Raw genomic sequence first — 57,671 nt, forward strand, 5'->3', positions numbered from 1 at the left:
TTAGTTTACCAATTCTAATTATCAGTTAACTGATAATCTGAAAACAGTAAATCATGTTTTTGAAAGCAGCGCTCCGGCGCTGCTTTTTTTATTGCAGGTGTTTTATATTCCCCATTATCGAATCTGATAACCGTCTTATTTGTTAATAATCCCACTAATTAGATTAACTCACTGGTCTATACTCAATTTTTGGTTAAATTTGATGTAATGGCTATCTAGCTCACAAGATCACACCAATTTTTAGTAAAACAATTGGCAAAAACCCTCTTCCAAGTTACTCTGATAGCTCGACATTTTCCGTTGTACCTCTTTTCAGCTAAACCACAGAGTTTTGGAATCGACAATATGTTTGAGAAAATCATTTCTGCCCCAGCTGACCCTATCCTCGGTCTTGCTGATAGTTTCCGTGCTGATCCTCGCGATAACAAAATCAACCTCGGTATCGGTGTCTACAAAGACGAATCAGGTAAAACCCCTGTTCTAGACACCGTCAAAAAAGCAGAGAAATTCCTGCTAGACAACGAGAATACCAAAAACTACCTCGCGATTAGCGGAATGCCGGAGTTTGGTCGTGTCACTCAAACGCTGCTGTTTGGTGCTAACCATGAAATCATCAGCTCACAACGTGCTCGTACGGCGCAAGCGCCAGGTGGTACAGGTGCCCTGCGTATCGCAGCCGATTTCATTGCTAAACAAACTAACGCAAAGCGTGTTTGGATCAGCAACCCAACGTGGCCTAACCATAAGAATATTTTCGAAGCAGCTGGTTTAGAAGTGCTGACTTACAATTACTACGATGCAGCCAACCACAGTATGGACTTTGCTGGCATGCTAAACAGCCTGTCATCTGCGGTTGCTGGTGATGTGATTGTTCTCCATGGCTGCTGCCATAACCCAACTGGTATTGACCCAACGCCAGAGCAATGGACTCAACTGGCTGCTCTGTGTGCTGAAAAAGGGTTATTACCTGTATTCGACTTCGCTTACCAAGGTTTTGCGAAAGGTTTAGATGAAGATGCAGAAGGCTTACGCATTTTCACCAAAAACAACCCAGAAATGATTGTTGCCAGCTCATTCTCGAAAAACTTCGGTCTGTACAATGAGCGTGTGGGTGCTTGCACCATCATCGCCAAAGATAGCGATAACGCAGAGCGCGCATTTAGCCAAGCGAAAGCGGTTATTCGTGCTAACTACTCCAACCCACCAGCACACGGTGCGGCGGTGGTTACCACTATCCTGTCTGATGAAACATTAAAAGCTGAGTGGATCCAAGAACTGACCTCAATGCGCGAACGTATTAAACGTATGCGTCAACTGCTGGTTAAAACATTGGAAGAGAAAGGCGCTAAACAAGACTTTAGCTTCATCATCAACCAAAATGGGATGTTCTCCTTCAGTGGGCTAACTAAAGAGCAGGTAGAGCGTCTACGTAGCGAATTTGGTATCTACGCAGTAAGTTCTGGCCGCATCAACGTGGCTGGCTTAACACTGGAAAACATGGTTCCGCTGTGTGATGCTATTGTAAAAGTGCTTTAAGATTCAATTTGGAATCTGATGAATTGCAAAACACCCCTTAATGGGGTGTTTTTTTGTTTTTACATCAATAGGAATTACAGAACGTTAAGAAAATACTCCGTTGTCGACACCGCGCCCCAATGAGGCACTGGCGAATTCTTTTTAGATTGATTTTCCAAATTGCTTTCATGCTCAATCCGCTGCTCTGCAAGCAGTTGAACCAAACGATCAATCTTTAAATCCACATTCGGTTGTGAAAGTTTTGGATGATTATTCATGTGAATCACCTGCATCACATTAGCCATCGAACCTTGGTGATTATTATGGCGTAGTGTGACCGTTCTTCCGCTGTATGACTGATAGGTTGTCTCCACAATAGTAGGAGATACTTCCTGATAACGGATAGCATCTATCTTAAAGTCAATCAGAGCCACTTGATTACGCCCTTCAAAATCATGAATGGCCACATTTCCTTGCCCATGACCACTCACAATGTAGAGATCATCGCCTTTCTCGCCGGAAAGCTTGTCATTGCCAGTTAACGAAATCAGAACATCCCGCCCCATACCTTTTGCCAGTAAAGTATCATCACCTTCCCCACCATACAGAACGTTCTCACCATCAAAGCAAATCAGTTTATCATTCCCATTCCCACCCTTGATCACGCGCCCTTGGGAGGATTCATCAACAATTTCATCATCGCCATCTAACGTATCTATCAAAAAGTGTTCGCTAGGTGTTTTTATTAAGATGGCATCATTTCCTGTGGTTTGTTTCAATGGTTTAGCCATTCCCTTTAATGTTTCAGCTAATTCACTCACTGGCTTCCAGGTTGCTAATCGACCAGACTGTTTAGCTAAATCCTGTTGAGCGGATAAGTAGTCTACTAATGGTGTCATTCCATTTTTTGCCGAAGAGAAATATTCCGCATCTAATTGCTCATAGTGATGCACAGTAACACTAGCGTTGCTGCCATCGGTTGGCGGTTTGATTTTGACGATTTTTCCCGCTTGAGAAACATAAAGGTGATACTGTATTTCCCCTGAGGCATCCTTAATCACTTGTGGTTTAAAGTTAATTAGATGGATGTGGTTATCACCGAGATTGTCTTCTAAATAAACAGTACCAGAATGGTTTCCATCAATAACATAGTGGTCATTCCCCGCCTCCCCCATTAAGGTGTCATTTCCTTGACTTGACAACAATAAGTCATCGCCTTCACCACCACTCAAAAAATTGTCTCCGGCGCCACCATATAACACATTATTACCATCAATAGCTTTGATATTGTCATCCCCTTCACCACCTATCAGTATGTAACTGGCTAGGCTTCTATTGATAATAATGTCATCGCCATCTTTCCCATCAATGATATGCCGCTCAGACAGATAGCCTACTGGTAAAATAATTTCATCGGCACTGTCACTACTCTTAGAAACAGGTTTCAGTGGCATAAGGCTCTGAGTCTGCAAATCTAATGAAAACATATTGCTGTTTCTATCCTGAATCAAAATAACATCGGTCAATTTGTCATCAACATTGACGAAATTAATCGCTAATTGCCGCTGACCGAATTTATCCTTGCTATATAGCGTTAACCCCTCCATTGACAATGCATACCCATTATCGGTAGGCAGAAGTAAGATGACTTTATCATCTGCCGTAAATTGCCCATTAACCGATGCAAAATCAAAGGTGATTGTCGAACGCTCATCTTCCGCATGTACGATTTGATAGGTATCTATTCCGCGGCTGGCATGAATGTAACTTCCAGAACTAATCAGTGATAATAGATTGTTCTTATCATCCCCCTGATACACCAAATTCTCCGCTCGCCCAACTGGCGTAAACCATCCCCAACTTGGAGCTATATGATGGCGATTTTGGTTGATGGTAATGGCGTTTAACGTTTCATCAATTTTGACTGATTTACCATCCGAACTTGTGAGTTGGTCATTTTCTTGAATATAGCTAATATTGAAGAATTGAGTCGGCATCCCTTCATCTAACACTTTGATCTGGCTGGTCATCACAAAACCATCTTTCGTATGTAACCGATAAGTATGGTTGGCTTTTTGTTGACCTTGGCTCACCGTAGTCACGTTATTCAAGACAATCGTTACCGAACTCTCAACATTGCTGTAAGTAAAATCATCCACCTTGGAGCTAGGCAGCGAAATGACGAGATACAAGTTATTATCTTGAAGATAGACCTGTTTTATTTCATTCAGTGAATACGCTAGGCTAACAATGCTTTGAGATTGGCTGGACTCATCAATAACCACTTTTACGTGATACTGTTGATGGTTATGTTGGTAGATTGGGTTAAGCGTCGTTTTTGTTTTGACTGCTTTTAGTTTCCTATCCCAATAACGGTTCGTCAGATAAAGGTTATCCACATCCGTCGTCCAATCAAAACGTCGGATATGGTAACTATCATCGCCCTGACCACCCACTGCCGTTCCTTGGGTTAAAATCAGTTTATCGTTACCACCTTCCCCAATAAGTAAATCTTTACCCAATCCACCATCAAGAATATTAGCCATATCATTGCCACGTAACCGGTCATTGCTATTTCCTTTGATGAGGATATTCTCGATACTTTGTAAATGGGCAACCGAAATAAATTGATGTGTAAACTGATGTTTATAGTGCAAACTATTTAACGCTAAATTGGCATGGACATCGTAACCTTCAGGTAAGCCATCGACCACGACAGTGTCTTGTCCTTGCTGACCATCTAGGTACTTTGTTGGTTTATTATCATCACGGGAACGAAGTGACGTTAAACTACTGTCCCGAATATAAAACAGGTCGTCTTTATTTCCCCCCGCAAAATATTTCTCCCCAGAAAGAACTTGGAAGGCATTTTTTTGTTCTTGATGGCCGATAAGCAAGTCATTGCCATTCCCTGTATTCCAACTCGTTCCTCGGCTATGCGGGTTCTTAAGATAAAGGCTAATACCTTTTTTATCATTAACTAAATGCTCACTTTCTAGTCGCTCATTTTCTTGCAATATCTGCTGCCCTAATACACCAAACTCCCTTTTTTTTGAATAGAAGCTCAACTGCTCAGGGTTCGATTTATCTAATTGATCTTTTAACGATAATGTAACGTCACCATTTGATATACGATGACGAGTTTGAAATTCATCAAGTAGTGGATTATTGTAGGCGGAATTTAAATAATAGCGTTCGTGGGTTGGCACACTCCCTGTACGCTTTTGGTCTATAACCTCTTTAGCTTTTTTACGCGGACTAAAATTTTTCCTCAGATCCCATCCGTGATTAGCATAAAATTTTCTTAAATTTCGATACCATGTAGTATCTCTTATCACCTGATTCGCCAAAATAAAATCGACTTCCTCCTCAGTGAACGATGGAGCACCTTTTTGTGTATAACGTAATCCCCACGTATGCATACCATAATATCCTTCTTCTAGGGTTCCGTAAAAATGGTTACCATAACGATCAATTAGATAATATCGGCGTTCTTTTTCATAAGTGGGTTTCTCTATAACCGTCAAATGATGATCAAAACCGGCTTGTAAAATACCGTTTCTAAACTGTGCAAGATCCATTTGCCACTCTTGTTCTTTAAATGCATTGATATATAACTGGGTACTCATTTCTTGTTGGCTACGTAACGTGGGCTCTAGCCCTAGCGCCCCACGAATCCCTTCTTCTAATTCACGATCCCAATCAATATCAATCACTGCTTTAATATTTTCGACAGCACGAACACCGTTATAGATCCAGCCACCAACAAGTAAGATCCCCCCAACGACTAATCCCGCCACAGGGACAGTGGAAGCGCCTACGAGTACAGCAATAACCGTGACACCATTCACCACCGCACTAACAATCGAAAATGACGCATTAACAATTAAATCTTGGCGCTGCTTAGGATCAGTTACACTATCTAACTTAGAAAGATTATCGTAGGCTTGATAAGCATCGATACCCATCCCAACTAAATTGAAAATAACGACAACACCTGCCGCGACCCTTGCCCTAACTAAAGAAGTCGTACCTTTATTTGAAGCAACATTTAACATTAATGGCTGTATTATCATGTCGCCATAATTAAAAAAAGCAGAGCCACAAAGTAAATACAGCTGCTTCTCTAACTCTTTAGCTTGTTCAGCAGTGATATCTGGGTTATCCAATCTATTTAAAATTGAATAAGCCCCAATGAGGCTCTGGATAACCCCGGCCCCCCCCATGCTTTGCCCAAAGCGATTAGCAATCCGGCGAAATAACGGTAATTGCATACCTACCTGCCGAAGTTTTTTTAATGTAGGTGATGAAATAGCCTCTTGTTGAATATCTACATCATTTGCTAAATATTTAAATTGTTTTTTAAGCAATCCAGACTCAGTAAAGTTTGCATCACGTTTCACCAATTGATAAATATCCTCTGAACTTAATTGTTCATAAAATATCTTTATAAACGCAATATCATCTTTATTCCCGTCCATTAACGTAAAATACATCACCAATTTTTCAGGTGAAAAGCGTATATTCTTATGCAGATTAGGTAATGCCATATCTCCATGAGAAATAGGCTTTCCATCTATTGTCGCGCCAAGATGCTGTAATTTAGAAAATGCTATTTTTTCTCCATTTAATTCAACCCAACGATTTTGGGTCGAATTAAACTCCGCCTGTTCCATAATTAACGTTCGCTGATTTAGCGGTTCAGATAGCGCCTCTTTCAATTCACTATCTTCAAGATTGATAAATTGCAGATCGGCTCTAAAATCGCCATCGCTAGTTAACTGAAATCCTGCCGAAGCTCCCCGAGAAATAGATTGTCCATCAGCAAGTTCTATCGTTTGATTAAAATAGTTTTTTAAATGTTGTTTAAATTGATGCTTTGCTGTCTGAAGAGAGGCATTTTCACTGGTAAATTGGATGCCTTGAGGGTCAAATAAACTAAATTCATAAACACCATTGCGTTTCACGTAAATAACGGTATAGCTCGTCATTTTTCCTTTCAAGAATACAATCCCATTTACCGAGTCAGCCTTAGTGGAAAATAGTGTTGAGATTGATTGATCAGCAATCGTGACCCCACTATTTTTAACTCGCGTATTTATATCCTGCTCATATTGCTGTATTTTATCCAGCAATACCTCACCAGAGTCCGTTAAAATACCTTGTTGTTTAGCCCATTCAAGTTGTGCTTTTTGCTCTAAGAAATTTCTCGCGGCATAACTGTCTGTCAGATGATATTCAATGGCATATACAGCACCTAAAGTTTGGTCGATAGATTGAGCCGGCTTATCTGAGCGAATTATTCCATGATTAATTAAACCGCTATGATATCCCGCCTCCATCTGGTTTTGATAATTCAATAACTGATTATATTGTTTCAAACGTTGAGTTTGGCTATTTTCATAAGCATCTAATGCCTCTGAAAATGAAAGCCCTTTCAGGGACGCGTTTTCCCCATCAAAATGATTATCACTAATCTGGCTAAGCCCCTCTAATTTATCACTAAAAAGCATAAATTTATTATGGTCAGTAACCAAATCTAATATTTTTCCTTTATCAATCCCATCACCTGCAGGAAATAGAGATTTAAGTAACTCAATTGAGTGGTCACTCAGATTATTTAATACCGACAAATCATTTTTAATGGCTAACAGCAACCTTTGCATTTTTATTGCTTGTCGCGGGTGAGACAATTGCAGGTCCGGCTCAGTACTCTCCGATAACCATGAACGTAGCTGAGTTTTATCTTTGTTCAGCGATTGGTTATATTCTGCATTGACGAACGGGTCGTGAAGTGCAATTTTGAATTTTCGTTGGTCAAAATTCCCGTGCTCATTCGTAAAATCGTCTGCTAAATAAGGATGGTCTGTCAAACGGATCGCGTTGAGATCCTGTTCTCCTAGTGCTACTTTTTCAAACAACGCTTGAATTTTTTGCCCTTTTGTTGTGGATGACGCTCCTCGCTCATGAGTAAATTTCGACAACACCTTAGTCTCGAACCCATGCTGTTTTAACGTCGCTTCAAGCTCAGAAGTAAAGCTGCGATGTTCCGCAGCCTCGGTGATCATCCCCTTACTCATGGAGTGATATAGAATATGGTCTGGTGCCGCGAATGGGTATTTTTGTTTAACCGCAACTAGTCCTGAAACCAAGTTTATATTTGATGTACGTAAGGTTTCACCATCACCTATCAGCAGCCAATCCACCTTTTTTTGGCTCTCTACTAATGAGGCAATCGAAGCCTCACCGTATTCAATAGTCCATTTTTTCGCCTCTGCATCCATTTGAAAAATCAGCGTATTATATGGATTTTTCGCTGCCCAACTTTCTGCAAGTTGGCGACCTTTTCCATCACCAGTAAGGCGGATAATGACCGTTAAATTTGAGTCTGTGACAGTCGATGTCGGGCTGGATAGTTTTTGTATACGTGTTTTATCAACCATTTTCCATAATGGGATAGACGTCATTCCTTCTTGATTTAGTTTTTTCGTAAAATCACGATAGAAATTATCGGGTAATTCCCCACCCATTTTTTTTAACTCGCCGACAAATAATCGGTAAGCTTCAGGGTTATAAATCACTTTCTTCAAGAGATTGAGATCTAAATTTCGCGTCTCAGGATCCCTAAATGCAGAGAAATGGTCAGGTTCGGTATAGTCGTTTAATTGGCTTATGGATAATTCGCCACGGCGCACTTCATTGATAAAAAACAGTGTGCTCGATTGCCGATTGACACGAATTTGCTGTGTTTCAGGGTGATATTGATAAACAAACTTATAGCCATCGGTACTCGTGGATTCATTAGGATCACCCGTTGGCGCAATAAATTTTGTTCCTAGATAATCATTATTAATATTCCGATTATAAGCCGTTACTGGCATATGCATATTATGTTCGGCAAATAGGCTGACAGCTTTCATCGCAAAGTTTTCATTAACGCCTCCACGACTTAAATTACATCCTAGCATCACCAATTTATCGGGATTATGAGTATTTGATATTTGGCGCTTTAAATACCGCAGGCCATCAACATACTGCTGCGCAGATTTCCCTACATACGTTGTCGGCTGATGCTGGCCGTAATATTTACCGTGTCCCACCGTGATCCAACGTACTTTTCCTGTTTTTAGCCGTTCGACATCCCCTTGCAACACTTTGTATTGCTTGGTTTGTATATCAAATTGCACCACCATTGAATCATCGGGGTGTTTAGAAAATGCGTACGCCGTCGACCATGCAGAGATATCATCCCCTCCAAGCTGAATAATCACATTGTAATCATACTTCGTCGGCTTTACGGAACTGATCATTTCCGTATTTTGTTTTTTAGCCTCTTGATATCGCGACATAGGATCCTGCCACTGATCAATTGAGTCGGTTGTCGGAGATCGCTCCCCGGCGAGGAACTCAGAATGATTCTGCGTCATATGCTGAAGATAAATATCATCAAATCCTGTATCTAATTGAGCGACGGGTTTGCCGAGTTGTCGCTCCATTTCATTATCGTAGTGCTGACGCTGTTGGTGAATTGCCGCAACATCCACATTAAGCTCGAATTGATTGGCTAAGCTTTTTTTTCCGCGCCAACTCAGCACGCCCTTCAATAAAGCTGCTTGATATTTTTTTTTGGGGATCAAAATATTGCTTAAGATCCCCTATACTCCATTTTTTATTTAATGGAACACGATAACCTTGGTTGATTAGTAGCTGCTGAAAATTTGATAGTTCTTTTACATTATAAATAATAATGGCGCCAAAGGCGTTCATCGGAAAATAGATGGATATCGCTTCGAAGAAACCTGTTAAGGCATTTCGTATCTTTAATTTTTTAGGTGGGAAAAACGTAATCGGAAAGTTTTCTTTCATGACACTTGCCGGGTTTGCATCATCCGCACCATGGTGAATTAACTCCATACCATCTGTGCGGCCAAGCTCCTTGTTTAGCTTATTTTTGATCTCTTTAATTCTGTTATTAGTGATGCCATTGTCCCTACCTTCATACTTATTATATTCCGCTTCATTGGTATATAACGCTTTCTGACGTGGAGTTAGCTCATCATAATTCACACTGGCTTTCCATTCTGCCCAAGTTGGCATTTCACTCACTTTGACATAGTGTTCCAGCTCTGAAATTGGGAAAATAATACTGAATAAATCATAATCTGCGGTCATGGCTTTCCCCGTTTTAGGGTCACCAACAACATAAAGTGGTTTAATTTCACCATTATCTTGATAATATACTTGCCAAGTATCCACTCCATCTCGAGTTAATTTTTTCAATATAAAATGGAATTCACTTCCATCAAGAACAGAAGTAACCTGAATATCGCCATTTTTATTTATAGTCGTTGGTGATGAAATGGTTTTATATTGTTGGAGTTCGTTAATACGCTCAGATGTTATTTCCAATATCACCGAAACACCCTTGCCTTCCGCCAGCGAATCTTGGACATAACTATTATATTTTTTGCTTTCTGCCCGTCCTGATGATTTAGCAAATCTCTGTTCGACAGGTATAAATCCTGAGTGAGGTCCCCAATCTGCACTCTTTCCTTTTATCGCCAGCCCTTTACTACTATAGTGACCGGATTGCATCAATGAACTCGATTTCTCATCTACCGGACGAAAGCCAATAATAATATTCTCTCTATCTGCTACTAGTGAAAAAGCTTTTTGGTGCTCAATGGGTATCCCGATATTTTTATTTTTTTCCGGCGTTGATAACGGTTCAAGTTTTAAGTTGATATTCGCGTAATTATGACTACTGGCATGAAGACTTGGTGCGGAAGTTACTACATTTTTTAATTTAATCACATCAAAGTTACTGCTAACGGAATACACTTTGCTTTCGTTTTGAGAAATAACGATATCACCTGATATTTTAGATAACGTTTCCAGATTATCATTTATTCGTGTTTTCAATTCTGCCACATCGAGTATATCAGTGAAGATAAAATATTTTTTCCCGTTTAAATCCGCTTTAATTTTAACAAATTCATTCTCTAAGAAAAATTCTTGATATATCAACTTATTTTTTTTATTGTTATCGAGATAAACAGTTTCTTTCCCTTCAGCTAAAAGCAAGCTTTCTGTCAGCTTAATATTCTCAATATTAAGATTTTTTAAAGGTGCTCTTTGAAATTCATTTTTATAAAATGATGAGTAACCGATACCAAAATCACCGTTTTCCTTTCTTAAAAAACCGTAATAATCTGCCTGTTTATCAACAAAGTCGATAATAAATGCCTTGAAGCTTGCTTCGTCATAGTATTTAAAAATACCATAATTAGGATCAAAGAAATTGTAATCCCATGATTGCGTTTTCTGGTTGTAATTTACTACCAATGCCATGGAATGATTTACAGCCTTAAATTCAAACAATAATATTTCTTGACTTTTATTCGTATGGCTAGAAATTTTATGAATAAATTCACTGAGGTTAATTTCGCTACGATAGCTCTCCCTACCGTTATAATTATGATTATCTAAATCTAATGAAACTCCGTTTTTCCTATTGTTTTCTTTTTGAATTTTATAGTTATCAAAATCAAGACTCTTTAAGATCATCTCTTGAGAAAAATTCGCATCGTTAATATCAAAGTTTTTCGCTATTTCATTTTTCCGGCTAGAAAATCGTTCATGAAACTGCTTGAACCAAGGGTCTTGGGCCAATGGATTATTACGTTTCTCAATCTGGCTAAATTCGATTTCCAACGCATCGTAAAATTGATGTAATTTTATTTTTTGAAGCTCTTTAAGATTATCTGCATACTGTTGCTTATTTTTATTTTTTTCACGATATTTTTTATATGATTCGATACCTTCATCAATCGAATGACTCATATATTCCAGAAAAGACTTCCCTTCAATTGGCGTAACATACCGATACGATAAATTTGCATGAATAACGGATGAATCAGTTTCGATTCTATGAGTATATATCACATCTTTTAAATACTCATTGAATAGTACACTTGCGTGCATTTTTAATGATTTAGCTCTGACTTTATCATAAGCATTTTTATATTCTGTTTTATCATCGATAATATTTATTAATTCATTTAACTTATTAAGATAATCGTTCCCTTGGCCTATTGAACTATAAGATAAGAACTCATTTGAAAACCCATAACAGTAGCCATCTGACATGGAATAATCCACACCATCCCATGTCACCATTTTTTTTAAGTGACTCAACCTACTTTGCGATTTTTCGCCTCTGAAAAAATTCGCGATTTTCCCTTTGTTATCAAACTCTTTTAAATTAATTAATAACGTTTCTTGTGAAAATCTCAACTCAATATTTGGCTTTGGCATTTATACCTCATTGTTAAAATCAATATATTCTTTAAATTAATAAATAAGCAACTGATTACCTATTTATTAAAAAATACCAAAGATAATTAACAGAATAAAACCGAAGAAATATAATTAGGATATAGTTTATTTTTTTATAAATGAGTTTTAAATTTTTATACAAAAAAGCCCCAATTAAGAGGCTTTTATAGGAGGTTTTTATTCAAACATCATTACCAAACCGGTAATTCATCTTGTAAGAAAGGATTAGAAATACGCTCATACCCTAATGTGGACATAGGACCATGCCCTGGAATAAAGTGATAATCATCACCAAGAGGTAGCAATTTATTTTTAATCGATGCGATAAGATCTTGATGGTTTCCGCGCGGGAAATCGCTGCGCCCGACACCACCTTTAAATAACACATCGCCCATGGAGATGAGTTTGTCAGCATGGTTCACAAAAACAATGTGACCGGGTGTATGGCCAGGGCAATGCAGCACATCAAATTGAATATTTCCACACGTGATGCTATCCCCCTCTTCTAACCAATGATCTGGTGTGAAATCAGGGCAATCACCAATATAAAACATCGCATTTTGCTCAGCGAGATTTTCAATCCAGAAAGCATCTTCTTTCTGCGGACCATAAATCGGTACACCGAAATGTTTTGCAAGGGGGGCTGAGGCGCCAATATGGTCAGAATGACCGTGGGTCAGTAAGATTTTTGTTAATGTTAATCCGCGGCTTTCAATGGCGGCAATCAGCTTTTCAGCCTCACCACCAGGATCAACAATCACTGCATTCATTGAGGTTTCATCCCAGATAACCTGACAGTTTTGCATAAACGGGGTTACTGGGATAATAGTATATTTCATCGAACAATCACTCCATAATCTGTGTCACCTATGCACAGATTACCATGTTCTCACTGGACCTGTATCGATATGAATGAAATTGCTTTTCGGATAATAGCCCACACCGCCAGCACTCATTTTTAACGCCGCTTTACGGATGTTACTTAGCTGCAAGCCTTCAATATGGAAATCCATCGCTTGCCCACGGGTATGGTAGCTTTGTTTAGCCACACCAGAGCTCTTACGACGCAATGCATTATTCGTTTCTAATGAACGGTAACCTGAAATCAGCTGAACTGGCTTATTGGTTCCCATCATCATTTGCAGTAAATAAATTTGGTCAAATAATTTAGGATCAATGGTTTTCACTTTATCGCAGCGATAATCACGGAAAAGGTGATTTAAGCGAGCTAATTCAGATTTATTATAACGGCGACCATCGAAAAATTCGGTCTTTAAAAACTCACCTGTATTTAAGTTTTGAAAACGTAAAATTCTTGGGCGAGGTGTACTCATTGCAGCAAGTACATGATTAGGTAATAGTCCCAGACCGATTGCGGCAGCACCAATTCCCAACCACTTTCTGCGGTTTTGATCAATCATATCCATAGGTGATAACTCAGGTGTTAATTATTCAGTAAATATACATTTCAACTTCATCAGTCTAGCAAAGGATATTTAGCTTTAATGTATAATTATGTAAAGAATTGCGTAAATTAAGGAAAATCCATCACTTTTATGCAAAAAGGTGAGTGAAATCACTTATAACATGCCGATTAAGACGACTTTAATTCCTTACTGCGTATGATATGTAAACACAATGCATTCAATATATAAATATATTAAAACGGAATTGTTAGGAAGATTTAGGAATTAATGCAGGAAATAGCATCGAGGAGCCTAAGCCCCTCGAGTAATAGTCACTATTTTAAAATTACTTTGATTGCAGGCAGATATTTTTCTGCATTACCAATACTGCCATCATATTGATAAATATCAGCCCGGTATTGCGGTTGGTCATCTTTATCAACCCACGCAGTTTGATAGTAAAGGTACACAGGAATACGGTCAGGAATATTCACATAACGTGTTGAACCTTCTTTTAATGCCCCATCAATGCGAGTCTGAGCCCAACCTGCGTCACCTAATAATATCGTCGCTAGCTCACTAGCCTTATTTACACGAACACAGCCTGAACTAATTGCTCTGGCATTTTTATTAAACAAACTATGGTTCGGTGTATCATGCAAATAAATCGCATCTGAGCTTGGCATATTAAACTTATAACGCCCTAAAGAGTTACTTGAGCCTGGTGCTTGACGAATGCGATAAGGGAAATTCGCTGGAGTAATATTTTCCCAGTCGATTGTATAAGGGTCGATTTCATAAGCATCTTGCCCCCAACCTGAATAAACCGTATAGCCTTTGCGGCTAAAGTAGCTTGGATCCATTTTACCTTTCGGCGCAATATCCTTGCGCGCCAAACTGGTTGGCACACTCCAAGGTGGGTTAATCACCACATTATTCAGTGCGCTGCTCATAATTGGCGTTTTACGATCTGCACGCCCAACAATCACTTTCGAATCCAAAATGATGTCGTTATTCAGATAAAAATCCAATGTGTACGCAGGAATATTCACCAAGATTCCTGTACCACTACTTTCCGGCACAATCCGTAAACGCTGAATATTCAGTGCCATCAGCCCCGCTTTTTGTTTTGGCTGCATATTGAGCCAAACACGCGTGCCTTTACCAATCACACCGTCAGCTTCTAAACCATATTGAAGCTGAAATTTTTTCACTGCATCCACTAAGTCATCACTATACACACGGGCATTGGCGGTGACTTTATTGATCTCTTCTGGCGGTGCGGATGCATCAACGGCTTCACCAACCGCAGAGGCTTCCAATAATCCATCTCGCACTAAAATCTCACGGAGCGTAATGACATCATCACTGGCTTGACCCGGTTTTAATGCCTTTGTACTTGTAATTTCTAACGTATCTTCCGGCAATGCGAGCTGTTTTAGCATCTCTTTGCGCATCGGCTGATACATCGCGTGTTTCGGTGCTTGAGCCTTCACCCACTCACCCAGGCGATGTTCAGATTCAGCCTCTAACCACGGTTTCATTTGTGCCGCAGTTGGTGCGATAATTTTATAAGGACGGCTGGTGTATAACCAATATTGTCCCGTTGACTCAACAGAAGAAAGATATTGTAAATACCCCAACATAGCGTCGGATAAAATAGCATCACGCCCCATTTCGCTCAGCTGGCTATTTTCCAATGAAACTAACCATTCGCTAAATTGAGGTTGGAAACCCGCTAAGGCAAGCTCCGCTAATTGCTGTTGAAACTGGCTAATTGCCGTTTCATCTTGCCATAACAATTGCATTTGCCTGTCTGCATAAATTTTTGCCAACTGGTCCGCAAACACCAATTTTGTTTCTACAGGCAAAGATGCGTTAAGCTTTTCCAAGCTCTCTTTTGCCGTGACTTTACTCACCTCTTCAGCAACAACTGATTGAGGTTGTTGAATTTCCATACTGTTTTGCTGCGTATTTTCTGCTGCGGAAAATGCAGGGAACTGCATCGCCATCAGCCCACATAATACTGAGATCTGCAGAGCTTTCACTCTTCTCTTTGCCATACATCCACCTTAAAGTTACTACATGGATAACATTATTTTTTTATTATAGTGACACTATTTGATTATATTTAACTCTGAGAAGAATGTTATAGGAATTGACTAATTTTGTCTTTATTGATGAAAAAAGTTATTGAGGTAGGCTATCTGAAATGAGCACTATTTATAAAAACAGCATGAGAAATAGAATTGTTTGCATTTTCCACCAAAACTAAACGATATAACATATCAAATATTGACGTCTTTTATTCTCTCAATAGAATTAATTTAATATAAGTTATATTAAATCGCTGGAATATGTCATCAATAAATAAACACTATTTTGTTAGTTAAAGGCGAATAATCACCTTTAACTAACTTTTTATCGAATATTAATATTCGGAATTGATAACAACTTCCTCACCAAAGCGACCTGCTTTTGGCAACGGTTGGTAAGAGGAGTTTGAAGCTCGGAGAATACGAATCCCACGAATATCTAACTCATGAGCCGCAGCAATATCCGCATCAGCATCACCATAATAGATAGTTAATTTATGGTCACGCATCCAGCTTACTTTATTATTTTTACCGGGTTCATCACCAGCGAAAATGACTGAATTCATTTTATCTGCAGGAATTCTTAAGCCTTCTTGCACATATTGAGTCACAGTTTCAGTTTTAGTCTGTGTACGACCTGTAATAAAGTAAACTTTATCACCGCGTTCTAAGTGCATTTTAACTAAATCGATGCCCACTTGTTTTGGCATACTGAATTTATCCCACTCATTATTCATTTTTTCCCAGAATTGAGGGTTTTTCAGGTAGCTAAAATCATTTGGGGAGAATTCAAGTTTTCCACGGTAAAAACCTGGGCTTGAGAATAAAACGGTGTCATCAATATCAAAACCCACCGCCATTGGTGCTTTACCTTCTAAACTCTGTTTAATTTGCTCAACAGAGACCCAATGAACCGGTTGTTGTGCCGCTAATTCCGCAACTGTCACTCCAGTACTGACTGTTTCTGGCATTGGAATTTTGGCTTGAGATGTTGCCGTAAAACTCAGCGCTAATACAATTGCACTTAGCGTTAGTGTGATTTTCTTCATGTTCGATCCTTATAATAGTTTTATTTCGTGATTAACTACTCACGGACTGCAATGATAAAAGTTTTCATTACATAAAAATGAGATTCAAATCTCATTGCGGTCATCTATTAATGATTTAAAGGGAAATGAAGATAATAAAAATAAAGAAATTAAAAATGCAAAGATAATAAAAAACCGACACAGTTTCCTATGTCGGTTTTATTATCTACAAAAAATCAATTATTGAGGTAATGCTTGTGGAGCCGGATTATCCTGACCAAAACCTTTTAACCCAACAACGTGAACGTGTTCCGTATTACCAGTCACTTTACGTACCAGTTTATAGGTGGTTCCTTTCTCCGGGCTAATGTTTTCCGGCGCAGCGATAATAAGCTGCATTTCCAGTCTGTCACATAACTCAAATAACGTGGCGATAGACTTCGCATCCAAACGCGCCGCTTCATCCAAGAACAGTAAGCGACATGGAATGATATCTTTCGCACGCAGTCGGCGGGCTTCTTCTTCCCAGCTCTGGACGACCATTACTAAGATAGACATCCCCGTACCGATCGCTTCACCCGTTGATAACGCCCCACTTTCTGCTTTTAACCAACCATCAGAGCCGCGGTTAACTTCAACTTCTAACTCTAAGTAGTTACGGTAATCTAACAGTTCTTCACCAATGGTTTGCGGCAGGCGTTGCCCCATATCCATCTGTGGGTTCAGGCGTTGATACAGTTTCGCCATCGCTTCAGAGAAGGTTAAACGTTGGCTAGTAAACAGGTCTTGGTGCAATTCGCTCTCTTCGGATAGCACGCTCAACAATAAGGCATGGCTTTCACGAATATTCACATTCAATCTAACCCCTTTAACCTGACCAAATGCCACCGCTTGTAGGCCTTGGTTCAGCATACGAATACGGTTTTGCTCACGCTGGATAGTTTTACGAATGATATTCGCCACACTCTTCGAGCTAATTGCCAGTTTTTGCTCACGGGCAGTTAACTCTTCGGTCAGACGCGCTAACTCAATTTCCATCTGTTCAATCGCATCGATTGGGTCATCAGTACGAATAATATCTTGGCGAATGCGCTCACGCAGATGTTGGTACACTGCGATAAAGAACTGAATTTTACGCTCAGGATGTTTAGGATCTTCAGACATGCGCAACACATCACGCAGATGTTCGTTATCCGCCACCGCTAAACGCAGCGCTCCTAACGCTTTATCCGACATCGAACGTAAACTATCACCATCGGTATAAGCCAATTCGCGACGATGCAGACGACGCTCAACGCCATTATCTTTCACCAAGCGCATCACCGCACACCAGCCCGCTTTCGCCATCACGACTTGCTCACGGATTTGGTAATAATCTTTTTCCAGCTTACGCAGACGTTTTTGCAGGTTATCCATTTCCGCTTCACATAACGTCAGTTGTTTTTCTAACTGGTTGATGCGGCTACGGTTTGCCATAACAGATTGATGTAATTCATCACGGCGAATGCTGGCACGCTCTTGTGCATCTGAGTCCGCTTTCACGCCCATTTCTTGCATTTCTGCTTCAAGTTCTTTCAACATTTCTTGCTTGGTGTCGAATGAACTGCGCAGCGATGCCAAAACTTGATGATATTGCGTGCTTTGTGCTTGTTGCTGGCGTAATAGCTCACGGGCACGAGTTCTATCGGCTTCCGCATGCTCTAAACGCTGGCGCAATTTTTCATTCAAGTCCGCATTTTCGTTGACCATCCCCGTCGAATCACTGTAGCTAAAGTGCGCGCGACGCTGTGCCACTTCCACCAAGGCAAAGGCTTGTTGCTTCGCATTTTGCTGGGTATGTTTCGCCAATTCATAATCTTTACGCAGTTGATCATGTTGCTCAGGATCACTGAGTAATACCGTCACAATCGGCTCTAACTTCGCCAGATTGTTACCGTGCTTATTGATGAAATGTGCCGCTTCTTCAGCTTCTGAAAGCTCCTCTCGGATCTCTTCAACGCGATCCACCAGCGTTTCATCCATCAACAAATTCACTTGCGGCAATAAACGGTTTAATGCCAGTAGGTTTTCTTTGCCTTGAGCGAACTGTTGGCGTTGTTGCTGGGTCTGTTCTTCAAATTGGTTCAGTCCACGCTCTAATTCAGTACGTTTTTGATTTAATGTACGAATTTCAGCTTCAGGATCCGCTTCAAACGCCACTGAAATATGCTGACCGATAAAACGGCTAAATGCTTGGTGAGCACGCTGAATTTTTTGCACGTCAAACGACAAGGTCGCATAACGCTCAGCCAATTCATCACGCTCAGCACTCAGTGACTCTAAATGACTTTCACGGGCAGCACGACCAAATAGCGGTAACTCTGGGTAGCGAGAATAGCGCCATTGACGCTCCGATGAACGGACTAATACAGCATTTTCAAACTCTTGGGCATCAAAAACGCTATCATCAAATGAAGATGGATCCCCTTCGATAAAGTACACATCATCAGGGCAATCTTGTAAATTTTCTAGCTGCTCGCGAACCACAGCCAAATCTTGTACCACAATACCGTGACGCGCTGGGCCGTACAATGCAGAGAAATACGCCGCATCTTCAATGGTAATATCATCGTAGATTTCAGATAACAGTACGCCATTAAAGCGCTCTGCCAGTGCCAGCATGCGACCATCTTCGGCACCACTTGGCTGGCTTAAACGTTCGATTTGCTTATCAAGGTCACGGCGCTGCGCTGCGACTTCATCACGTTCAACCGTAATTTCCCTTTCTTGCTCAAGAAGTTGCTGCATAAATTCAGTCACTTCAGTGCTATTTTCGAAAGTTTCACCCGATTGTTCATTGAGTTGAGTCAGTGCTTCTTGCGCCATAATCCACGCAGGCGCTTTAGCGGAAAGCTGGCTGATACGCTGGCGAATTTGCTCCAACTCTTGGCGCATTTGCATGCGTTTTTCGCCGCTCTCATTAACACCAGTACTTAACTCTTCTTGCAGAATTTCTAACTCTGCCATCAAGGCATCAAGCTCATCCGGCTCAACACTTTGGCCATAACGTTTACAGAATTCGCTCAGTAATTTTTCTGCATTACGCTGGCTGTCTAAACGCTGTTGCAGTTCAGATAATTGCATACGCAGCGGCTGAACACGCTCTGCTAAATGTTGTTGCGATGACCAGTCGCGCAGTAATGAACGCGCTTGCGTGTATGCATCCCCACGGCTCACATCACCTAACATGGTTTTCACCAGTTGATACGCTTGCTCAAACTGGCTATGCGCCGCATCCGCAACGCTCATTTTTTGTTCTAATGCGAGTAAGGCTTCTGTGGCTTGCTGCTCTTTGGCTTCAAAGGTTTCCAGCCATTCATCGATGTTTTCAATGGTAAGATCAGGTAGCTGGCAGAGTTCGCGAGCACGGTTTAAGGCATGAAGTGCTTGTTGATATTGAATCGCACGAGTTTGCTGTACATCAAGCGCTTGCTGGTAATCTGCCAGCTGGTTTTTCAGCTCATCCACTTCAATTTCAGCCGCTTGAGCACGGGCATCAAGTTCTTCGTGTTTCTCTGTGGCTTCTGCGACGACTTCGCTCTGTTCTTCAAGACGATAAGTGAGCTCTTCAATATCAGCTTGGTAGCGGTCAATTTTTTCTTGATGACGTAATGCCGCTTGCACCAGATTTAAGTGGTCACTTGCCGCTTGGTAGTCCGCTTCGATTTCCGTTGATGCTTCGTTTTGTTCATTTAATTCACGCGCCATTTCCACACTACGAACTTGCTCAACGCGTAGTTGTTTACGGTTGCTATACAGTTCGTTTCGGGCAGCTAAAGCCGCATCTAGGTGAATTCGACGCTCATTTGAGTGGCGCATATAGTCCGCAGATACATAGTCTGTGGCTTCGCTGATCAAATGTTTGAATAAATCACGGTCAGATTGTGTTACGCGGATGGCTTCCAGTGTTAAACGGTTTTCACGTAATGCCGCTTCCATATCTTGGAATGCTTTACGTACACCGCTGTTTTCCGGTAATAAATAATCACGTAGTGAACGAGTGATTGCACTGGAAATCCCGCCATATAAGGAAGCTTCAATCAAACGGTAATATTTACTACGATCGCCCGCTGAACGCAGGCGTTTTGGCAGTACACCTAATTCAAATAATATTGAGTGGTAGTCCGTGATCGAATTAAATTGCTTAAATTGGATGCCTTCTTGTTTTTCTACACGCTCTTTCAGATCATTCAACGGAATAACCTTAGCTTGGCGCCCTTCAAACACTTCCGTTAATACTTCCGTTGGCACAGTGGCTAATGGCACGCCTTGGATCATAAACGGTTTGATATCGACTTTTTTATCGCGTCCTGCTACTTGCTGTAAGCGAACACCGACCATAACTCGTTGATGTTTAGAGTTTAACACATCCAGTACGGCATAACAGACACCAGGACGCAGCTTTCCGTGTAGACCTTTATCACGGGAACCCGAGGTGGCTCCTGCTTCTGTGGTATTACGGAAATGCAGTAATGTTAAGTCAGGGATCATGGCGGTAATAAAGGCCGCCATGGTGGTGGATTTACCCGCACCATTTCCCCCAGACAGGGTGGTAACTAATTCATCAAGGTCAAAAGTACGAGCAAAAAAGCCGTTCCAGTTCACCAGCGTCAGTGAGCGAAATTTTCCGCGTTCAATCATTCTTGTTCATCCTCTTCACTGTCAGCCAGATCTTGACTCTCATCCGTTTCGTCTTCATCGCTGTCTCTTAGCGACAATTCCCCTTCAAGAGAGACCGCTTCACCATCACGGATCATGCGTAATTGTGCTTCTTGAGGATTATCGCCACTACGTACATCCGCACCAAAGCGGAATACAGACTCATTAATAATAAATTTGCTGGAGTCATTTTGCAGGAAATAGACCATACCTAAACGGCGTAAACGGTTTAAGGAGGTTCTCAGTTTTTCCTGTAATTTTTGTTTATCAAGGTCTGAACCTGTGGAGCGTTGGTTAACAAATTTCAGTAATTTGCTTTCGTCGGCCAGCGACAATAATTCTTCAAACAGCTCTTGAGAGGTAAAGACCCCTTGGTTGGTTAGACGCTCAGGACTCAAATAGAGGTAGCACAGAATTTTACCCACCATCATGTCCAGTTCAGACAAAACAGAACGGGGAATTAAAGTGCTTGAGCGAGGACGCAAATAGAAAAAGCCTTCTGGCGCCCGGATCAGTTCAACATTATAACGAGCATAAAATTGCTCTAACGATTCCTGAAAATCCATTAAAAATGCATGATTATCAAGATCATCAATACTAATATGGCGACCAGCACGCAGTTGGCTGTCCAGCTCAGGAAAAATAGGGTTAGCTAGTGCTTGAGCCAGTTTAACTGGCATAAATTGTTCAATATTTGTCGATGACATGTGCCTGTACCTTGGCTCCGTGATCATTAATAGCGCGCCATTCTGCCGGTAATCCCGCCAGATCAGCCTCTGCGATACCTAGTTTTACAGCCTGATCGATAATAATACGCGCAACATCAAAATGGCGTTTCTGCGGGTATTGCGTCAGATAACTCTGTAATACGTGACTGACATCCAGCGGTTTGTTATCCGTTTTATAGAACGCAAGTTGCGCTTCGATTAACGCCGCTAATTGGTCATTAAGTTCACTGAACTCTTCAAATTCCAGATCAGGTGGGAGTTCCCCCATCACTTCTTGATCATGAAGTGCCAGCTCCTCATCACGCATATCAAAAAGCCTATCCGCATTGGCATAGGTGAGTGCCCAAGGGCTATCGAGGTACTGCTGTACAGATTGACGTAAACGTTGAGAAAATATACGGTTTTTATCCATATCAATCGCTGTACGGATAAATTTGTGAACATGTCGGTCGTAACCAATCCATAAATCAATGGATTGCTGCCCCCAGCTCACAATACGGTCTAGCTTGTTTTGCAAATCAAAGATTAGTCGGTCGACCATTTCCGAGAACTGCGGCGCATTCATATTCGCTTCTTGAATACGCAGTAAGTTTGCCTGTAGCTTATCGCCAGCTGCTTCTAACGTGTCTTGCAATTCTCTTAATGTACCGGACGTTTCAGAAAGTAGCTGTTCACAGTTGGCAATCGCTGCCTGCCAGTCTTGGTTTAAAAGTGCAGCAATATCATCTTTAACGCTGTTTTGTTGCTCGTCCATAATTCGCTGTGACAGGTCAATACTGTCAAAAATTTCAGCGACTGAATATTTTAATGGCGCAAAAACATGGCGGTGCCAATAAAATTCATCACCACCTTCTTCGGCTGATTCCGCTGCACGTTGTAGCTCTCCCGCGACAATCGATAACTGCATCGACAATCTTAATGTCGAAAATTCGCGTTGACGAATATAGTAATCACTAATGCCAATGCCGAGTGGCGTTAGGCGATAAATCGCATTTCCTTCGACAATGTCGCTGGCAAAGCGGTTAAATATTTTTTGGCGAACCATGTCGTTGATGGCGTTGTTCGCTCTGACAGCCAGTGATTCGGTGGTTTGTTCGAAGCCTTTGCACACTTCTCGAAACGCATCCACCAGCTCCCCTTCACTCATTTCACCGTTCACCCGCTCACTGTTAAGTACTGCGACGGCCAGCAAAAATGCTAGGCGCTCTGCGGGTAGGGAAATCGCAAAATCATTTTTTCGTGCCCAAGACACGAGTTCAGGGACGGTCTGGGAAAAATCACTCATAAATCGTCCTTTTGGGTTTGTTTGCGTGCCATGACATGAATATATCGCCCCATGCTAATATAGGGTTCTTCACGACAATATTGTTGCTCAAGCGCCAATAACGCTGGAAAGTCTTTTTGTTGTAATTGTCTACTTTGCAAATAATCATGGAACACTCTGACGCCACTTTTGCCTAAAATATCCATACCACAACCAATAAGCCACTCATCAACCTGTTGAGGAAAAAGCGGGTTCTGTGGCGATAATGAACGTTTGCGACGACGCTGGATATGAGGAGTTGCGAGATGAAAATTACCTAAAATTGCATTACGCATCACCAAGCCATTTGCATTATAGAACATGACAGAAAATATGCCTTCCGGCCTGATAATCTCTGCCAGTTGCTCTAATGCATATTTCTGGTCGCTAATCCATTCAAGTACCGCATGAAACAAGACAAAATCAACTGGTTCATCAAGGTGTTGAGCAATATCTTGAACTGCGCAGTGAACAAAGCTGATATTCTCGCTAATTCCTTGTTCATCAGCAAGCACCGATGCCCGTTCTAACATTTCTTCGGATAAATCGCAAAGAATAACCTGATGACCCATTGCAGCTAATTGACGAGAAAAATGACCTTCTCCGCCGCCTGCATCTAATATACGTAATGTTTGACCTTGAAAACGCGTTTCCAGTAACTGGGTCAGATCTTGCCAAACTACCGCTTCGCGAATTTTTCCTTTTGTCGTTCCATAAATATTTTTTGCAAATTTATCGACAATATCATCAAAGTTGCGGTCTGCCATCTGCGTTCCAATTACCTATCATGAGTTATTTACAGCATATCAAAACCAAGAATTATAACAGATAATCTAGCTGTTTTTGCATAGTACTTTATTTTGTATCCGATTTATTTTACATGGCATTTTATTGCTGATGCAGCTACATTTGACCCTATTGGCTTACATTATCTTCATAACAGGCTTTCTATGTTATTTCTGCTAAAAAAATACCTTGGCTCACTGTTAATGCCTCTCCCATTATTATTGATTATTGGGGGAATTGGACTGATTTTATTATGGTTTACCCGCTGGCAAAAAAGTGGAAAATCCTTGGTGACATTAAGCCTTGTTATCATCGCGCTATTAGGGCTACAACCCATTTCTGATCGGCTACTGGCGCCCGTTGAAGGCCCTTATGATAAACGTTATGAGCTTATCACCACGAATCCACCTAAAGAGATAAAATATATTGTGGTTTTGGGCGGCGGGTTTACCTATAACCCAGACTGGAGTCCTAGCTCGAATTTGCTCAGTAACAGCTTGCCTCGAGTCACTGAAGGGGTACGTCTTTATCTGCAGCATCCCGGCAGCAAATTGATTTTTACTGGCGGTAAAGCCAGTAGCCCAATCAGTAGCGCCGAAGTCGCATCCATGGTTGCTCAATCTTTAGGAGTTCCAGCGACAGATACAATCCCGCTAACCGAACCGAAAGATACGCAAGAAGAAGCCTATGAAGTGGAAAAAATTATTGGTAAGCAGCCGTTCTTGTTAGTGACTTCAGCGAACCATTTACCCCGTGCGTTGAAGATGTTTACGAGTCGTGGAATGCAGCCTTATCCAGCCCCAGCCAATCAATTGGTGATCACCAGCGATTTAAATCCTTGGGAGCGCTACATTCCTTCCGCATTTTATTTTAGCCACAGTGAACGAGCATGGTATGAGCTCATTGGTTCAATTTGGTGGCACTTAAAACCCGATAATACCCAGCCACTCGAAGATAATCAGGCGGAGTAAATACAAAGGGGAAACTTATTCAGTTTCCCCTTGTTTTATCAGACCATTATTCACACTAGAAATTATGGCTGAAATTCTTGTCTTACCAATTCGAGATCTTCTGGTGTATCCACCCCTGCGCCCGGTGCCTTTTCAGCAACCGCCACATGAATTTTCTCACCATACCAAAGCACGCGAAGCTGCTCTAGCATCTCGATTTTCTCTAATGGGCTAGCATCCCACGCGATATAACGACGAATAAAGCCAGCGCGATAAGCGTAGATACCAATGTGGCGCAAGAAAGTATCACCGATGGTCTCTTTACTCTTTGCAAATTGGTCTCTATCCCACGGAATTGTCGCTCGAGAAAAATAAAGCGCGTAACCGTCTTTATCCATCACAACCTTCACCGCATTCGGATTAAAGGCTTCTTGCGCACAATGAATAGGGACAGCGAGTGTTCCCATATTTGCCTGACTACCTTGCAAATTATGAGCGACTTGGCGAATAATTTCTGGTGGGATCAGCGGTTCATCACCCTGCACATTGACAATAATTTCGTCATCGGAAAAGCCGTAAGTGTCAATCACTTCAGCCAAACGTTCCGTGCCAGATTGATGATCGGGATTGGTCATACAAGCTTCTCCACCAGCTGCGATGACCGCTGCAGCGACATCGGGGTGGTCAGTTGCAATAATGACTCGACTGGCGCCTGATTTAATCGCTTGCTCCATGACACGAACAACCATCGGTTTACCGTGAATATCTGCTAAAGGCTTACCCGGTAATCGTGTTGAAGCGTAACGCGCAGGAATAATGACGGTAAACATAGGATTACAGTCCTTCGTCTAAAGCAACTTTACGCGCTTCGTTCTCAAGTAAAACGGGGATACCATCACGAACAGGAAAAGCGAGATGATCAAATTTGCAGATTAATTCGAGGTTTTCTTTGTTGTAACTTAGTTTGCCGTGACAGGATGGGCAAGCAACAATTTCAAGTAAACGGTGATCCATGTTTTCTCCCAAATGGATTTAAACTCACTTGGCGTCAGGATATCACATGCAGGTATCACCGTTAACTCTATTCTTGCTTATTAAGATCTCCTGCGAAGAGTGAGAGGATAGTGCAGGAGAAATATTTCTGTTAAGAATTCAATTAGTAAGCGATAACGTCTCTTGCCGTTATGCCATCTGAATTACGAGTAACAGAGAACTCGACGTTTTGACCTTCAGATAAAGATTTTATTTTTTTATTCGCAATTGACTTGGTTGTTACGAAAATATCATCGCCACCATTACGAGGTGAAATAAAGCCGTAACCTTCTTTTGCGTCAAACCATTTAACTTGGCCCATATGTAATTGAAAATTCATATTAAAACTCCTTCTTGTTCCGAGAACAATTTTTATATTTGTATCATTACTCTCTACACGTTATTCCATTTATTTTGCTGAACTATTTATTTCGATCAGTTCATTCTGACCTATCTATTCAATTCAATCTATTAACAATAATTAAGAGTAATTAACTTAACCAATTTATGCATCAAATGTTTATGCATATCTTATAACGACCCAAGTGTAGGTTTCAGGCACCACACATTTACCGTGAACTTAACAGTCTATTTTGACATTATGATGACAACACGAAATAGTAGAGTAAGTAGTGTCTTGCGAGGATAAGTGACTAACTCAAGAACGGGTCGTAAAATTAAAGCTAGCAAATAATCCACTTATTAATGTATTGCAACTTGGTACATAATAAGTAGATCTGCATCACATTGCAGGTATTATTATCTGAAATTAATCCTAAAAGCAAGCTGTTTTATTTCAGATAAGTGATTTTATTTCACTTAAGATTCGTTTTTCGCCTATTTCATCAAAATGCGCTTTCACAGGAAGATACCACCAATTGGTCTGTGCGAAGGAATGGCATTTAACAGCATCCTTTTCAGTCATCAGTAAATTTTGATTTGTTTCAGCTAAAGGAGCAAGTTGCTGCTGGCTATAAGCTTGATGATCAGAAAACGCATGAGTATTAATGAGTGTTAATCCCTTGCTTTCTAAAGAAGAGAAAAAACGAGGTGGATGACCTATTCCAGCCATCGCAACCACATTGTTAAGCTCAGTGATCGAGATTTTTTCGCCTGTAACGAGGTTCACTGCCATATCCCCTTCTAGGGACATCAGTGTTTCATTCGAGTTAGGAACACCACCATTTACAATCATGGCGTTCACTGTCTTTAATCGCCCTGCACGTTCACGCATTGGTCCCGCGGGTAACCACCAGCCATTACCAAAACGACGCTGCCCATCAATGACAACGATTTCATAGTCACGTTGCAATGCATAATGCTGTAAACCGTCGTCTGTAACAATAATATCTAATTGAAAATTATCGAGTAATGCTTTAATGGCATCACTACGTTTTGGAGCCACCGCAACAGGCGCATGAGTACGATGATAAATCAAAACTGGCTCATCACCTGCGGCTGCCGTCGTTGTCGTTTGGTCTAACACTAGTGGATAATGGTCAGATTGACCTCCATATCCACGAGAAACAACCCCAACACGAACATCTTGTTTCATGAGCGATTCAACTAGCCAAATAACCACAGGGGTTTTTCCATTTCCCCCTGCCGTTAAATTTCCCACGACCACAACAGGTACAGGGGCTTTCCATGAGCGAAATAATCCGGTTTTATAGCCAATATGACGTACTAACGTTATCACTCCATACAGAAATGATAATGGAAGCAACAAAATATAAAGCCATGATTTACCGGACCAAATTCGCTCAATCATTCTTAAATTGGATCCTATGTAATTGCGCGTATGCCCCATTTTTCGCTAATAGCGTTGAGTGGTCACCACGTTCAATGATATGACCATCTTGTACAACCAAGATTTGATCCGCATTTTCAATAGTGGATAAACGGTGAGCAATGACTAATGAAGTTCTATTCTTCTGTAATTCATCTAATGCAGCTTGAATTGCACGCTCTGATTCAGTATCCAGAGCGGATGTTGCTTCATCTAGAATCAAAATTGGTGCATCACGTAATAATGCACGAGCAATTGCAATACGTTGGCGTTGACCACCGGAAAGCATCACACCATTTTCACCAATCATCGTATCTAAGCCATTATCCAGCTTTTGGATAAAGTCCATGGCATAAGCCATTTCAGCGGCTTTTTCAATTTCTGCTCGGCTATATCGCCCATCTGTCGCATAGGCAATATTATTCGCAACAGTATCGTTGAATAAATATACATGCTGGGAAACCAGAGCCACTTGGCTACGCAATGACTCTAAGGTGTAATCACGAATATCATGCCCATCAATACGGATACTCCCCTTATCGATATCATAGAAGCGGGTAATTAAGTTAGCGATGGTCGATTTACCTGAACCCGAGCGTCCCACTAAAGCAACGGATTTGCCTGCAGGTAGCGTAAAAGAAACATCCTCTAGTGCAGGGTGCTCTTTGGTTTGATAAGTAAACGTGACTGAGTCGAACTCAATATCACCTTTCACTTGAGTCAGAACTTTCGTTCCTTCATCTTTTTCTTTTTCAGTATCTAAAATCGCAAATAACGTTTGGCAAGCTGCCATTCCACGCTGGAATTGCGCATTAACGTTAGTTAGAGACTTAAGTGGGCGCATTAACGCAAACATGGACGAGAAAACAACACCTATCGTACCTGGTGATAATTGCTCTTTAATTTCAGGGAAGCTTGCTGCGTACAAAACAAACGCTAATGCAAAAGAGGCAATCATCTGAACAATAGGGTCAGAAATAGCTGAGGCGCTAACCATCTTCATATTTTGACGGCGCATATTATTGCTGACTTTATCAAAACGTTCAGTTTCGACTTTCTGCCCACCAAAAATGAGGACTTCTTTATGCCCTTTAAGCATCTGCTCAGCGCTAGTCGTCACATGTCCCATACCCGTTTGCATGTTTTTGCTAATTTTACGAAAACGCTTAGAAACTACTCGGATGGTGATAGAGACGACAGGGGCAATAGCAATCAAAATCAACGACAATTGCCAGCTGTTATAAAACATAATACCAAATAACGCGATGATATAAGTTCCTTCGCGAATAATGGTAATGAGGGCACCGGAAGCCGAAGATGCAACCTGCTCTGAATCATAGGTAATACGCGATAATAAAGTCCCTGTGGATTGCTGGTCAAAATAGCTCACCGGCATTCCCATCATATGACCAAATAATTTGCGGCGCATACTCATCACTACTTTTCCTGACACCCAAGAAACGCAGTATGTAGAGACGAAACTTGAAGATCCACGCACGATCATCAAGCCCAAAATTGCCAACGGTAACCACTTCAATGTGTTGTTATCCGCTTTACCAAAACCGTCATCTAATAATGGTTTCAATAAAGAAATCATAAACGCATCACCTGCGGCGTTGATGATAAGAGCAATTGCTGCAACAACTAATCCAATTTTAAAAGGAGCAATGGTTGGCCATAGGCGCTTAAATGTTTGCTTTGTCGATAGGTCTTGATCATTCATGCTTTTATTACCAGACTTAATGTAAGCGCACTATTCTACAAGGGAAATTGGCGATCACCAAACCACAGATGATACCAACGTGGATTAATTTCTTTTCTGTAACGCAAAATTTCCATTTTTTCTTTTTTAAAACATATTGTTACCTGCCCCTCCTCCGCCGTATTTAGCCACTGAATATTCTTTTTAGCATAGCGCAAATAGACTTTATCTGATGGAATTTTCCATGGGCTATATCTCGCAGAGGAAACTAATGCCAACGTTGGCTGTACTTTTCGTATAAATAACGGTGTAGAAGATGTATTACTCCCATGATGAGGAACAAATAAAATATCCGCTTTGAGCTGCCCATCATTTTGTAATGCTAACTTTTTTTCACCTTGTTTTTCCAAATCACCCGTAAGCAATAGTCGCCGATGCCCATCACTAACCTGAATGACACAAGAGTCATTATTGTGCGATATCTCAGCTAATTTCTCGGGCCACAATACTTCGAACCTTAACATTCCCCATTGCCAACGTTGTCCTTGATAACAAGGAAGATGATTGAGCTGACCAAAACTGCTACGTAGATTTAACCATGGATATGCTTCAATTAAATCGGAGATACCACCAGTATGATCAAGGTGATTATGACTTAAGATTACGTTAATAGGCGTGATTTGATGATGCTTTAAGAAAGGGATAATTTGCCGTTTAGCGTTGCTTCCATCACGCCAGCGGTTTCCCGTATCATATAAAACCCCTTGTTGATTTTGCACCATAACCACAGCAAGCCCATGCCCAATATCCAACATGGTTAAGCACCAGTCATGCTCTTCGTGCTGGCTTTGGCTCTTAGTGAAAAATAATAAAAAACCAATGCAACTTAATAAACCAAGGTAATTTTTATACCAACCAAATAATATAATAAAAGCAAATACCCAACAAAAAAACACGGTGTAAATAGACATTGTGTTAATTTCAATCCAAAACCCGCTTAAATATGTCAGCGGCCTTAGCCCAAACTCAAGGATATTATCTATTAATCCGAAAGCAACATTATGCCAAGCGCTAAGAGGCAACAATAGCGTGCTAAAAATAACGGGTACTACTCCCCAAGTAATAAGAGGAACAAACCATAAGTTTGCAAATAAGCTCATGACATTAATGCCGTTAAACAGCAATACTTGAATAGGTATTAGTAAAATCAATAAACCAATTTGCAGATGAATTAGTGGCACTATTTTTCCCATGATTGGATGACAACTCAACGTAGACGAAATGGGAAAAACACGAAACCAATACAGAATAGCTAATACAGCAAAGCTTGATAACCAAAAGCTATCGGAAAGGATGGCAAGCGGATCAAACAATAAAATCCCAGCAATACTCCATAACGCCCATTGCCACGGAAAACAGAAAAATGGCTGCTTACGAACATAAATCCAAAGTAGCAATGCAAATACAGCGCGAGTTGCTGGAATCGCAAAATTCGACAACCAAGCATAGAGTAAGGCAAATATAACGCCTGAAAATAATGGTAAATTCTCACCTATCCATTTAACGGGTAGGAAAAATTGCAATAAGCGAGCGCATAAGTAACCAATTAAATAGGCGATTCCAATATGTAATCCAGAGATTGCGATCAAGTGTGTCAATCCTGTTGATTGCAATAATTGTATATGTTCGACAGAAAGCCGTCCTCTTTCCCCAAACATTAACGCATAAATAATTCCATGATTTTGTCGTGTCGAAAGTATTTCGCGGAACTGGTCAATAATTTTTTGCCGTAGAGAACATTGCTGACCAACTTGTACAGCTTGTTTGACTTTTAGTGTACCGATGACTCGTTGAGCAATGAAATGCCTTTGCAGATCAAATCCGCCCTCATTCAGAGAAGCATGAACTGGATTTAGCTTGCCAACAACCCGCCATTGCTGCCCTGCACATACTTTTTCATGATTATTTTGTTTTAAATTCCATGAAGCATAGAGCGGAGGAAAAATTTGTATTCCATCGACTCTGTCTATTCTCGCTCTCTTTTTAGCATCATCCTGATTGAGTGGAATGCTAACAATCGTAATATCCCATTGCCGATGAGCACTACTTAGAAAGTCGATTTTCTTTCGCACTTCAACACCATGCCAGCAAGCCCAAAGGAACCCCGCGCCCATTAATGCCAAAAATCGAATGCGCTTATTGCGCCAAATAATAACCAAAGTGACTAGCAGAATAATGCCGACCACTAAATAGTGACTAGAACTAGGAATATTTTGCAAGAAAAGTAGCGGTAACGTACCGATAATCAGTGCAATAGAGGCTTCTGTATAAGAGAGCGTATTTTGGTAATACTGGCTATAGTTTCCCATTGACCTTAAACCTACCTACGATTATTCCTGTGCAGATAAGTTAAAGGCATCCTCAGGGATTCAATAACCCTGTAAGTAAAAATTTAAAGCGTGATTCCAAAATGATGTGTAATGCAAAAGAATTAAAAAATTGAGCTGCGAAGCGCTTCGCAAAAATAGCCACAAATGATGGATTAATTAAGGTATTCGAGAAAAATATAGGGAAAATTGAAAGGGTAGATTGTAGAAATAAAAAAAAACAGCGCTATATCAATATAGGCGCTGTTTTATAGTAATAATTAAGATTTACAGTCGATTATTGGCCGTAAATATTTACACGGTCGCGTAACTCTTTACCTGGTTTAAAGTGGGGAACATATTTACCTTCCAGTTCCACTTTATCACCTGTTTTTGGGTTACGGCCAACACGTGGAGCACGGTAGTGAAGAGAAAAACTGCCGAATCCACGGACTTCAATACGCTCGCCTTCAGCTAACGTATCAGCCATATGCTCAAGTATTTCCTTTACAGCTTCCTCAACGGTTTTCGCTGAAAGATGAGACTGCTGGCTAGCCAGTCTTTCAATTAATTCAGACTTGGTCATAGTACCTCCCTAAACTACCGATACAAAGGGGTAACCGAAGTTACCCCCACTTAATTATTCGCCTTTAGCTGCTTTGAAAGCTTCAGCCATTGCATTGTTGCCAAATGCAGTATCTTCTTGCTTGTTCACAGCTGCGACAGCGTCTTTCTCATCAGCTTCGTCTTTAGCGCGAACAGACAGGTTGATTACACGGTTTTTACGGTCAACACCAGTGTATTTAGCTTCAACATCACCACCAACGTTCAGAACCAGAGTTGCATCTTCAACACGGTCACGTGAAGCTTCTGATGCACGCAGGTAACCTTCAACGCCCAGAGTCAGCTCTACAGTTGCACCTTTAGCATCAACTGCGATTACTTTACCAGTAACGATTGCGCCTTTCTTGGTTGCTGCCAGGTAGTTGTTGAATGGATCTTCAGCTAACTGTTTAACGCCCAGAGAGATACGCTCACGCTCTGCGTCGACTTGCAGAACAACAGCTGCGATTTCGTCGCCTTTTTTGTAGTCACGAACTGCTTCTTCGCCTGCAACGTTCCAGGAGATGTCAGACAGGTGAACCAGGCCATCGATGCCGCCGTCCAGACCAATGAAGATACCAAAGTCAGTGATTGACTTGATCTTACCTTCAACACGGTCGCCTTTGTTGTGAGTCTCAGCGAATTGCTGCCATGGGTTAGATTTGCATTGTTTCAGGCCTAAGGAGATACGACGACGTTCTTCATCGATATCCAGAACCATAACTTCAACAACATCACCAACGTTAACAACTTTAGATGGGTGGATGTTTTTGTTAGTCCAATCCATTTCTGAAACGTGAACCAGACCTTCAACGCCTTCTTCGATTTCTACGAAGCAACCGTAGTCAGTCAAGTTAGTAACGCGACCAGTCAGTTTAGTACCTTCTGGGTAACGTTTAGCGATTGCGACCCAAGGATCTTCGCCCAGTTGTTTCAGACCCAGAGAAACACGAGTGCGCTCACGGTCGAATTTCAGAACTTTAACATTGATTTCATCACCAACGTTGACGATTTCGCTTGGGTGTTTAACACGTTTCCAAGCCATGTCAGTGATGTGCAGCAGGCCGTCAACACCGCCCAGATCAACGAATGCACCGTAGTCAGTAAGGTTCTTAACGATACCTTTAACTTCCATGCCTTCTTGCAGGTTTTCCAGCAGTTGATCGCGCTCAGCGCTGCTTTCAGATTCAATTACAGCACGACGAGAAACAACAACGTTGTTGCGTTTCTGATCCAGCTTGATTACTTTGAACTCAAGCTCTTTGCCTTCCAAGTGCGTAGTATCACGAACTGGGCGTACATCTACCAGTGAACCTGGTAAGAAAGCACGAATGCCGTTCAGTTCTACAGTGAAACCACCTTTAACTTTACCGTTGATAACACCAGTTACAGTTTCAGCTTCTTCGTAAGCTTTTTCCAGCATCAGCCATGCTTCATGGCGTTTAGCTTTCTCACGAGACAGAATAGTTTCACCGAAACCATCTTCTACTGCATCCAGAGCTACATCGATTTCGTCGCCAACTTGGATTTCCAGCTCACCCTGAGCATTTTTGAACTGTTCTACTGGGATAGCAGATTCTGATTTAAGACCTGCGTCTACCAGGACTACGTCTTTATCGATAGCAACTACTGTACCGCGTACAATAGAACCAGGACGAGTTTCAATATTCTGCAGGGATTCTTCAAAGAGTTGAGCAAAAGATTCAGTCATATTAATGATCTTCAAGTGTCTTATATTAACGTCCATCTAGCATCCCGCCAAATGGGGTTGTTTCACATACCCCACAACATTCCTTGTCGCAAGGTTTTAACCATGCTAGAAAATAACCAGCATGGAGGTAATTGCGTATATTATCTAATTATAAGCTAAAATAAAGCCTATTATCACGATAATTGTAGAATTTTTTTCGCGTAGGTGCGTGCTTTTTCAATAACTTCCTCAATAGACATACTTGTGGAATCCAGCACTAACGCATCTTTAGCGGCAATAAGAGGAGCAACCGGACGGTTACGATCCCGATAATCGCGCTCTTGAATTTCGGTCAAAAGTCGCTCAAAGTTAACATCAAACCCTTTCTCCTGCAACTGCTTCATCCGGCGATGAGCTCGCTCCTCGGCGGAGGCATCCAGAAAAATTTTCACTGGCGCATCAGGAAAAACCACCGTACCCATATCACGACCATCAGCGATTAAACCGGGCATCATTCTAAATGCTCGTTGGCGTCTTAACAGTGCTTCTCGCACACGTGGGAACGTGGCTGTTTGAGATGCGGTGTTCCCGACGGTTTCTTGCCTAATTTCATTAGACACATCTTCACCTTCGAGAATAACTTTTAAACGATTTTCTTCAGGTACAAAACGCACATCTAAATTTGCAGCTAAAGGCACTAAAGCATCTTCAGATTGAATATCGACGTGGTGATGCAGAGCCGCTAACGCTAATACGCGGTAAATCGCACCAGAGTCTAATAATTGCCATCCAAATTCATTTGCTAATGCTTGGCAAAGAGTACCTTTACCCGCTCCGCTTGGTCCATCAACGGTGATTACAGGGGCGATAGCCACCATAAAAAATCTCCTTTCCTGCAAATAGCTTCAGCTACCCGCAATTAAAATCTGTGGGAGTATTATACCTACTCATCGATATTGTGAAATACGCAGGTGAGTTTGTTACAAATAAAAATAGATGAAGGTAAGGAAAATGAAAGGAAAAAATTGGTTGATAACACATTGATGTTAATCAACCAATCCAATTCAGTTAGTGACTTAATCGTGCGAGTTGCTGGAAATAATCAGGGAAAGTTTTTGCTGTACAACCCGGATCTAGAATCGTCACAGGGGTATCGGAAAGCGCTACCAATGAAAAGCACATTGCAATACGATGGTCATTATAGGTTTCGATTTCAGCGTGTTTTATCTGGGCTGGTGGTACGACACGGATAAAATCATGCCCTTCTTCTACTTCCGCGCCCACTTTACGCAGTTCGGTCGCCATTGCATATAAGCGATCTGTTTCTTTTACTCGCCAGTTATAAATATTACGAATAACTGTCTCGCCCTTTGCAAATAGAGCGACCGTTCCGATAGTCATCGCTGCATCTGGAATAGCGTTCATATCCATATCAATGCCGTTCAGAGTGCCACGCTCACATTCAACGTAATCATCCCCCCAGCGGATAATTGCGCCCATTTTTTCCAAAACGTTAGCGAACTTAGTATCACCCTGTAAGCTATTACGGCCGATCCCAGTGACTCGGACTACGCCGCCTTTAATCGCTGCTGCGGCTAGGAAATAGGAAGCGGAAGACGCATCCCCCTCGACAAGGTACTCACCCGGGGATACATACTGCTGCTGACCTTTAATCACAAATTTTTGGTATTGATGATTTTCAACATCCACACCAAAGGTTTTCATTAATGCCAGCGTAATGTCGATATACGGCTTGGAAACTAAATCACCCGCAATAGTAATTACCGTGTCCTGAGAAGCTAAAGGCGCTGCCATTAGTAATGCGGTTAAAAATTGGCTAGAAACTGAGCCATCTACGGAAATATTCCCACCGATAAAGCCGCCGTTTAAGCGCATCGGAGGGTAATTTTCTTGTTCAAGATAATCAATATCAGCACCGCCTTCTCTTAAGGCATCAACTAAGTGACCGATTGGGCGCTCTTTCATTCTAGGCTCGCCTGTCAGCACAATATTATTTGCGCATAATGACAGTGCTGCTGTTAATGGACGCATCGCGGTGCCCGCATTACCTAAAAAGATCTCAAGCTCACCTTGATGAGATAAACAGCCATTTATCCCTTCAACTTGGCAACGAGTTTTATCTTCAGATAATTGATATTTAACACCTAGTAGGCTTAATGCATTCAGCATATGGCGAATATCATCACTGTCTAATAAGTTAGTCAGTACCGTGGTGCCTTTTGCCATGGCGGCTAATAGAAGTGCGCGGTTGGAGACACTTTTTGACCCCGGCAGATTAATGGTGCCATTAATTGAAGAAATTGGTTGTAATGTCAGGGATTGCATGAAAAGTGATTTCTCCGATGTGATTTGCTACTTTTTTATCGTTATTTAAATTAATAAGCCGACTCGTTCTTCACTGAGCAAATCGGCTTGACTACTAGTACATCATAAATTAGGCATGATGGCGTTCAAAATCAGCCATAAAGTCGACTAACGCCTGAACACCCGCCAGCGGCATTGCATTATAAATAGATGCGCGCATTCCGCCTGAAACCTTGTGGCCTTTTAGTGATAATAACCCTTGGTTTTTAGCATCTTCGATAAATGTTGCATCCAATGCAGGATTTTGCATTTGGAATGGTACGTTCATCCAAGAGCGGTTTTCTACCGCGACGCGGTTAATATAGAATTCACTGTCATCAATTGCGCTATACAGTAACTGTGATTTTTCATAGTTACGCTTTGCAATTTCCTGCAATCCGCCTTGCTCTTTTAACCATTTGAAAACCATACCCGCTAAATACCAAGCAAAAGTTGGCGGAGTATTGAACATGGATTCATATTGCGCAAGTATCGTGTAATCGAAAACAGATGGCGTTTGAGGTGAAGCTTTGCCTAGTAGGTCTTCACGAATGATAACCAGCGTTAAACCTGCTGGACCAATATTTTTCTGTGCACCGGCATAAATCACACCATAGCGACTTACATCGATAGGTTTAGATAAAATCGCAGATGAATAGTCAGCAACAATAATTTTGTCCGCAGGGAAATCAGGCTCTTCATGGATAGCTAAGCCACCAATGGTTTCATTCGGGCAATAATGAACATAGGCTGCATCTTTGCTTAATGGCCATTCGCTCATTGGTTTGATGCTGACAACACCGTTATTTTCTTGAACGACATCAATAACATTCGGTGTGCAATATTTTTGAGCTTCTTTGGCTGCCGATTCAGACCAATAGCCACTGACAATGTAGTCAGCTGTCGTTTTATCGCCTAACAGGTTCATTGGCAGTGTAGCAAAGTGAGCACGAGCACCACCATGACAGAATAAAACTTTATAGTTATCAGGGATATTTAATAAATCGCGTAAATCTTGTTCTGCTTCTTTCGCAACTTCAATAAAATCCTTCCCGCGATGGCTCACTTCCATCACAGAAACCCCTAAACCTTTCCAGTTACAAAATTCTTGCTCTGCACGGCGCATGACTTCAATGGGTAACATTGCCGGCCCTGCGCTAAAATTATAAACCTGACTCATTGACCTTACCTACCTTCAATATTGTTAGTTAACATCACTCAGATACCTAAAGTTGTATCATTCCGTGCCACTAGCTGCAACGGTTATTACGTATCGATGACAAAAACAAAAGGTCAAATTTGAAGGGTAAAAAAAGAAAACAATTTTGTTAATAGCGTCACAGAATCAGCTACCGCAATTTTATGAAGTAATGTGTGCTAAAAAGGGGATAAAATCTCGAATCTGATTTATTTTGTAGTCGGGGATTTAATGATGAAAAGCGGGCGATTACCACCCGCTTTAAAGACAATAATTAGCTAATGACTTTACTGACGATTTCAATCGCTTCTTTCTCAATCAAGTGAAGATGTTCTTCACCACGGAAGCTTTCACAGTAAATTTTGTAGGCTTCTTCAGTACCTGATGGGCGAGCGGCAAACCAACCATAGTCAGTCATGATTTTTAACCCACCAATTGATGCACCGTTGCCCGGAGCCGCCGTTAAACGCTGAGTAATTTTATCACCCGCAAGTGTGTCTGCTGATACCATTTCTGGCGACAATTTGCTTAACTTAGCTTTCTGCTCGTGGGTCGCTTTCGCTTGGATACGACTGTAGATTGGTGCCCCAAATTTTTCAGCGAGTTTATTATAACGCTGCTGAGGGTTTTCCCCTGTTACTGCTGTAATTTCTGCAGCAAGCAGACATAAAATAATTCCGTCTTTATCCGTCGACCATGGCGTGCCATCAAATTTTAAAAATGAAGCACCAGCACTCTCTTCACCACCAAAACCAAGGCTGCCGTTAAATAAACCATCCACAAACCATTTAAAACCGACAGGCACTTCAATGAGTTCACGGCCAATATCATTAACAACACGGTCAATCATGGCGCTGGAAACTAACGTTTTACCTACAGCAACTTCTTTGCCCCATTGAGGGCGGTGCTGGAATAGATAATCAATAGCAACAGCAAGATAGTGGTTAGGATTCATTAACCCGCTAGGGGTAACAATACCGTGGCGATCATAATCCGGATCATTCGCAAATGCTAAATCAAACTTTTCCTTCATGCCCAGCAAGCCTGCCATCGCCCAACGAGATGAACAGTCCATGCGGATCACACCATCGTGGTCTAATGGCATAAAGCGGAATGTTTGGTCTAGCTGGTCATTAACAATTTCAATATCTAATTGATAATACTCTGCAATTTTTTTCCAGTATTCAATACCGGAACCACCCAGAGGGTCGACACCGATTTTTAATCCTGATTTTTGGATAGCTTGCATATCCACAACTTCGCCGAGCGCACGAACATATGGCATCACCAGATCTTGTTCTGTTACAAAACCACTCGCCATTGCATCAGCAAAATCTAAGCACTTCACGCCATCAAGATCGGCTGCAAGTAACTGATTAGCATTCTGCTCAATAACCGATGTTAAATCTGTATCTGCAGGACCACCGTTAGCTGGATTGTATTTAATTCCGCCATCTTCTGGTGGATTATGGGATGGTGTAATTACGATGCCATCGGCAACATCTTGATGTGCATTGTTATAGCTTAAAATTGCGTGGGAGATAGCCGGAGTTGGGGTAAAACCGTTATCTTCTTGAACAATAACATGAACTTGGTTAGCTGCTAATACTTCAATCACCGACATAAAAGCCGCTTCTGACAAAGCATGGGTATCTTTACCCACATAACAAGGTCCTGTTACTCCTTGCTGCTTACGCAGATCCGCTATCGCTTGAGCGATTGCCAGAATGTGATTTTCATTAAAGTTGTTACGCAGCGAACTACCACGGTGCCCAGAAGTCCCAAACTTGACGGCCTGAGAAGACACATCGGGATCTGGCTGTTGGGTATAATATTGAGCCGTTAACTGAGCAACGTTAATCAAATCACTTTGAAATGGAAGCTGCCCTGCTCGTTCATGAATTGCCACTTGTTATCTCCCAAAGCACTGATGCTTAGCGTGAAACACCAGTGACTTCACAATGTTTAGATGACTATCAAGGTTAGATAGCATTACTAAGATTAGATAGTATTTACCAAAGTTAAATCGTATTGCCGACTTTTTCGATGACATTCGCTGGGAAGTTCATCTCTTGCATAATCGCATCAATCATACTGCGCTTGCGATTAGTGTTGGTATTGGTGATAACCCAATACGGCGTGCCCGGTATATGGCGAGGTTTTGATTGCTTGCCCGCAGCCAGTAGTGTTTGCTCATCACCAGCAAAATAAACACGGGTACGACCATGCATGGATTCTGTTGCGCTCTCAAAGCTTTTCGCATCTAAGCTATATAGCGTTGAAAGAATTAGCATAAAGCGATCAATTGCCTTATTTTTTTCTGCATAAGCATCAGATAATAATAATTCTCTGATCACTCTCACAGGGTTTTGAGCAACCACCTTGGTATTCATCACCGGCACATCTTGTGACGCTAACGGTGCTACACTCACTTCTTTTGCGGGTACTGGCTGCTGCGCGGATTTGAAATTTAGCATACGGCGTAAAATATCCGATGCACTTTCACCGATATGCTGTGTGTGACTTGCAATATAGCGGTAAAGCTCTTCATCAACTTCTATCGTTTTCATTTTTTCCCAGTACTTTCTTAATCTAAAATTCGCGCCAGATTATAAGCCAGATTTAAAAAAAACAAAACAATTAAAATTTCAATAACTTAAAACAAACAACGAGTTAAGTTTCATGGGATTTCAGTAGGTTACCTTGTTATGATTATACAGATTTGGTTTTTTGGCATCACCATGCCATGATAAGTCTTCAATCTGACAAACAACATCAATCGTAGTCCAAATATGACCGAATTACTCAATTATACAATCCATAAACCTGAAAATCCGATCACCGTCACCCCCGTCGTTTTGATCCATGGACTCTTTGGTGACCTGAATAATTTAGGTGTTTTAGGTCGTGACTTACAAAACTATTTCGATACTATTCAAATCGATGTACGCAATCATGGTGACTCATTTCGTTCTGACGAAATGGAATACCAACAAATGGCCGAAGATGTGATTTCACTCGTAAAATCCCTTGGTTACGACAATGCCATTCTTATTGGACATTCTATGGGTGGAAAAATTGCCATGGCTGCCAGTGAAATAGCACCTGATTTCATCGAAAAAATTGTGGCCATCGATATCGCACCTGTCGCTTACAACGTTCGCCGCCATGACGAAATTATTGCAGCGCTAGAAGCAACAACTCAAGCGCACGCTAAAACCCGTCAAGAGGCTAGCGGCATTATGCGCAAATTCATTCCCGAAGAAGGTGTCATTCAATTCTTACTAAAATCCTTTAAACAAGGTGAGTGGAAATTCAACCTTTCGGCAATCAAAGCTAACTATGAAAAGATCATCGGGTGGAAAACGGTGCCTGCATGGGATAAACCCGTGTTACTGATCCCCGGCGGAAACTCACCCTATGTTCAAGCCGAGTACCGCGACAGCATTGCAGCTCAGTTTCCTCAAGCCAAAGCTTGGGTGGTTGCTGATGCTGGGCATTGGGTTCATGCCGAAAAGCCGGAGCATGTACTACGAGCGATTCACCGATTTTTAGCTATTCACGACTAATCTATCCGCCTTGACTCCCACAATCCTGATATTGAATATTCAAATCTTCAATATCAGGATAAAAGACATCCACTAAATATATTCATATTCAAATAATAAGACGAACTTCAATACACTTGTAATTATGATGACTGTATTATCTACCTTGACTAAATAATTATATTTTTCAAATCGATATATACACAGACATTATTAAATATACAGGATGATGAATATACACAATGGAAAGTGTCAAAACACAATCAACATTATATTTTATTAGCGTTATTGCAAAACTTTCTGGCGAAATTGATTATGATGATTTCAAACAGAAAACAGAGAATATAAATCAAATTCAAGATTATATTAAAACAATAAAAGATAATTATCAGATTAAATGCAAGAACAAGCATCAGCGCGATAAAAGTATCACAAAACTACCATCCCCTACCATTCTTTATGATAACAATGGTCATGCTTTTCTGTTAGCTAATCATAATCAAGAACAAGTACTCATTCAGCGTTTTGGTCATCCTGCGCCTGAAATATGGAGCCATGAAGAGCTACAGAAAAATTGGAATGGGAATTGGCTTCACGTCAAAGTTAAACAAGGAAAATTCGATATTTCATGGTTCCAAACGGAATTTATGAAGTACCGTACAATCATCACTTGGGTATTAGTTTTCTCTTTTATTTTACAAATATTAGCGCTAGCCTCCCCCATTGTGATGCAGGTTATTATGGATAAGGTACTTATTCATAATAGTTTATCAACCTTGGATGTTTTAATTTTCGGTTTAATCGTCGCGGCGATTATTGAAGTCATCTTAAAAGGGCTGCGAGAATATATTTATAATCATACCGTCAATCGAATTGATATGACGTTAGGATTAAAGTTAGTTAATCACTTATTGCACCTGCCTATTTCATTTTTTAAAAATCGACAAATTGGTGCCATTGTTACTCGAGTTAAAGAATTGGAAACTATTCGCGAATTCTTAACCAGTAGCTTTTTCACTCTGTGTGTCGATGTTCTGTTCTTGTTCGTTTTCATCTATGTAATGAACTTGCTTTCCAGCACCCTCACCTTACTTTTCCTCTGTTCTATTCCCTGTTATTTATTGGTTGCTTGGTGGCTCACACCGAAAATTGAAGCCGCAGCGCAACAACAGTTTGCCAATATTGCAGTGAATACCTCATTCTTGACAGAAAGCGTTAATGGGATTGAAACCGCCAAGAGCTTATCCATTGAACCGAGCTTTACCCGTCGTTGGGATAAACAAACGGCAGATATGAGCCAAACCAATTTTGTGTCTGGGCAAATCAGTTCACGCTCTGAACATATTGTCATGGTCATTGAAAAGGTGACGAGCGCTATCATTTTATGGGTTGGCGCATCTGAAGTTCTTGCACTGCAATTGACTATTGGGCAATTCATTGCCTTTCATATGATGGTCAACCATGCAAACCAACCCCTCGTGAAATTAGTGAAATTATGGGGAGATTATATTCGTACCAAAGTGGCGGTCGAAAAGCTGTCTCAAATCATCAATCTTCCGCAAGAACAGAGCAAAAAAGGAAATGAATCTCGACTCAGTGGCAATATTCAATTGCATAACATTAGCTTCCGTTATCAACCTAATATGCCGACCATCCTCAATAACTTTAACCTTTCAATAAAAGCCGGGGAAACCATTGGTATTGTAGGCACATCAGGCTCAGGGAAAAGTACTCTCGCTCGGCTAATTTTGCGTTTATACACCCCAGAAAAAGGGGGAATCTATCTTGATGGAACACCAATTACAGCACTTAGCCTTGCTTCCCTAAGGCAGCAGATTGGTATTGTTTTGCAAGAGAATTTTCTATTTCATCAGTCTGTTTTCGACAACATTGCTCAAACTCGCCCTAATGCCTCGATGGATGAGGTTGTGAATGCCGCAAAAATGGCGGGTGCCCACGATTTCATCCTTAAACTACCAATGGGCTATGACACAATCTTAGCCGAAGGCGGTTCCTCTCTTTCTGGAGGGCAGCGCCAACGCATCGCCATTGCCAGAACACTGTTATCGGATCCGAAGATCATTATTTTCGATGAGGCCACCAGCGCCTTAGATGATGAATCCCAAGCTATCATCCAAGAAAATATGCAAGAAATAGCCAAAGGACGTACCGTAATTACTATTGCCCACCGCCTTTCGACGATCCGTAATCACCAGAGAATTATCGTAATGCGGCAAGGGCAAATTGTTGAGCAAGGCAGCCATCAACAATTAATCGAGAACAATCAATTCTATACACATTTATGGACGCTTCAGCAGTCTCTTAAATAATGACACGGATGTTAACCATGAAAAAAAAACCAGCGCTCTCTCGCTATAACAGTTTTCTACCTGCACATTTAGCTATTCTAAAAACACCGCCTTCTTATTTGGCATTTACCATAGCCATCAGTATTAGTGTTGGTATTTTTATCGCTATTGCTTGGTCTTATTTTGGCAAATTAGATGTTCAAGCGACTACTCAAGGAAAACTCATCGTTTCGGGTCGCACCCAAACCATTCAAGCTTTTGAATTAAGCCGCTTACAGCAAATTCACGTTGAAGATGGGCAACAGGTAAAGCAAGGGGATCCACTGCTCAGCGTTAAAGTATTAGGCGTAGACCAAGATATCCTTAGTCAGCACTACCAAAAAAACTTTCACGCCAGTGAAGAAATGATCCACCATGCCCTACTCAACCAGCAATCCATTGAAATTTCTGCTTATTACAGCCAGTTATCAGCTGCTGAGCAAACTCAAGCACAACTCAGCTATCAAACCATTAAAAAAGAGTATGAAACCTTACTCAACGAAATAACCAATGAAATTCAGCTTAATCGCGTTAACTTTCAAGCAAGAGAACGAGAGTTAAAAGACATCAATATCTTAATGAATAATATTAAAAAACGGCTCGATGCGCATACCGCCCTGAGTCAAAAACAGTTAATCAGTCAAAAAGAATTTTTAGAACAGGAGCGTGAATTACTACTCGCAAGAAAAGAAAAAACCACCAAACAATCCGAACTCTCTATATTAAATAGCCAACATCATGCTTTGCTCGAAAAGCAAGATAGGATTAATGCGCAAAAACACCAAGAATGGCATGAGAAATATCAGCAAGCTAAATTCAAATTTGTTTCTCTTGAACAGGAATTGATTAAAAACCAAGAGAGAAATCAGCTTGAAGTTATTCGTGCTCCAGTAGATGGGACCGTGCAACAAATTGCGGTTTATACCCTTGGAGCTGTATTACAACCAGCACAGCAATTGATGGTTATTGTGCCCAATAATCATGTGCAATTAGCTGAAGTCAAAATACTGAATAAAGATATCGGCTTTATTCAAGAAGGTTTAAAAGCGGATGTCAAAATTGACGCCTTCCCTTATACCCGCTATGGGACTATCGAAGGCGAGGTATTGTCCATTTCCCGCGATAGCACGCAAGATGACAATCTAGGTCTCGTCTATTTAGCGCAAATTGGTTTAAGCAGCAAACAGCTATTGGTGGAAGGCGAGCAAATTGAAATGACTCCAGGCTTGTCTATTGTCGCTGAAATAAAAACAGATAAACGACGATTAATTGACTACCTATTAAGCCCAATTAACGAATATACCGCCACAGCCATGAGAGAGAAGTAATCGATGGAACAGCAAAATAACAATGGCTTGGAAGCCTTAATATGGATTGCTAATCATTTTCAAAAAAATGTCACTCAAGAACAATTAATGCATGCCATTGGTATGCAGAATGACTCCCCCACAGATTTTGAAATTAGACAATGTGCACAGATTATTGGTTATGAAACAGAGCTCATTTCTCTCACTCGACAACAGATGCAGGATATTCCATTACCTGCTTTGGTGTTGATTAATCAACGCTGGCATATTATCACCCAAAATTCACCACTCACCGTGATTTCTCCCAAAGGAGACGGTGAGGAATCATGGGATAAATCCACCGAATACAATTACTCCGTCATTTTAATTAAAGAGCAGTTGGAGAAAGAACAAAAAAGAGCGTTTGGCATCAGTTGGTTTATTCCATCTATTATTCGCCAACGTTTTAAACTCAAAAATGTCTTTATTCTTGCCGCAATTGTGCAATTTTTTGCGCTGGTAAGCCCTCTACTATTTCAAAACTTAATCGATAAAGTGCTTGTCGGGCGCAGCTTGCCTAATTTACATGTTATTGCCTTAGGAATATTAGCCATTGCTATTGCAGAACCTGTTTACAGCTTTATTCGTAATAAAGTTTTTAGCCATACAAGTACACAAATTAGTGCTGAACTTTCGGGAAAAATTTATCGTCATTTAATGGCACTGCCGCTTAATTACTTTAAATTAAGACCCACAGGTAAAATCATTGCACGTGTCCGTGAATTAGCCCATATACGCCAATTTTTGACTGGCTCAACACTGATGCTGTTTATTGATTTTATCTTTGTCATCCTTTTTATCGCTGTCTTATTTTCGTATAGCAGCCTGATGACATGGACACTAGTAGGCTCTATGGGGGTCTTTTTTGTTTTGTGGATGATATTAGGTCCAATCATTCGTCAGCAGACGGAAAAATCCTACCAAGCCGATGAAAACGGGCTTACATTTTTAACTGAATCAATAACTGGTATCGAAACCGTAAAAACAACAGCAACTGAAAAATACTTTTTCCAACGTTGGCAAAAATTACTCAGTCAGCAATTGAGTCAAGGTTTCAAAGTTTCCATGCGTAGTGTGGTGGCAACACAGTTAATGACGTTAGTTAGTAAAGTGACTACCGCTATTCTACTCTGGCTTGGCGTTAATGAGGTTTTGGCTGGAAATATCACGCCAGGAGAACTTGTCGCTTTCAATATGTTAAGTGCTCACGTTACTCAGCCTATTCTACGCTTTGCTCAAATTTGGCAAGACTTCCAACATACCATTATTTCTCTGCGTCGCGTTGGTGATATTCTTGATAAACCTATTGAAAATGAACGACAAGGCATTGCCAGCTCAAGCACCATTCAAGGGGAAATTGAGTTTCAAAATATCCGCTTTCGCTATCAACCTGAAACCCCTGAAGTGCTAAGTAACCTGACGTTATCCATCAAAGCCGGGGAATTTATTGGTATCACAGGGCCATCTGGTTCAGGAAAAAGCACCCTCACCAAATTGTTACAGCGGCTATATATTCCTCAACATGGGCAAGTTATTGTGGATGGAATGGATTTAGCGGTGACAGATACTGTCGCGTTACGCCGCCGAATGAGTGTCGTCCTTCAAGAAAGCACCCTTTTTGTAGGAACAATTGCAGAAAATATCCGATTAAGTTACCCACAAGCGAGCGAAGAGCAATTAGTCCATGCTGCAAAATTGGCTGGAGCCTATGAGTTTATTATGTCTCTGCCTGAAAACTTTAATTATCATTTATCTGAAAAAGGGTTAAATCTCTCTGGCGGTCAACGTCAGCGTATTGCTCTTGCTCGAGCCTTAATTACTGAACCTGATATTTTAATTCTCGATGAAGCCACCTCTGCGCTGGATTACGAATCAGAATCTGCCATCATGAAAAATATGCCGTTAATCACGCAAGGCAGAACTGTGATTAGCATTGCGCATCGTCTCAATACTATTATGAACGCCGATAAAATTTACGTGATACGAGATGGTGAAGTCGCCGAAGCAGAAACTCATCAGAACCTTCTAAAACTGAATGGCCTTTATGCCAATTTATGGCAACAACAGACGCGTTAACCTGAAGAAAAAAGCATCACTTACTCTTTGGGTGATGCTTTTTTCTTAAAAGTGCTTATTTTTTAATCTATTAGATGAATTAGCGGGGTATGCACCTATGGTACTAGGGGTTCAGCTAGGGTATCATTGCCCGCTGAATTACTGGCACACCCCTTCCGTTAGCAATAGTAGATATGGCAAAAGAACAAACTGACCGCACCACACTGGATTTGTTCGCAGAAGAACGCAGGCCTGGGCGACCAAAAACTAGCCCGTTGTCGCGGGATGAACAATTACGAATCAATAAGCGAAATCAGCTAAAACGAGACAAAGTCAAAGGGCTACGTCGAGTTGAGCTGAAATTAAATGAAGACGCTGTCGCGGTCTTAAACCAATTAGCTGAAGAGAAAAACATAAGCCGAAGTGAGCTAATTGAAGAAATTTTGATGGCTCAACTTGAGCAGGTTAGTGAGACAATTGATCGCTAGCCGTATCTGGGTAAATCACACAAATTTGACAGACTAACACTGTTTTTTTCGCCAAAATAAGGCGCAAAATTTTACCTATTTTCGTTCTATTTTTAGTTCTAGCAGAATCGGTAATTTATACTCTCTACTAGAAAAACAAGAGGTTAATCACTTTATGGCAGTTATAGGCATTTTCTTCGGAAGTGACACAGGTAACACAGAAAATATTGCCAAAATGATCCAAGAAAGATTAGGCAAAGATGTTGCAGAAGTTCACGATATTGCTAAATGCAGCAAAGAAGATATCGAAGCGTTTGATATCCTACTTCTTGGCATCCCTACGTGGTACTACGGTGAAGCTCAGTGTGATTGGGATGATTTCTTCCCAACATTAGAAGAAATTGATTTTGACGGTAAGCTTGTCGCACTGTTTGGTTGTGGAGACCAAGAAGACTACGCAGAGTATTTCTGTGATGCGATGGGAACTATCCGTGACATCATTGAGCCGCGTGGTGCAGTGATCGTCGGTCATTGGCCAACTGAAGGCTACCACTTTGAAGTTTCTAAAGGTATGGCGGACGATAACCACTTTATCGGTCTTGCTATCGATGAAGATCGTCAACCAGAACTGACTGAAGAGCGTGTTGACGCTTGGGTTAAACAAATCTCTGAAGAGATGTCTCTGGCTGAAATCCTTGGCTAATAATGACATAGATTGTCAATTAAAAGCGGGAACCATTCGATATGATGGATTAATCTTCCTATCTAATGGACTCGCTTTTAAGAACGAATCAAAATAATGAGACAATGCATGGTTTCTATTTTTATTTTCCATGCCTATAATTGTAAATCAGTTTAGAAGACAACTGGATTTTTGTTAAAAACGTCTCATTATTGTTAAATTTATGATTTAAAATACAGGACAAGCCCGCATGACAGACAATAATAAAGCATTGAAAAATGCAGGACTCAAAGTCACTCTTCCAAGATTAAAGATTTTGGAAGTACTTCAGGAGCCTGAGTGCCATCACGTCAGTGCGGAAGATCTCTACAAAAAGCTGATTGATATTGGTGAAGAAATCGGGTTAGCCACTGTTTACCGCGTATTAAACCAATTTGATGATGCTGGTATTGTGACTCGTCACAATTTCGAAGGTGGAAAATCCGTATTTGAATTAACTCAGCAACACCACCATGACCACTTGATCTGTTTAGATTGTGGTAAGGTTATCGAATTCACTGACGAATCAATCGAAAAGCGTCAGCATGACATCGCTGCTCGTCACGGTATCAAACTCTCTAACCACAGTTTATATTTGTACGGTCACTGTGCTGAAGGCGATTGTCGTGAAAATAGTGCTGCGCACGAAGCTAAATAATGACTTAATCAGGCGCGAATAACTAAAAGCGCGCTTTATTTAATGAATCATTTAATGTTAATTATACCTACTTAATGTTTATTAGTGGGTATTTTTATTTGAACATACTTAACATTTCCCTATTTCTGCTCTTTAGCTGAAAATTAGCGACTATTTTTTAAAAATACATAGTTTCATTTCTTCAGATAAAACCAAAATCATCCTCTATTCTTTAATTTGTTATGTGCTATTTTAATTTATACTAATTATCAAATTTGTGTGTAAGAGATTAAGGAATGAAGAAAACATATCTGTTTTTGAACATAAGTTTTTTCTTCTGGTTTCTTACTTTGATAGCGTGGTTTTTTAGATATACCATCGTGGCATCCGTTGCCTTTATATCTTCGATCATTTGTTTAGTTTTATACTTCAATTACAAAAAGGTTAGTCGCATGTTCAATAAAAAACAAAGCAAACCAGAACCCACTCCCACTATCAATAAAGAAGAAATCATGCAGCAAATTGCTGAGGAAAAAATGCAAGTATCGTCACCAATGATCAGCGAAGAAAAAACCAATACTATCATCGCCAAAGATGTTGTATTTGAAGGCAATATTACCTCCAATGAACAGGTTCATATCTATGGCACAGTCATTGGCAACATTGCTGGTAAAAATAATACCGTTAAAATCATGCAAAATGGTCAAGTTACCGGCAATATCACCAGCAATGAGTTGTGGGTAAACGGTAAAGTGGAAGGGGAATGTATTTCAGAAACCATTAGTATTGATACTAATGGTGAAATCTACGGCACGATTCGCTATTCAAATTTATCCATCAAAAAAGGCGGAATTTTTTCTGGTTTAGCAGAAGTCAAATCTGCGGTTAAATCAGAAGGTAATGTTGCCGTATTTAAAGAAAAATCCAAACAAGGAAAACCAGAAGCTCAAACACCTGACGTGGGTTCTTTATAATTAAATTTGTTAAATAGATGATATAGAATTGCTCGATAATAACTGATTTACCTTATTTATAGGTATTTATTGTCGAGTTATTTTGATTATACAAATTAACTCATCCCCAAAAGAACACGGCTTATACGTAATAAAAATAGAATAAAGGCGACATCTCTGCCGCCTATTATTAAATATTAATATTGTTCAAACATCTCTTGGATTTTTTTCGGATCTTTCGTTTGTGTTAAGGCTAATTGCAGTAACACACGAGATTTTTGTGGATTCAATCTTTCAGATGCCACAAATCCATATTCGTTATCATTCACTTCTGCATTTCGCGTTGTATAGCCTGTCGGTACGCGACTAGAACGCACCACGACAACATCCTCTTTCGCTGCATTAGCTAATGCATCAAAAATAGTTTTATACATATTCCCGTTACCAACACCGGCACTCACTATACCTTTAACACCTTCTTCTCGCAGTGCTTTTACTGGTGCTGAAGATGCATTCGCATAGTTATAGACAATACCCACTTCCGGTAATTTATCTAATTTGCTCACATCAAAAACAGGTTTATCCCCACGCGGCTGAGGCGCTTGATAATAGGTAACCTTACCATCATGAATATAGCCTTCTGCCCCCGCATTCACAGCATCAAAGGCTTGAACTTCTGTTGTGCTCATTTTCATAACATTGCGACCTTGGATCACTTTGTCATTCATCGCCATCAACACGCCACGCTCTCCCGCTGATTTATCAGATGCTAATACGACGGCATTGTATAAGTTCAATGGGCCGTCAGCGCCCAAAGCCGTGGAAGGACGCATTGCCCCCACCATCACAATCGGCTTTTTACAGGCCGTGGTTAAATCAAGGAAAAAGGCCGTTTCCTCCATGGTGTCAGTACCATGGGTAATCACAAAACCATCGGTTTTATTGCAATCTTGATTAATTTTTTTTGCGAGAGTTAACCAAACTTGATCATTCATATCTTGAGAACCGATATTCACCAGCTGCTCACCACTCAGGTTAGCAATTTTTTTAGTCTCCGGTACCGCATTAAGTAAAGAGTCAATTCCTACTTTCCCAGCTTGGTAGCTTGAACCTGTTGCTGATTCTCCACCACCCGCAATGGTTCCGCCCGTTGCCAGCACCATAATATTCGGTTGTGCAAATGCTGATGCGGCAAACAGTGAAACCAGTGTGGCTAACAGCGCTTTATTTCGGTTTTTCATCCTATTTTCCTTTAACTAAAATTAACGAGCATAATATTAAAAATAAACTCACGTTATTATGTGGATTTAATCTGAGAGTTTTGTGATCGACTTTGTCATTTTAGTAAATTTTAATTTTTCGCTATTTTTCTGTCTTGAATAAAAAGCGTGAGCACTAGGCAAAAAGTCCGTATCATAGCGGCTATCTGAAACAAGCCATTTACAAGTGACTGACAATGAGCCAAACATTTATTCCCGGCAAAGATGCCGCACTCGAAGACTCCATTGATGCATTCCAAACCAAACTGAAAAATTTAGGATTCGATATCGAAGAAGCCTCTTGGCTGAATCCGGTTCCAAATGTTTGGTCCGTTCATATTCGTGACAAAGAGTGCCCGCTGTGCTTTACCAACGGTAAAGGCGCAAGTAAAAAAGCGGCTTTAGCCTCTGCTCTCGGTGAATATTTTGAGCGTTTATCCACCAACTATTTCTTCGCAGATTTCTATTTAGGTAAATCCATCGCTGAGGGGGATTTCGTTCATTATCCTAATGAGAAATGGTTCCCGTTAACTGAAGATGATAGTCTGCCAGCAGGTTTGCTGGATGAGCGCTTGGTTGCTTTCTATGATCCTGACAATGCACTCGCAGGAAGCCAGCTGATTGACCTGCAATCAGGTAATGAAGAACGCGGTATTTGCGCCCTGCCATTCACACGCCAATCTGACAACAGCACCGTCTATATTCCAATGAATATCGTCGGCAACTTGTATGTGTCTAATGGAATGTCAGCCGGAAACACAGCAAACGAGGCTCGTGTACAAGGGTTATCCGAAGTGTTTGAGCGCTTTGTTAAAAATAAAATTATTGCCGAAAGCATTAGTTTACCAACGATCCCTACCGATGTGATGGCTCGCTACCCTGGTGTCGTTGCAGCGATTGAAACGTTGGAAAACGAAGGCTTCCCTATCTTCTGTTACGACGCCTCTTTGGGTGGCCAATTTCCAGTCATCTGTGTGGTGCTGTTTAACCCACAGAACGGGACTTGCTTTGCCTCTTTCGGCGCGCACCCTGATTTTGGTGTTGCCTTAGAGCGTACAGTCACAGAATTGCTGCAAGGTCGTGGACTGAAAGATTTGGACGTGTTTAACGCCCCAACCTTTGATGATGAAGAAGTCGGTGAGCACACAAACTTAGAAACCCACTTTATCGATTCTAGCGGTTTAATTAGCTGGGATATGTTTAAAGACGATGCGGATTATCCATTTGCAGATTGGAGCTTTAAAGGCACCACGACAGAAGAATTTGCAACGTTAATGGCAATCTTCAACAAACTTGACGCAGAAGTGTATATCGCAGATTACAGCCATTTAGGTGTGTATGCCTGCCGTATCTTGGTGCCAGGTATGTCAGATATCTATCCTGTAGAAGATTTGCATATTGCCAACAATGCAATGGGTGCTTACCTTCGCGACACCATTATGTCCCTCCCTGATAGTCAGTGGGAAAAAGAAGATTATCTTGCTCTCATTGAACAGTTAGATGATGACGGATTAGATGACTTTACCCGTGTGCGCGAACTATTAGGTTTGGCTGTTGGTAAAGATAATGGCTGGAGCAATCTACGTATTGGCGAATTGAAATCAATGTTAGCCTTAGCGGGTGGAGACCTTGAACAAGCATTGGCTTGGGTTGAATGGACACAAGACTTCAATAGTTCCGTATTCACGCCAGAACGCGCTAACTACTACCGCTGCTTACATACTCTGCTGCTACTTTCCCAAGAAGAAGAAAGAGAGCCAGCTCAATACTATCAAGCTTTTGTCCGTATGTATGGTCAAGAGGCGGTAGATGCGGCGTCAGCAGCAATTGCGGGTGAATCAAGCTTCTACGGATTATGGTCAATTGATGAAGAGCTCAAAGCATTACCAGCTCATCAAGGGCTTTTAGCAGCTTACGAAAAGCTACAAAAAGCGAAGCGTGCTAATGCTTAATTAGAAAACCTCCCACCAAATCCATAAGCTTGGTGGGGGTTTAAGATGATTTGAGATAAAAGCCTCTGGGCTTTTATCTTTACTTAAGCAATATTTAATTTCAATCACATAATAATTATCGAAATTCATTAACAATCATCTGTAACATTTTACTTATCGAGAGCGTTTTGAGCTGTTTTATAAAATTTTTTTATAAAATTTAAAAAATATTTTTTATATTAAAATCAAATAATTAGATTAAATTTTGACGTTTTTTATACTGTTTCCACCCCGTTCTCTCAACACTTCATGATCCACATCAAATTTATCGTCACACCCGTTTGTTACTATAATTGCGTGCTATAATTAATCAACTTTGTAAGAGAGTGTTAGTATGAAAGCTGACAACCCTTTTAATTTATTATCTCCTGCTGTCATGGCGCAAGTTGCTGATGATGCAGGTGTTTATAAAACGAACAAACACCCAGCTATTACCTACTTGTCAGCATTCACTGCTGGTATCTTTATCTCTATCGCTTTCGTTTTCTATATCACTGCAACGACAGGTGCAGCAAGTGCTCCTTACGGTTTTACTAAACTGATTGGCGGTATCTGCTTCTCCCTTGGACTAATGTTAGTTGTTGTATGCGGTGCTGACTTATTTACATCCACTGTTCTTACCATCGTATCTAAAGCAACAGGCAAAATTACTTGGGGAAAAATGTTCCTCAATTGGTTCAACGTTTATATTGGCAACTTAATTGGCGCACTGTTTTTTGTCGCTATTATTTGGTTTGCAGGCCAATATGCTGCGGCGAATGGGCAATGGGGGTTAAACGTTCTTCAAACGGCTAACTACAAATTGCACCATACTTTTGTTGAAGCTGTCTTTTTAGGTATTTTAGCTAACTTAATGGTTTGCTTAGCAGTTTGGATGAGCTATGCCGGTCGTAGCCTAACTGACAAACTGGTAGTATTAGTTCTGCCAATCGCAATGTTTGTCGCTAGTGGCTTTGAACATAGCATTGCAAATATGTTTATGATCCCTCTAGCTATCATGATTAAAGAATTCGCCCCTGTTGAATTTTGGTCAAATATCAACATGGCACCAGAACAATTTTCTAACTTAACAGTTGGAAACTTTATTACCGAAAACTTAATACCAGTAACTATCGGAAATATTATTGGCGGCGCAGTGTTAGTCGGCCTAATTTACTGGTTAATGCATCTACGTAATAGCGAAAAACATTAATCGAAATTGGTTAATATACTCGGTATTACAAGTACACAAAGATTTATTAAGATCCCTCAAAGATCCATTGTTAAAAGGTAAAAGTATCATGTCCGAATTAAATGAAAAATTCGCTTTAGCATGGCAAGGTTTTAGCCAAGGTGACTGGCAGAATAACGTCAACGTCCGTGACTTTATTCAGAAAAACTATACTCCGTATGAAGGTGATGAATCTTTCTTAGCAGGCTCTACTCCAGCGACTGATAAGCTGTGGGAAAAAGTCATGGAAGGGATCAAAATCGAAAACCGCACTCACGCGCCAGTTGATTTTGATACAGACGTTGCATCAACAATCACTTCCCATGATGCAGGTTACATTAGCAAAGACTTAGAAACTATCGTTGGTTTACAAACTGACGCACCTCTGAAACGTGGTCTTATCCCGTTCGGTGGTATCAAAATGGTTGAAGGTTCATGTAAAGCTTACGATCGTACTTTAGATCCTAGCCTGAAAAAAATCTTCACAGAATACCGTAAAACCCATAACCAAGGTGTTTTCGATGTTTATACTCCAGACATCTTAAAATGCCGTAAATCCGGTATCTTAACCGGTTTACCAGATGCTTATGGTCGTGGTCGTATCATCGGTGACTACCGTCGCGTTGCGCTGTACGGTATTGATTTCCTGATGAAAGACAAGTTCAACCAATTCACCTCTCTGCAAGAAAGATTAGAGAAAGGTGAAGACCTGCAAATGACTATCCAACTGCGCGAAGAAATTGCTGAACAGCACCGTGCACTGGGTCAAATCAAAGAGATGGCTGCTAAATATGGCTACGACATCTCCGGTCCTGCAACTAACGCACAAGAAGCTGTTCAGTGGACTTACTTCGGTTACTTAGCCGCTGTTAAATCTCAAAACGGTGCAGCGATGTCATTTGGTCGTGTATCTACGTTCTTAGACGTGTACATCCAACGTGACTTAGAAGCAGGTAAAATCACAGAAGAACAAGCGCAAGAACTGATTGACCATTTAGTCATGAAACTGCGTATGGTTCGTTTCTTACGTACTCCTGAATACGATGAGCTGTTCTCTGGTGACCCAATCTGGGCAACAGAATCACTGGCTGGTATGGGTCTTGATGGCCGTACTATGGTGACTAAAAACACTTTCCGTTTCCTGAACACACTGTATACCATGGGCCCATCTCCAGAGCCTAACATGACTATCCTGTGGTCAGAAAAACTGCCAATGAACTTCAAAAAGTTCGCAGCAAAAGTGTCTATCGATACTTCATCTGTACAGTATGAAAACGATGACTTAATGCGTCCTGACTTCAACAATGATGACTACGCAATCGCATGTTGCGTGAGCCCAATGATTGTTGGTAAACAAATGCAGTTCTTCGGTGCTCGTGCAAACTTAGCGAAAACTATGCTGTACACCATCAACGGTGGTGTGGACGAAAAACTGAAAATGCAAGTCGGTCCTAAACATGCTCCAATCATGGACGAAGTTCTTGATTTCGATACCGTGATGGACAAAATGGACCACTTTATGGATTGGTTAGCAACTCAGTACGTCACTGCGCTGAACTGCATCCACTTCATGCACGATAAATACAGCTATGAAGCAGCACTGATGGCACTTCATGACCGTGATGTTTACCGTACAATGGCATGTGGTATCGCAGGTCTATCTGTTGCAGCTGACTCACTGTCTGCTATCAAATACGCAAAAGTTAAACCAATTCGTGACGAAGATGGTATTGCTATCGACTTCGAAATCGAAGGTGAATACCCACAATTTGGTAACAACGACCCACGTGTTGATGACATCGCTTGTGACTTAGTAGAACGTTTCATGAAGAAAATCCAGAAACTGCCTACTTACCGTAACGCGGTTCCAACTCAGTCAGTTCTGACCATCACTTCTAACGTTGTGTATGGTAAGAAAACAGGTAACACCCCTGATGGTCGTCGTGCTGGCGCTCCATTCGGACCAGGCGCTAACCCAATGCACGGTCGTGACCAAAAAGGTGCGGTTGCATCACTGACTTCAGTGGCTAAACTGCCGTTTGCTTACGCGAAAGATGGTATTTCTTATACCTTCTCTATCGTTCCAAATGCATTAGGTAAAGACGACGAAGTGCGTAAAACTAACTTAGCGGGTCTGATGGATGGTTACTTCCACCATGAATCCTCTATCGAGGGTGGTCAGCACTTAAACGTGAACGTTATGAACCGCGAAATGCTGTTAGACGCAATGGAAAACCCAGAGAAATATCCGCAGCTGACTATCCGTGTATCAGGATATGCAGTGCGCTTTAACTCTCTGACTAAAGAACAGCAGCAAGACGTTATTACTCGTACTTTCACCAGTACTCTGTAAGACTTTGCTAAGATTCTATAACGTAAAATAAATAAAAGGCCCCTCCCATTGGGGCCTTTCTATCTTAGTCAAAGATAACAAATTATAATTCTACATTCTGTGAGTTCCTGCTATGTCAACAACGCAAAAGACTATTCCAACGACTGAAATTTCGACCACCTCGCCACCTGCGACGTTTGGGCGAATTCACTCCTTCGAATCCTGTGGTACCGTCGACGGACCAGGGATCCGCTTTATTGTCTTCTTTCAAGGCTGCCTAATGCGCTGCCTGTATTGCCATAATCGTGATACATGGGATACCCATACCGGTAACATGGTCACTGTTGATGAATTAATGAAAGAAGCCGTCACTTATCGCCATTTTATGAACGCTACAGGTGGTGGTGTAACCGCATCTGGTGGTGAAGCTATTTTACAGGCTGATTTTGTCCGTGATTGGTTCCGCGCTTGTAAAAAAGAAAACATCCATACCTGTTTAGACACTAATGGATTTGTTCGTCGTTATGACCCCGTCATTGATGAGCTGATGGAAGTCACTGATCTTGTCATGCTTGACTTAAAACAGCTTAATGATGAGATCCACCAAAAACTCGTGGGTGTTTCCAATCATCGCACCTTAGAATTTGCTCGCTACCTCGCTAAGCGCAATCAAAAAACCTGGATCCGCTATGTCGTTGTCCCAGGCTGGAGTGACGATGACCACTCAGTCCATATGCTCGGTGAGTTTGTCAAAGATATGGATAATATAGAGAAAATTGAACTGCTCCCTTACCATGAGCTGGGTAAACACAAATGGGAAACCATGGGTGAAGAATACAAACTTGATGGCGTGAGACCACCGTCAAAAGAAGTGATGGAAAGAGTAAAAAGCATCCTCGAAAGCTACGGCAAAAAAGTCATGTACTAATTAAAATGAGGCTTCCTTCGGGGAGCCTCATTATTATCCCTTCTTCTACACCATCCTACCCGCTTTCATAATCCTGCCTACTCTCACGCAACCAGATTACTCTGCTTTGATAATGTTGAGTTTTTAGGCATAATCCCCAAGTTAAATTTAATTTATAAATCAATAGCAGCATAACACTATAATAAACATTGCTGATTCATCACTACGAATAGGTCATTTACCATGAACAATGAACACGATCATGTCGATAACAACATATCACCTGTAACGCCAGCACCTGAAAC

The 57,671-nt window shown here is 41.0% G+C and carries 39 protein-coding genes (1 of these 39 running past the window's edge); 15 read left to right on the forward strand and 24 right to left on the reverse strand.

Annotation, left to right across the window (positions count from 1 at the left end; all coding sequences use genetic code 11):
- The first annotated feature begins 345 nt into the window (after positions 1 to 345).
- Positions 346 to 1,536, forward strand: coding sequence for an amino acid aminotransferase (locus GKR71_RS06005; RefSeq protein ID WP_154634051.1), 1,191 nt, complete (start codon positions 346 to 348; stop codon positions 1,534 to 1,536).
- A gap of 74 nt (positions 1,537 to 1,610) precedes the next feature.
- Here the strand turns inward: GKR71_RS06005 and GKR71_RS06010 are convergent, their stop codons facing one another.
- The 10 genes from GKR71_RS06010 to cmoM form a co-directional block, all read right to left on the reverse strand.
- A complete protein-coding gene (locus GKR71_RS06010; protein ID WP_154634052.1) occupies positions 1,611 to 9,110 on the reverse strand; it encodes a C80 family cysteine peptidase in 7,500 nt (2,499 codons plus the stop codon).
- Entirely contained in the window at positions 9,061 to 11,832 is a 2,772-nt protein-coding gene (locus tag GKR71_RS06015) for an anthrax toxin-like adenylyl cyclase domain-containing protein (RefSeq protein WP_154634053.1), read from the reverse strand. The genes GKR71_RS06010 and GKR71_RS06015 overlap by 50 nt, the downstream gene beginning before the upstream one ends.
- A gap of 212 nt (positions 11,833 to 12,044) precedes the next feature.
- Entirely contained in the window at positions 12,045 to 12,692 is a 648-nt protein-coding gene (locus tag GKR71_RS06020; RefSeq protein WP_036951731.1) for an MBL fold metallo-hydrolase, read from the reverse strand.
- A gap of 39 nt (positions 12,693 to 12,731) precedes the next feature.
- A complete protein-coding gene (locus tag GKR71_RS06025; protein ID WP_036951733.1) occupies positions 12,732 to 13,280 on the reverse strand; it encodes a YcbK family protein in 549 nt (182 codons plus the stop codon).
- A gap of 314 nt (positions 13,281 to 13,594) precedes the next feature.
- Positions 13,595 to 15,322, reverse strand: coding sequence for a L,D-transpeptidase (ldtD, locus tag GKR71_RS06030; RefSeq protein ID WP_036951735.1), 1,728 nt, complete (start codon positions 15,320 to 15,322; stop codon positions 13,595 to 13,597).
- Between the two features lie 368 nt (positions 15,323 to 15,690).
- Entirely contained in the window at positions 15,691 to 16,404 is a 714-nt protein-coding gene (gene aphA, locus GKR71_RS06035; RefSeq protein ID WP_036951738.1) for an acid phosphatase AphA, read from the reverse strand.
- Between the two features lie 219 nt (positions 16,405 to 16,623).
- Positions 16,624 to 21,063, reverse strand: coding sequence for a chromosome partition protein MukB (mukB, locus tag GKR71_RS06040; RefSeq protein ID WP_154634054.1), 4,440 nt, complete (start codon positions 21,061 to 21,063; stop codon positions 16,624 to 16,626).
- A complete protein-coding gene (gene mukE / locus GKR71_RS06045) occupies positions 21,060 to 21,788 on the reverse strand; it encodes a chromosome partition protein MukE (RefSeq protein WP_036951742.1) in 729 nt (242 codons plus the stop codon). The genes mukB and mukE overlap by 4 nt, the downstream gene beginning before the upstream one ends.
- Entirely contained in the window at positions 21,769 to 23,094 is a 1,326-nt protein-coding gene (gene mukF, locus GKR71_RS06050) for a chromosome partition protein MukF (protein WP_036951744.1), read from the reverse strand. The genes mukE and mukF overlap by 20 nt, the downstream gene beginning before the upstream one ends.
- Entirely contained in the window at positions 23,091 to 23,879 is a 789-nt protein-coding gene (gene cmoM / locus GKR71_RS06055) for a tRNA uridine 5-oxyacetic acid(34) methyltransferase CmoM (RefSeq protein WP_036951748.1), read from the reverse strand. Before cmoM ends, mukF begins: the two co-directional genes overlap by 4 nt.
- Positions 23,880 to 24,062: 183 nt before the next feature.
- On the opposite strand from cmoM, the gene elyC reads away from it, so the two are divergent.
- Positions 24,063 to 24,869, forward strand: a complete 807-nt coding sequence (gene elyC / locus GKR71_RS06060) for an envelope biogenesis factor ElyC (RefSeq protein ID WP_154609468.1) — start codon at positions 24,063 to 24,065, stop codon at positions 24,867 to 24,869.
- 62 nt (positions 24,870 to 24,931) lie between these two features.
- Here elyC and kdsB read toward each other — a convergent pair whose 3' ends face one another.
- The 13 genes from kdsB to seqA all read right to left on the reverse strand — a co-directional run bounded on the left by kdsB (position 24,932) and on the right by seqA (position 40,162).
- Entirely contained in the window at positions 24,932 to 25,678 is a 747-nt protein-coding gene (gene kdsB / locus GKR71_RS06065) for a 3-deoxy-manno-octulosonate cytidylyltransferase (protein ID WP_036951753.1), read from the reverse strand.
- A 4-nt stretch (positions 25,679 to 25,682) separates the two neighbouring features.
- Positions 25,683 to 25,862: a Trm112 family protein gene (locus tag GKR71_RS06070; RefSeq protein ID WP_036951756.1), complete on the reverse strand. Its 180-nt coding sequence runs from the start codon at positions 25,860 to 25,862 to the stop codon at positions 25,683 to 25,685.
- A gap of 142 nt (positions 25,863 to 26,004) precedes the next feature.
- Positions 26,005 to 26,220 carry a cold-shock protein gene (locus GKR71_RS06075; RefSeq protein WP_036951758.1) on the reverse strand — a complete coding sequence of 72 codons (216 nt, stop codon included), beginning with the start codon at positions 26,218 to 26,220 and terminating at the stop codon, positions 26,005 to 26,007.
- A gap of 456 nt (positions 26,221 to 26,676) precedes the next feature.
- Positions 26,677 to 27,651: a tetraacyldisaccharide 4'-kinase gene (gene lpxK / locus GKR71_RS06080; protein ID WP_154600326.1), complete on the reverse strand. Its 975-nt coding sequence runs from the start codon at positions 27,649 to 27,651 to the stop codon at positions 26,677 to 26,679.
- The gene (msbA, locus tag GKR71_RS06085) at positions 27,644 to 29,392 is read right to left on the reverse strand and encodes a lipid A ABC transporter ATP-binding protein/permease MsbA (RefSeq protein ID WP_036951762.1); all 1,749 of its coding nucleotides are present in this window, start codon (positions 29,390 to 29,392) and stop codon (positions 27,644 to 27,646) included. The genes lpxK and msbA overlap by 8 nt, the downstream gene beginning before the upstream one ends.
- A gap of 35 nt (positions 29,393 to 29,427) precedes the next feature.
- The gene (locus GKR71_RS06090; RefSeq protein ID WP_230085032.1) at positions 29,428 to 31,650 is read right to left on the reverse strand and encodes a DNA internalization-related competence protein ComEC/Rec2; all 2,223 of its coding nucleotides are present in this window, start codon (positions 31,648 to 31,650) and stop codon (positions 29,428 to 29,430) included.
- Between the two features lie 385 nt (positions 31,651 to 32,035).
- Positions 32,036 to 32,323: an integration host factor subunit beta gene (gene ihfB / locus GKR71_RS06095; protein ID WP_006657810.1), complete on the reverse strand. Its 288-nt coding sequence runs from the start codon at positions 32,321 to 32,323 to the stop codon at positions 32,036 to 32,038.
- A 54-nt stretch (positions 32,324 to 32,377) separates the two neighbouring features.
- Positions 32,378 to 34,051: a 30S ribosomal protein S1 gene (rpsA, locus tag GKR71_RS06100; protein WP_154634056.1), complete on the reverse strand. Its 1,674-nt coding sequence runs from the start codon at positions 34,049 to 34,051 to the stop codon at positions 32,378 to 32,380.
- 173 nt (positions 34,052 to 34,224) lie between these two features.
- Complete coding sequence (gene cmk / locus GKR71_RS06105; protein ID WP_036951769.1) at positions 34,225 to 34,908, reverse strand: (d)CMP kinase; 684 nt, start codon at positions 34,906 to 34,908, stop codon at positions 34,225 to 34,227.
- Between the two features lie 190 nt (positions 34,909 to 35,098).
- Positions 35,099 to 36,376, reverse strand: a complete 1,278-nt coding sequence (gene aroA, locus GKR71_RS06110) for a 3-phosphoshikimate 1-carboxyvinyltransferase (protein ID WP_108478909.1) — start codon at positions 36,374 to 36,376, stop codon at positions 35,099 to 35,101.
- A gap of 109 nt (positions 36,377 to 36,485) precedes the next feature.
- The gene (serC, locus tag GKR71_RS06115) at positions 36,486 to 37,574 is read right to left on the reverse strand and encodes a 3-phosphoserine/phosphohydroxythreonine transaminase (protein ID WP_036951774.1); all 1,089 of its coding nucleotides are present in this window, start codon (positions 37,572 to 37,574) and stop codon (positions 36,486 to 36,488) included.
- 292 nt (positions 37,575 to 37,866) lie between these two features.
- Positions 37,867 to 39,501 carry a phosphoglucomutase (alpha-D-glucose-1,6-bisphosphate-dependent) gene (gene pgm / locus GKR71_RS06120; RefSeq protein WP_108478911.1) on the reverse strand — a complete coding sequence of 545 codons (1,635 nt, stop codon included), beginning with the start codon at positions 39,499 to 39,501 and terminating at the stop codon, positions 37,867 to 37,869.
- 112 nt (positions 39,502 to 39,613) lie between these two features.
- Positions 39,614 to 40,162, reverse strand: coding sequence for a replication initiation negative regulator SeqA (gene seqA / locus GKR71_RS06125; RefSeq protein WP_036951779.1), 549 nt, complete (start codon positions 40,160 to 40,162; stop codon positions 39,614 to 39,616).
- 222 nt (positions 40,163 to 40,384) lie between these two features.
- Between seqA and ybfF the strand changes: the two genes are divergently transcribed.
- The 8 genes from ybfF to GKR71_RS06165 all read left to right on the forward strand — a co-directional run bounded on the left by ybfF (position 40,385) and on the right by GKR71_RS06165 (position 49,688).
- Positions 40,385 to 41,161, forward strand: coding sequence for an esterase (ybfF, locus tag GKR71_RS06130; RefSeq protein WP_036951782.1), 777 nt, complete (start codon positions 40,385 to 40,387; stop codon positions 41,159 to 41,161).
- 221 nt (positions 41,162 to 41,382) lie between these two features.
- Entirely contained in the window at positions 41,383 to 43,470 is a 2,088-nt protein-coding gene (locus GKR71_RS06135; protein WP_154634057.1) for a peptidase domain-containing ABC transporter, read from the forward strand.
- A gap of 17 nt (positions 43,471 to 43,487) precedes the next feature.
- Positions 43,488 to 44,816, forward strand: coding sequence for an HlyD family type I secretion periplasmic adaptor subunit (locus GKR71_RS06140; protein WP_230083340.1), 1,329 nt, complete (start codon positions 43,488 to 43,490; stop codon positions 44,814 to 44,816).
- 3 nt (positions 44,817 to 44,819) lie between these two features.
- Positions 44,820 to 46,910: a type I secretion system permease/ATPase gene (locus GKR71_RS06145; protein WP_108478914.1), complete on the forward strand. Its 2,091-nt coding sequence runs from the start codon at positions 44,820 to 44,822 to the stop codon at positions 46,908 to 46,910.
- A gap of 173 nt (positions 46,911 to 47,083) precedes the next feature.
- Positions 47,084 to 47,377 (forward strand): LexA regulated protein, encoded by a 294-nt coding sequence (gene ybfE, locus GKR71_RS06150; RefSeq protein WP_036951793.1) that lies wholly within the window; start codon positions 47,084 to 47,086, stop codon positions 47,375 to 47,377.
- Between the two features lie 154 nt (positions 47,378 to 47,531).
- Complete coding sequence (fldA, locus tag GKR71_RS06155; protein ID WP_036951795.1) at positions 47,532 to 48,059, forward strand: flavodoxin FldA; 528 nt, start codon at positions 47,532 to 47,534, stop codon at positions 48,057 to 48,059.
- Positions 48,060 to 48,288: 229 nt separating this feature from the next.
- Positions 48,289 to 48,735 (forward strand): ferric iron uptake transcriptional regulator, encoded by a 447-nt coding sequence (gene fur / locus GKR71_RS06160; protein WP_036951797.1) that lies wholly within the window; start codon positions 48,289 to 48,291, stop codon positions 48,733 to 48,735.
- A gap of 431 nt (positions 48,736 to 49,166) precedes the next feature.
- Positions 49,167 to 49,688 (forward strand): bactofilin family protein, encoded by a 522-nt coding sequence (locus tag GKR71_RS06165; RefSeq protein ID WP_230082503.1) that lies wholly within the window; start codon positions 49,167 to 49,169, stop codon positions 49,686 to 49,688.
- Between the two features lie 176 nt (positions 49,689 to 49,864).
- On the opposite strand, the gene ansB is transcribed toward GKR71_RS06165, so the two are convergent.
- On the reverse strand, positions 49,865 to 50,908 hold the full coding sequence (gene ansB, locus GKR71_RS06170; protein WP_036951803.1) for an L-asparaginase 2: 1,044 nt from the start codon (positions 50,906 to 50,908) through the stop codon (positions 49,865 to 49,867).
- A 215-nt stretch (positions 50,909 to 51,123) separates the two neighbouring features.
- On the opposite strand from ansB, the gene ycaO reads away from it, so the two are divergent.
- From ycaO to GKR71_RS06195, 5 genes are all read left to right on the forward strand, one after another.
- Positions 51,124 to 52,878: a 30S ribosomal protein S12 methylthiotransferase accessory factor YcaO gene (gene ycaO, locus GKR71_RS06175; RefSeq protein ID WP_108478917.1), complete on the forward strand. Its 1,755-nt coding sequence runs from the start codon at positions 51,124 to 51,126 to the stop codon at positions 52,876 to 52,878.
- A gap of 373 nt (positions 52,879 to 53,251) precedes the next feature.
- A complete protein-coding gene (gene focA, locus GKR71_RS06180) occupies positions 53,252 to 54,109 on the forward strand; it encodes a formate transporter FocA (RefSeq protein WP_036951809.1) in 858 nt (285 codons plus the stop codon).
- An 88-nt stretch (positions 54,110 to 54,197) separates the two neighbouring features.
- The gene (gene pflB / locus GKR71_RS06185; protein WP_036951811.1) at positions 54,198 to 56,480 is read left to right on the forward strand and encodes a formate C-acetyltransferase; all 2,283 of its coding nucleotides are present in this window, start codon (positions 54,198 to 54,200) and stop codon (positions 56,478 to 56,480) included.
- 112 nt (positions 56,481 to 56,592) lie between these two features.
- Entirely contained in the window at positions 56,593 to 57,387 is a 795-nt protein-coding gene (gene pflA, locus GKR71_RS06190) for a pyruvate formate lyase 1-activating protein (RefSeq protein WP_036951813.1), read from the forward strand.
- Positions 57,388 to 57,609: 222 nt separating this feature from the next.
- A protein-coding gene (locus GKR71_RS06195) for a BPSS1780 family membrane protein (RefSeq protein WP_036951815.1) crosses the window boundary here: on the forward strand, positions 57,610 to 57,671 show its beginning. It continues 790 nt past the right edge of the window; 62 of the gene's 852 nt are visible here — the first part of the coding sequence; its start codon is at positions 57,610 to 57,612; the stop codon falls past the right edge of the window.

It is taken from the genome of Providencia sp. wls1922, from assembly GCF_009706505.1.
Classification (GTDB): Bacteria; Pseudomonadota; Gammaproteobacteria; order Enterobacterales; family Enterobacteriaceae; genus Providencia; species Providencia lanzhouensis.

Coding starts and splice junctions, on each gene's coding strand:
- aroA (WP_108478909.1), bottom strand. CDS start 36,376: ATGCAATCCCTGACATTACAACCAATTTCTTCAATTAATGGCACCATT.
- GKR71_RS06025 (WP_036951733.1), bottom strand. CDS start 13,280: ATGGATATGATTGATCAAAACCGCAGAAAGTGGTTGGGAATTGGTGCT.
- GKR71_RS06135 (WP_154634057.1), top strand. CDS start 41,383: ATGGAAAGTGTCAAAACACAATCAACATTATATTTTATTAGCGTTATT.
- msbA (WP_036951762.1), bottom strand. CDS start 29,392: ATGAATGATCAAGACCTATCGACAAAGCAAACATTTAAGCGCCTATGG.
- cmoM (WP_036951748.1), bottom strand. CDS start 23,879: ATGGCAGACCGCAACTTTGATGATATTGTCGATAAATTTGCAAAAAAT.
- rpsA (WP_154634056.1), bottom strand. CDS start 34,051: ATGACTGAATCTTTTGCTCAACTCTTTGAAGAATCCCTGCAGAATATT.
- pflA (WP_036951813.1), top strand. CDS start 56,593: ATGTCAACAACGCAAAAGACTATTCCAACGACTGAAATTTCGACCACC.
- GKR71_RS06140 (WP_230083340.1), top strand. CDS start 43,488: ATGAAAAAAAAACCAGCGCTCTCTCGCTATAACAGTTTTCTACCTGCA.
- GKR71_RS06070 (WP_036951756.1), bottom strand. CDS start 25,862: ATGGATCACCGTTTACTTGAAATTGTTGCTTGCCCATCCTGTCACGGC.
- cmk (WP_036951769.1), bottom strand. CDS start 34,908: ATGGTGGCTATCGCCCCTGTAATCACCGTTGATGGACCAAGCGGAGCG.
- ihfB (WP_006657810.1), bottom strand. CDS start 32,323: ATGACCAAGTCTGAATTAATTGAAAGACTGGCTAGCCAGCAGTCTCAT.
- ycaO (WP_108478917.1), top strand. CDS start 51,124: ATGAGCCAAACATTTATTCCCGGCAAAGATGCCGCACTCGAAGACTCC.
- GKR71_RS06020 (WP_036951731.1), bottom strand. CDS start 12,692: ATGAAATATACTATTATCCCAGTAACCCCGTTTATGCAAAACTGTCAG.
- GKR71_RS06165 (WP_230082503.1), top strand. CDS start 49,167: ATGTTCAATAAAAAACAAAGCAAACCAGAACCCACTCCCACTATCAAT.
- GKR71_RS06145 (WP_108478914.1), top strand. CDS start 44,820: ATGGAACAGCAAAATAACAATGGCTTGGAAGCCTTAATATGGATTGCT.
- GKR71_RS06005 (WP_154634051.1), top strand. CDS start 346: ATGTTTGAGAAAATCATTTCTGCCCCAGCTGACCCTATCCTCGGTCTT.
- mukB (WP_154634054.1), bottom strand. CDS start 21,063: ATGATTGAACGCGGAAAATTTCGCTCACTGACGCTGGTGAACTGGAAC.
- fur (WP_036951797.1), top strand. CDS start 48,289: ATGACAGACAATAATAAAGCATTGAAAAATGCAGGACTCAAAGTCACT.
- elyC (WP_154609468.1), top strand. CDS start 24,063: ATGTTATTTCTGCTAAAAAAATACCTTGGCTCACTGTTAATGCCTCTC.
- kdsB (WP_036951753.1), bottom strand. CDS start 25,678: ATGTTTACCGTCATTATTCCTGCGCGTTACGCTTCAACACGATTACCG.
- ansB (WP_036951803.1), bottom strand. CDS start 50,908: ATGAAAAACCGAAATAAAGCGCTGTTAGCCACACTGGTTTCACTGTTT.
- ldtD (WP_036951735.1), bottom strand. CDS start 15,322: ATGGCAAAGAGAAGAGTGAAAGCTCTGCAGATCTCAGTATTATGTGGG.
- mukE (WP_036951742.1), bottom strand. CDS start 21,788: ATGTCATCGACAAATATTGAACAATTTATGCCAGTTAAACTGGCTCAA.
- serC (WP_036951774.1), bottom strand. CDS start 37,574: ATGAGTCAGGTTTATAATTTTAGCGCAGGGCCGGCAATGTTACCCATT.
- lpxK (WP_154600326.1), bottom strand. CDS start 27,651: ATGATTGAGCGAATTTGGTCCGGTAAATCATGGCTTTATATTTTGTTG.
- GKR71_RS06075 (WP_036951758.1), bottom strand. CDS start 26,220: ATGAATTTTCAATTACATATGGGCCAAGTTAAATGGTTTGACGCAAAA.
- aphA (WP_036951738.1), bottom strand. CDS start 16,404: ATGAAGAAAATCACACTAACGCTAAGTGCAATTGTATTAGCGCTGAGT.
- GKR71_RS06015 (WP_154634053.1), bottom strand. CDS start 11,832: ATGCCAAAGCCAAATATTGAGTTGAGATTTTCACAAGAAACGTTATTA.
- mukF (WP_036951744.1), bottom strand. CDS start 23,094: ATGAGTGATTTTTCCCAGACCGTCCCTGAACTCGTGTCTTGGGCACGA.
- ybfF (WP_036951782.1), top strand. CDS start 40,385: ATGACCGAATTACTCAATTATACAATCCATAAACCTGAAAATCCGATC.
- ybfE (WP_036951793.1), top strand. CDS start 47,084: ATGGCAAAAGAACAAACTGACCGCACCACACTGGATTTGTTCGCAGAA.
- focA (WP_036951809.1), top strand. CDS start 53,252: ATGAAAGCTGACAACCCTTTTAATTTATTATCTCCTGCTGTCATGGCG.
- pflB (WP_036951811.1), top strand. CDS start 54,198: ATGTCCGAATTAAATGAAAAATTCGCTTTAGCATGGCAAGGTTTTAGC.
- fldA (WP_036951795.1), top strand. CDS start 47,532: ATGGCAGTTATAGGCATTTTCTTCGGAAGTGACACAGGTAACACAGAA.
- seqA (WP_036951779.1), bottom strand. CDS start 40,162: ATGAAAACGATAGAAGTTGATGAAGAGCTTTACCGCTATATTGCAAGT.